The 57671-nt window shown below is 62.3% G+C and carries 37 protein-coding genes (2 of these 37 running past the window's edge); 29 read left to right on the forward strand and 8 right to left on the reverse strand.

All coding sequences use genetic code 11. The features are described 5' to 3' along the window. The 27 genes from ASH04_RS05780 to ASH04_RS05920 form a co-directional block, all read left to right on the forward strand. Positions 1-717, forward strand: the 3' portion of a protein-coding gene (locus ASH04_RS05780) for a hypothetical protein (RefSeq protein ID WP_057473008.1). 174 nt of this gene lie to the left of the window's left edge; only the last 717 of its 891 coding nucleotides appear in the window; the start codon falls outside the window, past its left edge; the stop codon is at positions 715-717. Between the two features lie 91 nt (positions 718-808). After that, complete coding sequence (locus ASH04_RS05785) at positions 809-1096, forward strand: helix-turn-helix domain-containing protein (protein ID WP_057473009.1); 288 nt, start codon at positions 809-811, stop codon at positions 1094-1096. A 242-nt stretch (positions 1097-1338) separates the two neighbouring features. After that, positions 1339-3300 (forward strand): AAA family ATPase, encoded by a 1962-nt coding sequence (locus tag ASH04_RS05790; protein WP_235579943.1) that lies wholly within the window; start codon positions 1339-1341, stop codon positions 3298-3300. A gap of 238 nt (positions 3301-3538) precedes the next feature. Then, entirely contained in the window at positions 3539-4012 is a 474-nt protein-coding gene (locus ASH04_RS05795; RefSeq protein WP_057473010.1) for a hypothetical protein, read from the forward strand. A gap of 289 nt (positions 4013-4301) precedes the next feature. After that, positions 4302-6812: a hypothetical protein gene (locus ASH04_RS05800; RefSeq protein ID WP_057473011.1), complete on the forward strand. Its 2511-nt coding sequence runs from the start codon at positions 4302-4304 to the stop codon at positions 6810-6812. Between the two features lie 107 nt (positions 6813-6919). Then, complete coding sequence (locus tag ASH04_RS05805; RefSeq protein ID WP_156394476.1) at positions 6920-10705, forward strand: hypothetical protein; 3786 nt, start codon at positions 6920-6922, stop codon at positions 10703-10705. A 284-nt stretch (positions 10706-10989) separates the two neighbouring features. Further along, positions 10990-11439: a hypothetical protein gene (locus ASH04_RS05810; RefSeq protein WP_032373207.1), complete on the forward strand. Its 450-nt coding sequence runs from the start codon at positions 10990-10992 to the stop codon at positions 11437-11439. A gap of 116 nt (positions 11440-11555) precedes the next feature. Then, the gene (locus ASH04_RS05815) at positions 11556-13001 is read left to right on the forward strand and encodes a hypothetical protein (RefSeq protein WP_156394477.1); all 1446 of its coding nucleotides are present in this window, start codon (positions 11556-11558) and stop codon (positions 12999-13001) included. 19 nt (positions 13002-13020) lie between these two features. Further along, positions 13021-14706, forward strand: a complete 1686-nt coding sequence (locus ASH04_RS05820) for a phage tail tip lysozyme (protein ID WP_156394478.1) — start codon at positions 13021-13023, stop codon at positions 14704-14706. Between the two features lie 143 nt (positions 14707-14849). After that, positions 14850-15896, forward strand: coding sequence for a hypothetical protein (locus tag ASH04_RS05825; RefSeq protein ID WP_032373205.1), 1047 nt, complete (start codon positions 14850-14852; stop codon positions 15894-15896). A gap of 3 nt (positions 15897-15899) precedes the next feature. Next, complete coding sequence (locus ASH04_RS05830) at positions 15900-16622, forward strand: hypothetical protein (protein WP_155288614.1); 723 nt, start codon at positions 15900-15902, stop codon at positions 16620-16622. Positions 16623-16812: 190 nt separating this feature from the next. Next, positions 16813-17472 carry a hypothetical protein gene (locus ASH04_RS05835; protein WP_057473014.1) on the forward strand — a complete coding sequence of 220 codons (660 nt, stop codon included), beginning with the start codon at positions 16813-16815 and terminating at the stop codon, positions 17470-17472. Between the two features lie 69 nt (positions 17473-17541). After that, on the forward strand, positions 17542-18780 hold the full coding sequence (locus ASH04_RS05840; protein ID WP_057473015.1) for a hypothetical protein: 1239 nt from the start codon (positions 17542-17544) through the stop codon (positions 18778-18780). Positions 18781-18848: 68 nt separating this feature from the next. Further along, positions 18849-21488, forward strand: a complete 2640-nt coding sequence (mobL, locus tag ASH04_RS05845) for a relaxase MobL (RefSeq protein ID WP_057473016.1) — start codon at positions 18849-18851, stop codon at positions 21486-21488. A 142-nt stretch (positions 21489-21630) separates the two neighbouring features. Next, positions 21631-23082: a hypothetical protein gene (locus tag ASH04_RS05850; protein WP_057473017.1), complete on the forward strand. Its 1452-nt coding sequence runs from the start codon at positions 21631-21633 to the stop codon at positions 23080-23082. Between the two features lie 162 nt (positions 23083-23244). Beyond that, positions 23245-23856 carry a hypothetical protein gene (locus tag ASH04_RS05855; RefSeq protein ID WP_032373201.1) on the forward strand — a complete coding sequence of 204 codons (612 nt, stop codon included), beginning with the start codon at positions 23245-23247 and terminating at the stop codon, positions 23854-23856. A 110-nt stretch (positions 23857-23966) separates the two neighbouring features. Next, positions 23967-24911 (forward strand): hypothetical protein, encoded by a 945-nt coding sequence (locus ASH04_RS05860; RefSeq protein ID WP_057473018.1) that lies wholly within the window; start codon positions 23967-23969, stop codon positions 24909-24911. Positions 24912-25000: 89 nt separating this feature from the next. Continuing rightward, positions 25001-25573, forward strand: a complete 573-nt coding sequence (locus tag ASH04_RS05865; protein WP_057473019.1) for a LysM peptidoglycan-binding domain-containing protein — start codon at positions 25001-25003, stop codon at positions 25571-25573. A gap of 301 nt (positions 25574-25874) precedes the next feature. Further along, on the forward strand, positions 25875-27683 hold the full coding sequence (locus tag ASH04_RS05870; RefSeq protein ID WP_156394479.1) for a hypothetical protein: 1809 nt from the start codon (positions 25875-25877) through the stop codon (positions 27681-27683). Positions 27684-27852: 169 nt separating this feature from the next. Then, on the forward strand, positions 27853-29523 hold the full coding sequence (locus tag ASH04_RS26440) for a hypothetical protein (RefSeq protein ID WP_156394480.1): 1671 nt from the start codon (positions 27853-27855) through the stop codon (positions 29521-29523). Between the two features lie 711 nt (positions 29524-30234). Then, on the forward strand, positions 30235-32007 hold the full coding sequence (locus ASH04_RS05885) for an AAA family ATPase (protein ID WP_235579944.1): 1773 nt from the start codon (positions 30235-30237) through the stop codon (positions 32005-32007). 145 nt (positions 32008-32152) lie between these two features. Then, positions 32153-34711 carry a hypothetical protein gene (locus tag ASH04_RS05890; RefSeq protein WP_057473024.1) on the forward strand — a complete coding sequence of 853 codons (2559 nt, stop codon included), beginning with the start codon at positions 32153-32155 and terminating at the stop codon, positions 34709-34711. 95 nt (positions 34712-34806) lie between these two features. After that, on the forward strand, positions 34807-39045 hold the full coding sequence (locus tag ASH04_RS05895) for a type IV secretory system conjugative DNA transfer family protein (protein ID WP_057473025.1): 4239 nt from the start codon (positions 34807-34809) through the stop codon (positions 39043-39045). A gap of 390 nt (positions 39046-39435) precedes the next feature. Then, positions 39436-45060 carry a hypothetical protein gene (locus ASH04_RS05900; protein ID WP_057473026.1) on the forward strand — a complete coding sequence of 1875 codons (5625 nt, stop codon included), beginning with the start codon at positions 39436-39438 and terminating at the stop codon, positions 45058-45060. A gap of 475 nt (positions 45061-45535) precedes the next feature. Beyond that, positions 45536-47701: a hypothetical protein gene (locus ASH04_RS05910; RefSeq protein ID WP_156394482.1), complete on the forward strand. Its 2166-nt coding sequence runs from the start codon at positions 45536-45538 to the stop codon at positions 47699-47701. Between the two features lie 75 nt (positions 47702-47776). Beyond that, complete coding sequence (locus ASH04_RS05915) at positions 47777-48079, forward strand: hypothetical protein (protein WP_155288609.1); 303 nt, start codon at positions 47777-47779, stop codon at positions 48077-48079. Between the two features lie 201 nt (positions 48080-48280). Further along, positions 48281-50317: a cutinase family protein gene (locus ASH04_RS05920; protein WP_057473028.1), complete on the forward strand. Its 2037-nt coding sequence runs from the start codon at positions 48281-48283 to the stop codon at positions 50315-50317. A gap of 115 nt (positions 50318-50432) precedes the next feature. On the opposite strand, the gene ASH04_RS05925 is transcribed toward ASH04_RS05920, so the two are convergent. From ASH04_RS05925 to ASH04_RS05950, 7 genes are all read right to left on the reverse strand, one after another. Further along, positions 50433-50951: a single-stranded DNA-binding protein gene (locus ASH04_RS05925; RefSeq protein ID WP_057473029.1), complete on the reverse strand. Its 519-nt coding sequence runs from the start codon at positions 50949-50951 to the stop codon at positions 50433-50435. A gap of 195 nt (positions 50952-51146) precedes the next feature. Then, a complete protein-coding gene (locus ASH04_RS05930; RefSeq protein WP_057473030.1) occupies positions 51147-51803 on the reverse strand; it encodes a hypothetical protein in 657 nt (218 codons plus the stop codon). A 180-nt stretch (positions 51804-51983) separates the two neighbouring features. After that, the gene (locus ASH04_RS05935; RefSeq protein ID WP_057473031.1) at positions 51984-52271 is read right to left on the reverse strand and encodes a hypothetical protein; all 288 of its coding nucleotides are present in this window, start codon (positions 52269-52271) and stop codon (positions 51984-51986) included. After that, positions 52268-52396: a hypothetical protein gene (locus ASH04_RS27420; RefSeq protein WP_268793668.1), complete on the reverse strand. Its 129-nt coding sequence runs from the start codon at positions 52394-52396 to the stop codon at positions 52268-52270. Before ASH04_RS27420 ends, ASH04_RS05935 begins: the two co-directional genes overlap by 4 nt. 46 nt (positions 52397-52442) lie before the next feature. Further along, positions 52443-52811 (reverse strand): hypothetical protein, encoded by a 369-nt coding sequence (locus tag ASH04_RS05940; protein WP_057473032.1) that lies wholly within the window; start codon positions 52809-52811, stop codon positions 52443-52445. Between the two features lie 270 nt (positions 52812-53081). Continuing rightward, complete coding sequence (locus ASH04_RS05945; protein ID WP_057473033.1) at positions 53082-54083, reverse strand: hypothetical protein; 1002 nt, start codon at positions 54081-54083, stop codon at positions 53082-53084. Next, positions 54083-55243 carry a site-specific integrase gene (locus ASH04_RS05950; protein ID WP_057473034.1) on the reverse strand — a complete coding sequence of 387 codons (1161 nt, stop codon included), beginning with the start codon at positions 55241-55243 and terminating at the stop codon, positions 54083-54085. The genes ASH04_RS05945 and ASH04_RS05950 overlap by 1 nt, the downstream gene beginning before the upstream one ends. 398 nt (positions 55244-55641) lie before the next feature. Between ASH04_RS05950 and ASH04_RS05955 the strand changes: the two genes are divergently transcribed. Then, positions 55642-56478 (forward strand): hypothetical protein, encoded by an 837-nt coding sequence (locus ASH04_RS05955; RefSeq protein WP_156394483.1) that lies wholly within the window; start codon positions 55642-55644, stop codon positions 56476-56478. Positions 56479-56581: 103 nt separating this feature from the next. On the opposite strand, the gene ASH04_RS05960 is transcribed toward ASH04_RS05955, so the two are convergent. Next, complete coding sequence (locus ASH04_RS05960) at positions 56582-57022, reverse strand: hypothetical protein (RefSeq protein WP_057473036.1); 441 nt, start codon at positions 57020-57022, stop codon at positions 56582-56584. A gap of 278 nt (positions 57023-57300) precedes the next feature. On the opposite strand from ASH04_RS05960, the gene ASH04_RS05965 reads away from it, so the two are divergent. Then, positions 57301-57671: the start of a hypothetical protein gene (locus tag ASH04_RS05965; protein ID WP_057473037.1), read on the forward strand. Its footprint extends 1141 nt past the window's final position; 371 of the gene's 1512 nt are visible here — the first part of the coding sequence; it begins with the start codon at positions 57301-57303; the stop codon falls past the right edge of the window.

The raw sequence follows: 57671 nt of genomic DNA on the forward strand, positions 1-57671 counted from the left end.
GCCGCGCCGTGGATAGTGCTTGTGTTCCTGGTGATCTGGATGACCGTCACCGCGGCGGTGCTGGGTAAGCAGACGAAGACCGGCGACATGAAGTTCATGCAACTGCCGGCACTGCTGGAGTACATACCGACGCGTAAACGCAAGGTGATGACCCGCACCAACTCGAAGCCGTACGGTTTCCTGTCCATCGTGGGCATCAAGGACGTCGAAGCAAGCGGGATCATTCGGTACGTCAACGGCGATGTGGCGCAGCTGTACTCGGTTGTGGGCAGTGCCTCGGCACTGCTGTTCGAGGGAGACCGAAATGCGATCATCCGCAGGGTGGACAACTTCCACCAGAAGATCGATAGCGGGCCGTCGTGGTGCTACATGACGACGAAGGAGTCCCAGCGGGTCTTCCAGCAGATCGCAGCCATCGAGCATCAGAATCGAGAACTGCGGCACCGCGATCCGGAGTTGCTCGCGCTCGAGCAGGAGAAGCTCGACGTTCTTGTCAACGATGTGGGTGGGCAGTTCAGTTCACTGCACCAGTACCTGCTGGTCCGAGCCACGAGCATGAAGGAGCTCAAGGCCGCGCATCGAGTACTGCGCGCAGAACGAGAGAACTCATCTCTGATGTTCAGACGCTGCGAGCTGCTCAATGGTCCCGACGGGCTGGAGGTCCTGCGCTCGGTCTACCAGAGCCCCGGTAAGGACAGGATCGAACCGATCAAGTAGGTCGCCGTTGACGAAAAGGCCGATAGGACAAACGATGTCATCGACAGTAACGGCTCCGGAACCATCCGAGGCCCAATGTAGGATCATCCGCATGGGTAAGCACGCGATCGTCATTGGAGCGGTCGGCCACATCGTGGCCGACAGGCTGGTGAGTCGACGCGCCGACCTGGGCATAACACAGACCGACCTAGCTCTGATCGTCACTGAGGCGGGGCGTCGGATGGGCCGACAGGCGATTGCAGAAATCGAGACCCGGCAGCGTCGTGTCGACGTCGACGATGTGGCGGTTTTGGCGGCCGTTCTCGACACCACCACGGCCTACCTCATGGGTGAGCTCGACGATCCCAACCAGAAGTACACCCCTGCGCGCAGGCGGTAACAACGGTTGACCGCACGCAGGTCAGGCCGGAGCGGCCGGACGGCAGTCGTGATCGAGTCTGGAGCCGGCACGGTGGCGACTACCTCGCGTGCCGGTCGGAGTCAGAACAGCCGCAGCAACACCGGCGGTATCCGACATAGCGACATCAACGGTCGAAACCAACACCGCTGCAAGGTAAAAGAATTCAGGCCGACAGTGTCGGCTACGTCGATCCGCGACGCATCCGTGAGAGGGAAAGTCCGATGGCAGCAGGAGCAGAAGTGATGACGGGGACCGCGCTGGACGTCGACGTCCCGAGGCCCCCGGTCGCGCCCGCGCCGACAACCCCACACCTCACGCTCAGCAACGAGCAACAAGCCGTGATCGACGCCGTCGTGGCCGGCAACGACGTCATCGTCGACGCCAGCATCGGCTCGGGCAAGACCAGCACGATTCAACAACTGTGTGCGCGGCTGAGCCCGAGCAAGAGGATCCTCTACCTGACCTACAGTCGCCTGCTCAAGGCGGACGCCCAGGATCGAGTCGGCGGCGCGCGGGTGCAGAACTACCACGGAGTCGTCTACCCACATCTGCTGCGGCTGGGTGTGAACTGCGGGGTAGGAGAGTCGGTGCAGGCCTTCAACGACCACTTCGCAGACATCCGAACGGAGTTCGAGCTGTACGACCTCCTCGTCGTCGACGAGTACCAGGACATCAACACCGAATATGCGGACCTGTTGCGCAACATCAAGAGCACCAATTCTGGCATGCAGGTCGTGCTGGTCGGTGATCTGTCGCAGAAAGTGCGCAGCGACACCACACTCGACGTTCAAGCATTCGCACGCGAGTTCTGTGTCGATCCCACCATGCTTCCCTTCACGCAGAGTTTCAGAATGGGCCCGATGATGGGCTCTCTGCTGGGTACGGCATGGAACAAGCCCATCGTGGGTGTCAACGACAACCAGCGGGTACGTGTGCTCGACCATGCGGACGCGATCGAGCTCATCGCCGCCACGGAACCCGGGAATCTGTTGTGCCTCGGTAAGCGGACGGGGGCGATGGTGCACGCACTCAACGAAGCGGAAAAGCTTGCTCCGGAGCGGTACAACAAGTCGACGGTCTTCGCATCGATTCGCGACGGTGACTCCACGATCCGGCCGCAAGACGGAGTTGCCGTCTTCACCACGTTCGACGCCTCCAAGGGCATGGAGCGGCCGGTGTGCGTGATCTTCGACTACAGCCTCGACAACTGGAACATGCGGTGCAAGTTTCCGAACACCGACTACGAGGTACTGCGCAACGTCTTCCTCGTCGCGGCGAGCCGGGGCAAGTCCGACGTGGTCTTCGTGCGTAGCGGCGCGATGCGTAAGAACCCGCTACCGACCGACCCCGGCGCGGAACCGATGATCGGACAGCTCCCGATTCGCCGGTTCACCGCGCTTCCGAGCGCAACGCGCCCGCAGTACACCAGACCTTTCGCGGCTGCATCGGCATTTGGGTTCAAATACGCCGAGAACATCGCCGCTGCAATGCAACTGATCAAACGCGAACGTCTCGATGACGGTACAGAGAACGAGATCGTGATCGATCGCGCAGACGGGCTGATCGACCTCTCGCCTGCGGTCGGCGCGTACCAGGAGGCCCTGTTCTTCGATCACCACGACGCGACCGCGCAAGCGGTGATGATGCTGCAGACTTCACGTTTGGCCGCGAGCCTGGTGACCGAGATCAAGGGGGAGCCCTGGAAGGACTCCTTGGTCCTGGCGGCGATCGAGACGCAGCAGATGCGCTATCACAACCAGGTGAGCGCGACGATCTCCACGGAGGTCGCGACTGCGCTCGTTCAGCGCCTGAGTCAGCAACTTCCTCGTAACTGCCAGGTCCAGGTCGGCTTGAGTCTGGCCGGCACCGCCCGAGCAGGCAGCACGAACTGGAGTCCGATCACGTTCTCGGGAATCGCCGATGCCATTCATCACCGCCAGATTTTCGAGCTGAAGTTCACCAGCGCCCTCGACCACGAGATGTTTCTGCAGACTGCCCTGTACGTGACCATGGCCCGGTATGCCGGTATCGACATCGATTCAGGGGTGCTGTGGAACACGCGCACCGGTGAGAGATGGTCTGTGCAGGTCCCGAACCCGGCGAGCTTCTTGAACGCAGTGGTGAAATGCGTGACCAAGCAGAGTTACCGGCATTTCGACCCAAGCGGGACGGAGCAATCGTGAGTCCAGCTGTGGTGAGCGATCCCCGACTCTGCCCCCGACCATATGGCACTAAGGCGACCGTGCCGTGTGGATCCAGTTCGACTCGGGCGGGATCCGGGAGACCGGATGATCACCATGGACCGAAGGGATGCGAAGAAATCCCTTGTGCCATCAGGAATGAAGTGAAATGCGACATTGTGACACCGAAGGGACGGGACGAGAACATGAGTAGGACGTCGAACGCGGAGCTGGTTCTGCGATGACCACAGTGATGCGAGAGTTGTGGACCAGTCGGCGGACCTTGTTGCTGACCGTAGTGGGGGCCGTTCTGGTTGCGGTGGTCGGTATCGTCGCGCTGCTCTGGCTGCTCGGCCGGGGAGCCGACTCGGCCGACGATGCGGCCGAGATCGACAAGATGCTCGATGCGAGACCGGTGAGCGAGGGCGTTGCTGCCGCCGGCGGCAGCTGCGAGGCCTCAGGTGCGATCGACCGCCGGAACTGCACCCTGGAGGGAGTGCAGTTCCAGCTCGCAGAGGGAACATGGGTTCGGCAATCAGGAGAACGCGAACGTGAGTGCAGCCAGGGGCAGGCTTCACGCGATACCAAGGTGCTGACCAATCGAAGTTGGATGATCTACGCGGACGACGAAGCACAGCTGGACAAGTTGCGCGGGTTGCTGGCGAGCAACGCCGTGCCCTCGGAAGTCATGGGCTACTGCGACTGGGACCAGTGACTGAGCGGTCGCAGGTGGTCCACCTCCGACCGCGAACGTTTCGACTCAGATCGACACAGAGAGCCTCGCTGCATTTTCGCCTGCAGCGAGGCTCTCTGTGTCGTAGCAGGCGGTGTCTCCCACTAGCCGGATCATAGTTCTCGGGATAGTTCGAGAAATTGGACAAGAAAGTATCCAAGTCCCACATTAGGCCTTTGAACAGGTACTACATCGCTTCTTGGGCCGGTCGCAAAAAAACTCACCGTGTTAGACTCGACCCAATTATCGACTCTAGGGTGGGATTGCGAAGATGGGCCTGTTCAAGCGGAGGAACGACGCTGACATCGACTACTCCATCTTCGGTATCGAGCCCGACACCGCAGATGAGACCGACGCGGATGTCGACGGTGATCTCTGGGGTGAGTCATGGGGAAAATCGACTCGCGGGCAGGAAAGTCCACTCGGCCAGATCGACGTCGCAGACGATGCCGGCCGCCGTCCGTCAAGCCCAGACACCGAGGACATCGATTTCGAGGACGTCCTCGGTGACGAGATCTTCAATGTCGTCACCGAGGACGTGCAATCTCGGGTGGAGAGCCTGCGCCGCGGAGGACCGGAGGCGCACGGACCGTCGCCGAGTCGGCGCTCTGGTCGTTTCAGCACCAGTCGACTCGACGAGATCACCGCAAAGATTGCGGCAGAGCAGGCAGCCAAGGCCGATGACGCCTCCTTCGACGTCGAAAAGATGTCGAAGGAGCAGCGGAAGCTCTACATCGAAGCCCTCGGAGAGTCGCTCGAGCTCTACGCCCATCTGGTGGCCATCAAGCCGCGAGAGCGATACGTGTTCCGATCCGACTACTACGAGATCGACGGTACGGGGGCCGTGGCCTGCGTTCTGGCGCTCTTCCACCGCGACGAAGCACGCGACGAGTTCCCGAATTTCTGGGGAGTGAGCCGGATCCCCGCTGACCTGCCGGATGGCGTGTCGGCGATCGTGTTCGAGCAGATCGAGCGCAAGGACGAGAAGTGGGTGGAGGGCGCGCTCAAGCGAGCTGACAAGCTCGATCGACTCGAAGAGCGTGAACAGGCCGACGGCGGCACGATGAGCACGAAGCGGACGGCAGCCAAGGCAGCAGACGATCTGTACAGCACGGTGGCCGAACTGCAGGACGGTGCGTCGTACTTGTCGGTTCAGAACCGACTCCTGCTCCATGCGCCGAATCTCGCGGCGTTGGACCTGGCCATCGACAAGTTGGCCCGCCAATACATCGACGCGTTTTCGTCGTTGCACGCCGCGCCGTACCACGGGGAGCAGCGGCAGGAGCTTTCGACATTGTTTGCGCCCAATCAGGACAAGCGAGGCGACGGATTCCACATGACCTCAACGGAGTACGCGGGGTCGTACTCGCTGGTTACCAACGGGCTCAGCGATCCTGCCGGCGAGTTCGTCGGTCAGATGGGCGGGGACTTCAACAACTCGGCAATCCTGTTCGAGGTCGACCGTTGGCGGCATCACGTGGTCCTGGCCGATCAGGGGCTCAACCACGCACTCGACCGCGCCCGGGTGGTCGACATGTGGGGGAGCAAACTCAGCCAGGCCGCACTGTTGAACAACCACCGGGTCGTGCACCTGGTGTTGAACGGGGCCGAGTTGGAAAAGCTCGGGCCACCGCTCGAGAAGCTGACCGCGCGGTTGGACATGACGCGCGGTGACGTGAACATGTTCGAGCTGTTCGGATCACGCGAGGATCAACTCAGTCTGTACGGCATCCATCTGACCAAGTTGGTCCTGATGGCCGAACAGGCCTTGGGCGCAGGCGATCCGGCTGCGATCTCGATCATCCGCAGCGAGCTCAAGGATCGATTGACCGAGTTCTATATCGACCAGAAGATGTGGGCACGGTCGGCAGAGAAGAACCAGGAGAAACTTCGGTTGGTCGGCCTCGACCACAACGAGGTCCCCCTACTCCAGCACTTCGTGCCGTACCTCGACACGATGCACAAGAAGCTGCTCCAGCAGGGCAACCAGGATGCAGACGCACAACGCGCGATCAAGACGCTGCAGGGCGTGTTCAAGGACATGCTGCATGCGAACTCGGACTTGTTCAATCAGCCGACGTCCTCAGCGATCAACTCGGCGATCTCAGCGCGCAGAGTGATCTACGACTTCTCCGGACTGGTCAATCGGAGTAAAGGATTGGCGATGGCACAGCTGGTCAACGTGGTGGGGTTCGCCGTCGCCTCGTTGAACGAGGGAGACGTCCTGCTGATCCATGGGGCCGACCAGATTGTCGACGATCAGGTCCAGGAGTACCTGGTGTCACAGTTCGAGCGACTGTTTCGACGGGGAGCTCGTGTCGGATACCTCTACGAGAATCCCGACGCGATGTTGGCGAATCAGCGCTTCAATCAGTTCGAGCGAGCCGACTACACGGTGCTGGGCCCGATGGCGAAGGAGACAATCGCCAACTACGAAATCGCATTGCACACAGCAGTGCCGCGCGAGCTCAAGACGCTGCTCGCGGCAACCGACCTGGCGATAAATTACCTACGGCGCGGTGCGGTCAACGTGGTGTTCAGTACGAAACTGAGCCTGGGCCTGAAGATCGCTGCAGGACCCGCCGAGAGCGGCGAGAGCATCGCGGCGCGGGTACGCGAAGTCGATCGAGCCAAGAAAATTGCTGTCAACAGCGAACTCGCAGCACTGGAGCGGGCCGAGGAAGAGCGTGCGAGGGAACGACGTGAGGCGATCGACGGGCACCCCGCCCGCGACGGAGGCAGGCCCTCAGGGCAACTGTCGGCGGATCGGACCAGCAGATGAGAGCGAGTACAGCTGCAGCGCCGGGCGTGCAGGTTCAGGGAAGTGATCGGCGCTCGCGTCGAAGTACAGGGACGACACGACGGGGACGAGGTTTCACGATGGGGGAGGTGACGACATCTCGAGCGTGCGGTCGCAGGCTGCTGGGAGGCCTGGTGGTGGTCTTACTCACCGCCATGGTGGCGGCCGGCCTGATTGCGTCCGCCGGCACGGCCAACGCGGTTCCAGCCGATGCCAGCGCAAAATACGGGCGCGGATACACCGAGCTGGCAGAGAAGAACATCGCCAAACTTTGCCCAGAGAGCGGAGCCGACAGCGGGTCGAGTTCCACCGACGAGGCCACTGCCGATCCTGGACTCGACGAGCCGATCGTCGGTGGGACAGGCTGCTCGATAGAGGACCCGGCGCTCTGGGAGGCGGTCGGTGTCTGCGCGGATCCTGAGAAGAAAGCCGAGCCGGATCCGGCGAAACTCGACGAGGCCGACTTCATCAAGTGCATGGCGGGCAAGGGATTCGGTAAAGAAGAGAAGGAGGCCGAGGACAAGGCTGCGCCCGGCGACGAGGCCGTTGCGAACCTGTCACTCGCTCGTCTGAGCTCGTCTCTGACCAGCTTCTACGTCAACGCGTTGTCGCCACTGGGCGCAGGCAACTCGTCTGGAGATACAGAGGCAGCCGATTCGGAAATCGAAGGTGCGGCCGGTACGGAGACCAAGGAAGGTCTCGACGCATGGGAACCGATTCTGAGCCAGCCCGGCAGCGCCGGATCTTTCGTCGGCAGTCCAGACAGAAGCAAGCAGGAAAGCACGGATTGGCTGTTCAGTGCTGCGGATGCGGCCAATGTGTCCAGCGTGAACTATTCCGCGTTCAACAGAGACAACCCTGAAGCGAGGGGGACAACCGCCGAGACGAACGCACCGGTGGACGGCGGCGTCGAGGGATACCTGCTCTACGGCGCGATGCTCTCGGGAATGGGCTTCGATACGGTGATGGCCGCTGACGGCGGTGCTGCGGCCGGGCGCGGCCTGTCCGGAATGCTGATGATGGCGGGATATGCCGGAGCCGGGTTCGTCGACGTCGCGTTCGATTCGGTGATGTCAGTTCTGCAGTGGACCAACCCTTTCCGGTTCATGGTCGACGCGGTCAGTGACAACACCGACCCCAGCTTCACTGCAGGCATGGAGGGCAGCGCTGAGGAACCACCTGGTGCCTTCGATGGTTTGCGTGAGTTCTTCGGTCAGATCTATGGCGCGATGGTCGAACTCGGCTGGATGGTGACCATCCCGATGTTCATCGCGACAACGGTCGCCGGGATGCTGCTACTACGCAAGTTCGACAGCGGCAGCAAGATGAAGGCTCTGATCATCAGGATCGCCTTCCTCGTCGTCGGCCTCCCGTTGCTGGGAACGAGTTACACCGCAGGTCTGGACGCGATGAAGGGTGCCTCCGGAGACGCCGCCACCGCACAGTCCACGAAGGTCGTCCTGAGCACGTACGTCGATTTCGAGGCCTGGGTCAATGGGCCTCGACTACAGCCACCGACAACCGCTCAGAGTAGGGGTGAGTTCTGGTGGAACGAGGACAACGACGCCCCGAACGGTGCCACCGCTGCGGTGGCTCGCAAACTCGCGTTGAGCATCAACGCCGGAAACAGGCCTGTGTGGGCAACTTTCGGCGAGGACAGCTCCACCTCACCCAACGGAAACGACACGAGTTGGGCGACGTCGGTCAGCGGCAGCAGTCCGACAGGAGGCACCACAGGCTCCGCTGACGTGAGTGATCCGAACGTTTTCACCTCAACCATGGAGTTGCTCAACAAATTTCGCAACGGTGACACCGTCAGCGCCGGCGGATTCGAGTCGAGCATCAAAGCGGGCTTGATCCAGGAGATGGACAAGTACAAAGGGACGCCGCTCGAGCAGGAGACACGAGAGACGATCGCGTCGTGGTTCCAGGACCTGTCATCGCCGGAGGCTTTGCAGTCGATGACCGGGACCGATGTGGGGAAGATGAAGAACCCGCTCATCGAGGTGGCACCGGGCGCGAGTTTCAAGGCCGAGAGGGACCCGAGCAACGACTACTCGATCATGACATTCGCGAAGGGCGACAGCAGTGGTGCGTGCCTGAATTCGACAGTGGTCAGTCGAGACTGGGATGGCAAGGCGGACAGCGAGGCTCGGACGAAGTGCAACATGTCTCCACTCGCCATGTACAACTACCTGAACACCTCGTTCGGGCCGACTGGCATGCAGGTGTACACGCCAGGTCAGACGACCAGCTCGTGGGCGCGCGAAGCGCATGCCAGCGTCACTGCGATCGGCACTGGACCGGCGCAGTTCATGTATTGGTTCTCGGCGATGACGATGCTCTTGTCGTTCACGATCATCGGCCTGGCCTACGCGATGATGATGATGATCTCGTCCCTCAAGCGAGGTATTCAGCTACTGGGATCGGTACCGTTCGCGACGCTCGGTTTCGTCGCTGGTATCGCGAAGTGCGTTATCTACACCGCCGCGATGTTCTTGGAGATCCTGGGCACGATCTTCATCTACAAGGTCGTCCAGGAGCTCATCGTCGTCGTGCCGACCATCCTCGAACGGCCGCTCGCCGAGAGACTGACAGACGGAGTGTCGGAAGGGACGAAGGTCGCGGCGGGAGCCGGTGCCGCCGGATTGCTGAGCCTCGCTGGAGAGAACAACCTTCACACAGTCGTACTGATCATCACTTTTGTCAGCTCATTGGGCCTGATCATCTTCACAATGATGGCGCTCAAGATCCGGAGGTCGTTGCTCGACGGCGTGGATCAGGCGGTAACCCGGTTGGTCAACAAATTCATGGATACCCAGGCGTCCGGCGGTATGGACCCGGGCCAACCCGGAGCACTGCGCCAGGGCGTTGCCCGCGGGGGCGGTATGGCCGCCACGTCGATGCTGATGGGCGGAGGTGGTTTCGGCGGTGACGGCGGCGGCGATGGCGGCGGTGGAGACATAGGCGGAGATTCGGACGGAACAGGACCCGACGGCGGTGGGAACGGTACGCCGGGCAAGCCCGGGGCCGGTGACGGCTCGATGAGCATGGACAAAGACGGAAACCTTGTCGACGGTACGGGCCAGTCGGTCACCGGCAGCGGAGGTCAGCCGCTGACAGCAGCAGACATGATGCCTATCGACGCCAGTACCGGCAACGTCCACGACGGCACGGGTGCACCGATTCTCGGCGAGGACGGCTCGCCGCTGAGCGCGGACGATGTCGCAGGGTTCGACGGACAAGGCCGCATGCTCGGCGACAACGGCGAGGTGCTCACAGACGCCAACGGTCAGGAACTGACGAGCCAGCCCGCTGCTGCAGCGGCATCGCGACTGGCGGGTGACCGAGCCGTAGCGGCGAGTGTGCTCAGTCGCGGGCTCAGCGACTTCCCCAGCGGTGCACCGGCAGGATCCCCGGCGGGAGCGATTGTTCCTGTGTCCCCGCAGAATCAGCCGGCCGCCTTCGATCAGAGTGGACAGACTCGTCAGGTCGGTGGGCCTCTTCGTTCGGACGTCATCGCCAATGGCGGGGACGGCGGCAACAGTTCGGCCCTCAGCCACACCGCGGCGCTCACCGCGTCCTCGATGGTCTCGCAAAGACTCGCGGGCCCGCCGCGGCGTAGGCCGCCGGAGGCCATGGGTCCGTCGGGCAAGGGCGCAGCGCCATCCGGGAACGGCCACGGCGGCGGGGGCGGCGGTCAGACAGGCGGGCAAGCGCCGCAGCGGCGGGGCACGGGTACAGGATCGGCGATGACCACAGCGGCGATGAGCGCGGCAATGCATAACCAACGGGGAGACAGTCCAGCACCTCGACCCCCGGCCACCGGCGAACGGGGCGAGGGCCCTCCGACACCGCGGCCGCGGGAGAACTGATCTCGACCTTCTCACGTCGAGCGCCATGGTGCCGGTCCGTTCACCGGGCTACCGCCGTCACGAGTAGGCCGGACCGACACCGCAGGTACATCTCGATAAAGATATTTGTCGAGAGTTATTCTCGACAAGGATATTGACGTCCTCACCTGGACAGAGTGCTGATATAGTTTTTATCAAGGAGTTATACAGGCGCGATCCGAGTCGCCGACACGGATACGTCGGTGACGTCACCAAGACCACAGACACGACCCCGGCACTGTCCGGCGGACAAGGAGAGATCGCGGATGAGCTTCATGCAGATGGTGACTTCGGCCGAGAGTGCTGGATCGACGTTCTTGGCACAGACCGGCGCAGACGAAACCGGCGGTGGCAGCAGCGGCGGGGACTGGGACCTCATCGAGTTCTTCACCAACGGACAGAGTTACGCAGAAAAGGCCGGCGGCGCGTTCCTGGGCCTGGTCGGCGTGTTCTGCCTCTTGTTTGCCGCATGGAAAGCCTTCCAGAAGCTCACCAACGAGCAGTCCCGGGAGAGCTGGGGCAAGGTCATCGCACTTATCGCACTCGGTGGCGTGCTGCTCTTCGGTGGCTACCAGTTGATTGCCGATCTGGCAGAGGGCGGCAAGGACACCGTCGACAACTTCGGGGACAACGGTGGCGGTGCGATCACCGTCTCCCAGGGTGCCGTCGGGCCGAGCCTGCTCGATCTCGGCACCGGAGTTGTGGCTCAGCTCTAGGTCTGTGACGGAAAGCGAACCCCTGAACTTGCACCCATGTGGACAAGTTCAGGGGTTCGCCTGCTTTGCAGCGGTTCTGCGGGAGCCGCGAAGAGAAGACACTTGAGGGGTGAGTGATGGCCAATTCGACGGATGACGTTTCTGTCGTCGGCGACGAGACGCGGCTCGAAAGCTTTCGGAGAGTGTGGAAAACGTTCTCCGATCGATTCAAGCTGGGCTCGCACTACACGATCGAACGGTTCGGAGTGATCGTGGCCGCATTGTCGGTGTCCGGTGCGTTGGTTATCGGAATGACGGTGTGGGGCGCTATCAGCGCAGGTAACACAGTTCTTGGCCAAACCGCGCTCTACACAAACAGTTTCGTCGCGTCGCGGACCGGCGTGCAGGGCACCGTGGAACCGGTGTACGTCAACCGGGAGCGCAATAGGGCGCTCGTTCTCATGAAGTTCGAGATCCCCTCCCAGATGAGTTCGGACGCTGCGGACTATTACGTGTACGGGACTGGCATCGAGGGCGGTCCAGCAGGCGGCCCGACCAAGCTCGAGACGCCGTTGGCCGGCGCGGTGTACTCGTTCGCGAACACCGGATACCTGGGAATCATCCTCGAAGCGCCCGATGGTTTCGCCTCGCAGTTGATCAACTTGACGGTGCGTGCGCGCAAAGAACTGATGACACCTCTCAACCGTCCCAAGGCGGCAGGAATGGACAACAGTTTCATCGAGCACGACCAATGGCGGATCGTGGTGAACCCTGGAGCAAGTGGCGCAACTCCTTTGCGCGCGTTGGATTCCGACCGCATACCTGAGCCCGAGGACATCTTCGCCGATGCAGTGACGTGGCGGAACGAACAGGCCAAACGGAAGGTGCTCGACGGCAAGTTGGCGGACATGAAGACGCAGCTGACGCGGATCTCGAATTTCACCTCGATGATGGCCCAGACAAGTGTGCCGGTGGGCGACGATCCCAGCGTGCGCCTGCTTCCGCCGGCGCTGCCGTCCTCCATCGACGGCGACTCGATCACGGGTATGTCGTCGACCGAACTGCGCAAGGCGCTCTCCGAAAAGCCCGCCAGCGAGGTCGAGGGTGTCGGATCGAAGACAGAGCGCGCCAGGCTGCTCGACACGTTCTCCAACGGCTACTGGGTCAACGGGTACACCCTGAACTCGCCGGGGGCGATGTCGGGCGGCACCGACTTCGACTGGAGGCAGCGCTCTGTGGCCGACGGCTACTTCGAGACACTCGGTGCCCGGGAGGGCTCGATTGGCGAGTATCTGGCGACGCTGTCGAGCCAGCCGATCCCGTCGATGAGCTCACGGGATCTGCGGTGGCCGCTGAGCAACGGCCAATCGATCAACGACCTGCGGCCCAAGGACACCGCCTCCAAGCCATTGATCGAGCTGCGGAACAACGCGATGGCCGCCTACGACAACTACTTCACGCTCAAGCGGTCATATCAAACTGTGGATCTGCTCGAGTTGCTCGTGATGGAGCAGACGTTGGACCAAGTGGCATCAGGCTCAACTAAGGCGTCGGGTCCCACAACGGCGAGCTTCCGCTCGTGACCGCGGCGTTGGTGCGCCGATGAGCAAAGGCGATATGCCGCCGGTACAGCCGCGGCGAGACCACCAGGGCTCGGGAGAAGACGACAGCGGAGCCAAAGCGAGTGAGGCTGCGCTGAGTAAAGCGGGCGCGGCCACGGGCAGTGGCGCACTCTCTGGTGCGGGGCTCGCGATTAATGCCGCGCGGGGCGGTTCTCGATGGGTAGGCGCCGGGGTACGCAAACTCGCCATGGCGGGTGTCCAAGCGGGAGCAAAGGTCTCAGGTCTCACCGGCGGGGCGCTCTCGGTAGGCGCAGGCACGGGCGTCGCAGTGGGCGGTAGTGGGTTGATATTGGCTTTGGTGTTGTCTCTGGGCGGACAGGTCATCGATCAGAAGGGACAGCGGCGCGAGTCGCTGAGCGAGATCTGCCAGGAGTTGACCGAGTCTCCCACGACACGGGCACGCAGCGGTGATGCTGCGACCGTCGACGCGAGTATGGAGGAGCAGGCCAAGAAGGTCTACTCGGTTCTGAGCTACGCCGGAATGAACGATCAGAACATCGCTGGGGTGCTCGGCAACTTCCAGACCGAGTCCGGCATCGACCCGACGTCGATCCAGAACATCTTCGACGAGCCGTACAAGGTCGGGCCGAAGAAGCAGAGCAAGATCGATGCGGGTGGATTCGGAGGTAACTCGACTGGTCTGGGTTTGGGCCAATGGACAGGGTCCCGCGCGCAACAGCTGCTCGATTACGCCAAGGACAAGGGCGGTGACTGGCACGACATCGAGATCCAGCTGGCATTCGCGATGAGTGAGGACTCGGGGGCACCGATCTTCAAAGACATGATTGCTGGGAAGAATCCCGGTGCCGACGATCCTGGCGACGCTGCCTTCTACTACCTCGACGAGTGGGAGAACCCAGCAGATCAGGCCCGGGGTGGGGCCAACGATGTCACGCGCCGAGAGCAGGCCGGAATCTGGTACGTGAAAATGAGGAGCTGGTCGGCTGACAGCTCACTTGGGTCGTCGGTTCTGGCCCTTGCCGGGCAGACCCAGCGAACGGCCGACAACAAAGCGCTCGTGGCGGAACTGCTGAACTGCCCGGGCCTGAGCGGAGGCGGCGGCAGCGCCGGTGGAGGGAACAGTTCAGCGGCCGAAGCGATGGTGTCCTTCGCGTGGCCGTTCCTCGACGACAGCCGAGGAAACGACGGCACGGACCTGTACATGTATGTCCACGACCAGGTGTACACGGGTGACCCGTACTACGCCAGCTGCGACCGAGGCGTCGGCTCGGCTGTGCGCTGGAGCGGAACCGACGACGCGTTCCCTCCCGGCCCTGTTAGTGCCCAGGAGCAGTACGTCAACGGAGAGGGCCGGGACAAATGGGAGAAGGTCGGATCCGCGATGAACGAGGCCGATCTCAAGCCCGGTGACGTGCTGATCGCCCCGAACCACATCGAGATGTACGTGGGCGAAGACGCGGTGAAGAAGGTGTGGCCGAACGAGTCGGACCATGAGCCAGACGCCGTCATCGGGCATGCCTCGCTCAATGACAGGTCTCCGGCGCTCGACAGTTTCGGAGCGATCAGCGATGACGGCCGCAGTTTCGTCGCCTACCGGTCCAAGAGCAAAGAGACGGACTCGGAGTTCACCGACGTCAAAGCTCCCGCCGGGATGAAGCCCGGAAAGGGCGACAAAACAGCGGCTTCCACGACGCCGGGACCGTGACAGCAGTGCCGAGCCAGGTGTCGATCCGATTTATCGTGATATTCTCGTGTCTCGGACAATAGGCGCTCTCACCTGCATCGATAGCGACTTTTGAAACTAGTCAAAATTACTTTGAAAATACTCCGAATGAGAGGATGTTCTCCATGGACGAGGACACGCCGACCGAAAATCGCGGGACCGAACCTACCGAGAATTCGGCGCATCGCCCCGAGGCAGGCATGGCCGATCGCATGCGCAAGGCCCGTGAAGCATCCCAGAGAAGCCGGATCGACGACGCGCGCAGGCGTGCACCCAAGGCCTCGGTGATTCGATACACCATGGTGGTAGTTCTCGCTGTCGCAAGCCTGGGCATGGTTGTGTACTTCACCGGCACGAGTTCCGCGCACGAGAGCGCCGTGCGCTCGAATCTCGCGGAGATCAGAGAGCTGGAGAAGGCGCTCGCCGAGTCCGAGGTCGCTGCCGAGTCGGTGCCCGATGCAGATGAACTGCGGCCGGCGTTCAGCACTGCAGCGGCCAAGGGCGAGGAACTCGCCACTCTGCAGAACGAGATGGGCGGCCTGAACTTCGAGGTGCGTGACCGCAGTGCGGCTCTCGGGGAATACGGGGGTCTGGTCGACGAAGCAAAGAAGTACTTCACCACCGGCTCTCTTAGCGGCGGCGCTTTCCTTCCGCACGGACAGTGGTATCAGCCGCACGAGCCGGGAAAGAACGAGAAGGGCCAGGCAGCCTGGATACGGGTGTCGGGAGACAGTTGGGAGTGGCGCTCGATTCCGACCAAGACGGTCGATGGATCGGGCAGCATCACTGCGCTGTGGGAGGCCAGCTTCGTAGGCGGAGAGAACGACGGAATGCTGCTTGCCTGGGTGACCGGCAAATTCGACCCACAGCGTGGCGAGTTCTACGACATGAAGCGCGGCCTCACCACGGAGGGCAATGCGCGGCTCGGGGCAACGACGAGTCCACCGGAAGGAAGCACGGAGAAGTCACTGGTCGCCGCACCGAACGAGAAGGATTTGATCGATGACGCCCTGAGCGCGACGCCGACGACAGGATCGAGCAGGGGCACCGGAACCACCAGCGCCACACCTACTCCTACGCCCACCGGCACGGCGGGCTCGACTACAACTCCGGCGCCGACGGATGCGCAGGACCCCGAGATGGCCGACCCCGGCCTGGACGGAGTGAACTGAGCGATGAGTAACCAGAAGAGCAGAACCGCGGGGAGCTTTCACGCCGACGCGTCGGACTCAAAGCAGGAGCGGTTCCGTAAATTCTTGATGCGCAACGCGCTTGTGATCGTGACGGCGGTGGTCTTCGTGACTGTGTATTTGGTGTTGGGCGGGATCTCATCCGACCGAGACGCCGACCTGGCCAGCCAGAGGTCGGAGATCCTTTCGCTCCAGGGGCAACTCTCGATGAATCAGGACCAGGTGCACAGCGAGCAGGGAGCGGCGGTCGAAGAGGCGACCAACGGCCTTGAGATCGACCACAAGGATGACGACGATCAGACCATCACAGAGTTGATGAAGCGTGCCCTGACGTGGAACGGCCTCAGCGAGTACCTCGATCAGCGCGACAAGGTGATGAAGACCTACGGATTCGCCGAAGACAGTCAATTCATGCAGGTGTTCATGCCGGGGGAGGACCAGGGTGCGCAGCGTACGGCCCCATCGGGCAAAACATACGGCGCGTTCGACAAAGACATGAAGAGCGAATTCGTCTCGCTCAACAGCTCGGTGACCAGCATTGCCGGTGATGTGTACGGCTACTTCTCGATCGTCGAGATGCGTGTGGCCTCCGGCTCCGGCGCATCGAGCTCCACCGCCTTCGTGTCACTGAGCTACGACATGATCGACGGCAAGCCAGGAAATCTCGACGCCTACACAATCCCTGGAGGGGTCCAGCGGTCAGGCTAGAAAAGTCTGCAAAGAAAGTCACGAGTCCGGCAAATTAGGGAAACGCCGCAGGTAGAACTCATGTTCACCTGCGGCTTTCTTGATGATAAGATTTATTCCAGATAATAGTCTGCAAGGTACGCAGGACGGTCTTGGACCGCCGACGAGGGACCGTGGTCCACGCACGGCCACGGGAGGACGAGGTAGGAACATGACCGCGAAGAACAAACGCAGAGACGCCGGAACCGGAGCGAGCGACGCTCGTGCTGAGATCGGTGTCGCGCTGGGTGAGATTCGTCAGAGCGTGGCGCGGAACGCTGCCGCGAGGCAGGAGGACCTGGGCCCCCTCGGCCTCGCGGTGGTAGACGCGGGTGCCCCGGAGTGGACCGTGCGCGCACACAATCGTCTGGGACACGTCGGCGGTTTCATCTTGTTCGTGTGCCTGATGGTGATCGGATGGCCGCTGCTCGTGGTGTTGGCGAGCACGCTAGTGCGCATCGTAGGCGTCAACGTGATCACCCGGATTCCAGCGTCAGTGCTCGGCGAACTGGGTGTTCCGGTCGAACTGGCGGCCAGCACCAGCGACCGCTTCTTGTTCACCTGGGTAATTCCCGTGGTCTTCTTCGTGCTGGTACTTGCGGGGTTGACGTGCCTCGCCCTTCGACGCGTGGTCCTGTGGTCGTGGGAATGGACCCGTCGACTCGCACTTGGTCTGTTCGCCGGATACGGCACCAGCGTGCTCGCGGACAGACGTGATCGCCGCGCGCAGAAGATCGACAGCGACAGCGCGAAGGCCGCAGGTCGGAGACATCGAGCAGGGGACGACAAGGCGCACGCGGCCAGGGACACTGCCGCTACCGCAAACAGGTGATCGGGGGCGGTGCGCCCGTCGACCAGGCCGGAAACCTTCTGAAGTCAGCCTTTACGAGGAGTACGCAGTATGGACAAGCCCATCAAGCTCGCAGGATTTTCGGCAGCGACGCCTTTGGCCAGGCAGCTGGTGGCCGCGAACCCTGCCGGCATGATCAGCCTCGAGCAGATCCCCATGCTCGCTGTGTTCACATTGCAATCGACGACGTTCGACTATGTCGGTCACCAGCACGTACCTCAGCTTCGCCTCATCGGTCGTTTGGACCGACTCATTCCGGAAAATCCACAGGAGATGCCCTACAACATCGGTGAGATCGGGCTCAACGAAGAAGAGTCGATCAGGATTGTCGGGGACTACCCGTTCAACGCGGAACAGCTTGCGACGCTGCTCGACAAGGGTATGTACATGGACGGTTTCGGTCCGCCGGAGAAGTTGGTGGGCCTGCCGTTCGAGGTCGACACCCGGATCGATCTTCGGATCCTGCCGCCGAACCAGGAAGGCGCGCCGCCGTTGGCGATCGCGGACCTGGGACCGATGCGCTTTTTCGATATGCGATTCGAGACGTCGGGATACGAACTCGCTGAACAGTTCCCGGACCATCGAGGCCCGCTGATCGAGGCCGGCAAGATCACGGGGCACGAGGTATTGGGCGTTGATCAGGAATTGACCTCGGAACAGGCTGACCTGGCCGACTTCTCCTTTGGCAGGGCAGGAGAGGCAGGCGATCCGAGGATGACTGCCGGCTCTGCGAGCAAGAACCTCGTCGAGCGGCTCACAGCACTGTTGGACGTCGACCTGGATGCGCCGAGGGCGTTGCGCGGATTGCGTGAGGATATGCGGGCGGTGCGGTCACGGTCCGATCGTGTTCGCGCGAATCTGTTGTCTCCTGGACTGGCCGACGATTCTATCGAGAGTACCCCGCCGGCGACCGACAGGTCGACCACGAACGACGATGAATTGGGCAGGGCTGCAGCGCAGTTGGAGAACATCGACCTCGACGACCTCGATTTGAGCGGCTTCTCACTCGAGGACGGCTCGCAGGATGACGACACCTCGCTGCCCACGCTCACGCTGTCCACACAGGACCCAATCGTTGCGTCACTGATTGCAGAGCACGAGGACAACGGATTCTCTTTCGGCGAAGCAGCAGAGGATGATTCGGCGATCAAGGCTCGTAAGGCGCGACAGGCCCGCGAGGCGTCGGCGCGTCGGGCCCGTCAGAATCAGCAGACCGAGGCGACACATCACCTGTCCGAAGGAAACGCCCCTCGGACGACGGACCACGACGGCCCGCAGCTAGGCGGCTGAGTGCCCGAACGGGGCTGACACCGAGCATATTTCGGTAGCAGCCCCGTTCTTAGTAGCGAAGGACACTGATGGTGACACTGAAGCAGTCGATCATCGTGGTCAACGAATACACGATCAAGACCGATACCGACAAGACCGGCGGCACCCGTGGAGGTAGCCCTGGTGCCTATGTCACGCGGTACATGGCGCGAGAGTTGGCGACCGAGCCGATTGCGCCTGTGCAGCGCGCGAGTCTGGATAACTTCGTCACCAAATACATGGCGAGGGCGGATGCGGTCGAATCCATGCTTGCCGACCACCGAACAGGCGAAGCGAGTATTGCCGGCGCGGAACGTACCTCAGGATACGACGCACCGACGCTCTCAGGGCGACGCATCCAGCGCAGCGCCCGCAGAGCGATGGAGAAGGTGCGACGGGCAGTCACCGGAACGGGGAGAGAGCAGGTGGGCCCGGCCGAATTGAAGTCGGAGTTCGCTGCAGCGCAGGGCGACGGCGGTGTTGCCTTCGGACACAACGGAGTTTCCCTCAGCCACGAGCGCCTTCACGGCGACGCCAAGCAGATCCAGGAGCTGTTCGACACCGGCCACACCGTGATGAAAACCGTCCTGAGCTTCGATCACGATTACCTGCTCGAACACGGGCTGGTTCCGGCGAGCATGGAAGTCGATGCCAGCACGGGAACTGCGCGCAGAGGGGCGTATCGAGGTCAGCTCGACCAACTCAAACTGCGGCTCGCGGTTATGGAAGGGCTTACCCGAATGTGCCGGGTAGGGGACTTTTCGGACCTCAAGTACGTCGGGGTGATTCAGGTCGACACCGCTCACGTGCACGTCCACCTGGCGATGGCGGATGCGGGTGCAGGTCGCCGCGCGGGCGACGGCACGCAGAAAGGAAAACTCACTGCGCGGGAGATGGGGCTGCTGCGCAGTGGGCTACATTCGTCCCTCGATCGCCATCGCAGGATCGAACACCTCTCGAGCGCCGTCGGATACCAGCGCCGCAGTGTCAGTGCGTTCGTGCGCCGATGGGCGTACGAGTCCCTGAGCGTGAGTGCCCGGGCACAGTTCGTTCTCGCGTGCCTTCCCGAGAACCGAGCACTGTGGCGAGCTTCGACAAACAGCAAGGAAATGTCGAAGGCCAACAGGCTCGTTCGCGAGTTGGTCGAGGACAACCTCGCACAGCCGGGTTCGCCCATGCCGGAGGCACTGACGCAGATTCGAGAATACGCAGAGCAACGACGGACGAAAGAGGGGCTGAGCCGAGCCGAGCACGACCGACTCGTGGCCAATGGCCGCGAACGGATCGTGCTCCAGGCAATGAACGGGGTCTACTCGGTGCTCTCTGCCGTAGCCGATGACGAACTGAGCGTGCAGACGCCGATGATGCTCTCGATGAGCGAGGACTTGGGTCAGTTGGTCGAGCAGATCTCCGCAGAGCAGCTCGACGCGACGGCCTCGGGCCGCCAGGTTGCAATGAGCGCCGGGCACTTTGCACTGCGGCTGCGCGCATACACCGAGAGATTGGACCGACACAGCACGCTTCGGGAGCAGATGCTGCTCAAGGCGCGGTCCTGGGAAGAAGCTGCCGCGGTCGGCCGCACCGCGCCAGGGTCAGAGGCGATGCATCGCTTCTATCTCACCGAGGCCGACTATCACGGGCGATGCGTGAGCAAGTACCAGCACTACCTGGACATGGGAGGTGCGCGGTTCTCGGAATGGTCGCAGCAGTGGCAGAAGGTCGAGGCGTACGGACGCAAGCTCACGGGTTTGCGGGCGCTTCGCGCGGATAGATCGATCCCCAAGATGAACGACCCACACGCGGCCGAGAAGGTAGGCCGCGAGCTGTACGGACAGGGCGGCGGCGCTCGCTTAGCCCAGAAGGGGGCCGAAGGCAAAGCTGGACGGGCCGTCATCGACGGACGCCTGGAGCTGATGGCCCGTCGTTACTCGACGATGGTCGACGATCTGGTGGAGTCATGGCGCGTCAGCGGGTCGGCGATTCGCGTAGCGACCGTGGAGCCGGGCACTGTCGCCGAAGCCGGCCAGATGCTGCTCACGGGCGGCGCGCCCGATGGGCCTGCCCTCGACATACATGAACCAGGAGCTCACGTGGTGGTCTCGGCCCTTCCCGAGCACCGATTCGAGCTGGTCAAAGGTGTCGATATGCACGAGCTGGGACTTGATTGGAACAAGGACCAGAAGGTCGGTCCGCGCACGGCCGCCCGATTCGGCAATGTGGCCGAGTCTCGCAGCATCGTTGTCGAGGCTGCCGAGGAATGGATGATCGCTTCGGGACAGAGCGCCGAGGTCGCAGCCGAGCTCGGTACTGCCATGTCGGACATCGGCTCTATGCGTGAGCACGCTCGACAGATCCGTTCGAGCGGTCTACTGCCGTCGCTGCTGGCGACGGCAGCCGACAAGACCCGCAGACTTCGACGACGTATCCGAGCGGAAGTCGATGCAGTTACTGCCGCCGAGAACAACACCGCGGGCCGCGATGCCGATCAGGAGGCTGCCGCGAACGAACGAGTTCGTAGCGATCTCGAGACGCTGCTCGTAGAGCAGTCCCGGGGCCGCAAACCCAAACGCAGAGGCACGACAACACGGATCGACACCGGGCTCGGCGGCGCGATCAACGCGTCGATGGAGGTCGCGGTACGCGAGTATCGGCTAGACCACCCCGACGACGGCCGGGATCCGCAACTGTGATCGGCGATGACACCGAAAAGCTCTGTGCCGCTGCGGTGGACAAGGTTCCCGATCCACAGCGGAGTGACCGTCGACATCGACTGTCGACGCGGCCTGAGGGACCGACCGGTCCCGGCAAGTGTCGAGTGAGGGAGGCGTACAAGTGGCGCGAGTGAAACAGACCGTGGTGGCCGTGGTGCACGGCAACGACGACGGCCGCGGTGTCGATGTGGAGGTGTACCCCTACGCCACTGAGTCCGCGACCGGCCGAAGAGCACAGCAACTGCTCCAGTCGTGGCGACCACAGCCTGGAGAGCTCGACGACTCGTCGCGGGTGGGGCGGCGTATCCATGCGCTTCAGACCGCACCGGGCCATAGCCGCAATCCACAGGACCGCGCAGCAATGGGCTTTTTGACGCGTGCCGTCGAACCGGACTTGGCGTGGGCTCGAGCGATGTCCGGCTCGACGAACGCCCCTGTGTACGACGCCGGCTACGAGTACGAAGTCGGCGAGGTTCTGCTGTTCGACGCGGAGGTCGACACCGAGCGTCTGGAGATCGATTGGAGTACCGCTGTCCCTCATCCCTCCACGAGCCCAGAGACGATCCCGTATTCAGGCCAGGTGGAGCGCGTCGATGGAATTGTCATCGACCCCGAAGCGTGCCGGGAGCGACGGCATCTGGTGACGATGACAGACGAAGGCACTCTGTGTCCGTTCAACGAGGCAGGACAGCTCGTCGTCGGCCTCAGCGATGAGGAGAAGCACGACTACGAGATAGCGGATCGCTCGCAGATCCCGCACAGGGGTCCGCTGCTGGTTACGGTCGATTTCGGCAGGCCCGTAGGGGCGAACCCGCGGCTGCGGGCCGAGCCGACCGATGCTGCCATCGGGAGGGGCGCACTCGAGAGATTGGAGCCGACCGACGGGGTCCGTTTTCGACCCGCCGATCTGGAGGCGCTGCGCCTGGCGGCCGGAGATCAGCAGGTACACATCACCGATCCCACAGGTGCAACGGTGGGCGCGGTGTACCTGGTGGAGGCCGACTACGGCACGGAGCTCGTGAACGGCTCGGTGATCTTCGACGGATTGGGTGCGTCCAATGCTGCGGACAGCGGACTTCGCGTGAACATGAGCGGAGTTCGCTTTGCGAATCACGCTCAGGCTGTTGGAGATACGACTCGAGGATCGGCGTTCCTCGGCGGAAGTGTGTCGAGCAGTCGACGTCAGGGAGCAGGCGCGGTGTACTCGCATACGACGATCGGCGGCCGGGAGGAAAGTCTGGAATCGGCGCTCGACCTCGCGAGCCCGAATCGGACAGCCGACTCGAAGTCCGGTGGTCGTAAAGCGCTCGCGGCGGTCCAGTCCCGTACTGCTTCTCTGGTGCGAGCACATGGCCCGACAGTAGTGGCGGCCACCCGATCGAAGCTGAAGGATCCGGCTGTTCAGGCGGTGCTGCGGAATACGTTGATGACCGCGGTGGAGATCGGACTGGCGGGTAAAGGCGGCAGCTCGATGAGAATCGCACAGGCTGCAAGCACGGCTATGCGAGTAGGAGACATGGTCGCGACAGCACAGACGAAACATGGCGGAAGTAGCGCGGGATTGTCGAGATGACCGAACGCATGCCAATTTGACTCTCTCGCAACGCTGCTCCGAGCCATGGACCGATAAAGTTTATCGGACTATGCTATTAGTATAGAGCAGCCTAAACCGAGAGGGATCGCCCGCGGCACCTCTGTCCGGGTGACAAGTCTCGACATCGAGGGGACATCAGACATGGCATATCTGCGAGGCGGTTCCACCAAGAGCGTGGTTTTGGTCGGGAAGCTGTACGACAACGCAGCGTTCGAGGGCAAGCCCAAGGACGACGGCACGGCGACCAAGAGCGGTCAGTTCGTCGATTTCGAGATCGCGCGCTTCGTCGACGCGAACGACAAGAAGGTCAACGACAACCAACCACCCCAGTTTCAACCCAGCCTGCGCAATACCAAGTCGAAGACTCGCGAGAACACCTTCGACAGGGGCGTGGCGTACAACCAGGACGAGTTGGCGAGTTTCCTCGCGGCGGCCGGACCGAACGTCGAGAACATCCTCAACCACAACACGGGCGCGCAGGTCGGCAAACTTATTGTGCTGCAGGCCGACTTGTTGCCGAGCAAGGCCAACGACGGTCAGTCGTACCTTCGTGTCAACCACAAGAGCGCCGTACCGATCAGCGGAATCGAACTCCCGGAGAACGTCCGTGAGGCCCAGTTCGAGGGGATCCAGAACGACATCGCCGGTCTGCAGGCCGAGAAGAAGGCCAAAGACGATGCATCCAAGGCCCCCGAGACCGAAGCAGCCGTGAGCGCACCGGCGGCCGAGAAAGACGCCGTTCCGAGCTTCTGATTCGTCTACATCTCCCGACAACGGGCACGACACAGGCGCGGTGAGGGCAATCCCACCGCGCCTGTGTCGTTGATTCCGAAGATTTCACAGAACGAAAGCGAGGAACACCGATGGCACCAGCAGCAGTCGCTCTACCGCTGATCGGCAAGGGGGTGGCGGCAGGCGTGGCCAGTTTCGGGGCAAGCAAGGTCCTCGGAAAGATGTTCGGCGACGACGAAGACGAGACTCCGACACCCGCCGCGCCGGCACCCGCTCCCTACGGGCAGCAGTACGCAGGACCGAACCCGTACCAGCAGGGATCACCGGCAGGGCAGATGAGCCCTGCCGGTCTGCAGCAGCCCGCGGCAGCAGGTATGGCGGGGGCGGGCGGAGCGATGATCACAGCCGCGTCGCCCGTCTCTGCGCCTGCCACCGGAACGCCCGGTACCGAAACCCGAGAGCAGGAAGACGGGTTCCTCGAATCCGCAGGCAAGGTCCTTCTGGCCGCAGGTGCCGGTGGCATCGCGGGCTTCGCGCTCAAGAACAAGGAAGCTCAGGAGGACGGTCTCGAAGGTGGAGCGAAATTCGCCGAGATCGCCAAGGGCGTTCTCGCCGGAGCCGGATCCGGCGCGTTCACCAAGATGGGGTACGACGCGATCCAGGAGGAAGGCGGTGGATTGAAGGCCGGTCTGAATGGCGGTATTGCCGGAATGCTGGCCTCGACACTCAAGGACGGCGGGCCCGGATTGGGAGCGAGTTTCGCAACGGCGTTCGGTGCTGGCGCGGTGAGCAATCTGGCCCACGACAAGCTCGAAGAGCACGGCAGCAGCAAACTCGCCGACGCGGTCGCAGGTGGCGGTGTGGCCACCGGTTTGGGATATATCGGTCTCGGCGACGGCAAGGCCGCAGGCCTGCTCGGACTTGGTGGTGCCGGCGTGGGCACCGCACTGGGCGCGCTCGGCGATTCCGGAGGCATGTCCGGCATGGTCACGGAGGACGGCCCCTTGGACAAGTTGAAGGATCTCATCGGAAACGATGCTGCGCCGCAAAAGAATTCAGAACAACAGCTCGACTGAACGACTCTCGACAGATGCGGGTGGCGCACTGACCGCCGCCCGCAAAGCCCGACACACAATCGCAAGGTCACTGACACAAGGAGAATGACATGGGACTTCCCAATCCGATCACCGCGGTCGGCACAGGACTGGAAAATATCGGCAAAGGCTTCGGCGGTGCGGTGACCTCGAGCAACGATTGGCTCGAAGATCGCGCCAAGGATGTGGTGCGCGGCGATACATTCGGCATCCAACGCCGCGAAAGCGAGGAGCTGCGTAGAACTTTCGACGAAAAGCTCGGCGAGAGCAATTCAACGCTCGCAGATCTGCGTGAGCAGATCGAGAAGACCGGGCTCACCGGCAAGACCGGAGGGGCGGAGATGACCAATGCCGCCACGTCGTCCGTACACGGGGAGACCTCGTCCACCGGTGCGTTGGCGAAGAGCCTCGACGCCTCGTACACGGTCGCCGATGGCGACACACTTTCGGGGATCGCTGAGGGCAAAGGCAAAAGTGTGGAGGAGCTGCTGGGGCTCAATCCCGAACTGGGCGATGGAAACCTCATCCATGCGGGACAGGAGATCAAACTCGACGGCCTTGTGGCCCAGGAGTCCCCGGCAGCGCAACCCGAGCCTGCACCGGCTCCCGCTGCCCCTGTTCACGAGGTCGGCTTCCAGACGTAGCACGGGCGTACGGCGTATCGCCGTAGTACCGACTCACTCAACACCCCAGCGGGGCGAACCGCTGGGGTGTTGTGCGTTGCTGTACGACACACCAGAGGTGACGTCACAGGCCTGTCATGACGGGCGTCGAGACCTCATTAGTTCCACCCTTAGGAAGTCCCTGAATAACGCGCTAGACTATCCAAAAGGCACGAATTGCCGCGTCACGGGGCCTGTTTACAGGTTCTGAATAAACTGTGGGGACTATCATGCGAGACATTTCAGAACAGGATCTGCGGTCGTGAACAGTGACAGTTCCGGGTTGCCGAGCGACATCGGCACCGACGAGACCGCACGTCTTGGCGAACCTGTGGCGTCGAACTCCAATCGCTGGGGACGGGCCGGGGAAGAGACACCTGGAGGCGTTGCGATCCTGGAAGACGGGTCGATCAATACCGAGCGGTTCTCGGAGGGGCCAGACACCGAACTGGAAGTGTCATGGTGGAACAAACGGATGCTGTGGCAGGTGCGGCGTGAGCCAACCGGACATCGTGTCGTGGTTGCTCGTGTGGTGGAGAACATCTGGCGTATCCACATCATGGTCGCAGGAGCGATCACCGCGCTCGCAGTGTTCGGCATGGTGATCATCGGAGGCCTGCCGCTGCTCTACGCTGCTGTGCTCGGTGTCGTGATGGCTTTGATCGGCTACGGGGCGCTGGCGTGGGAACGTCGCGCCGGCGACGAGAATGCCGGGATCGAGGAGATCATCGAGATGGACTCGGTGATGTGGGTCGGGGTGAGAAACAAGGTTCGCTCGGAGTACATCGCGTTCACCGAGGAAGGTCAAAAGCGCAGCTACAAGGAGGCGGTTGCGCACGCACGCACTCTGTACGAACGCAAATACGCCGACCCAGCGACTGGCAAGGTCGGCAAAACCTACGCCGCCGGCGGCAAAGTCCTTCCGGTGAAGAAGTTCGTGGTGCCGAAGCAGATCACCGACGAATTTCTTGACAAGAGAACGCGTCTCGGACCTGACATGGTTGTAGACAAGATCAAGGGTCATCTGGTGCCCGCCCGTTTGGAGGGACACCGGAGGACCTTGTTGACGAGATACCGGCGCGAGCCCAAGCTCGTCGAAGCCATGGGGCGCGGCGTCCTGCGTTGCGAGTGCGCTGCGTGCGTGGTGCAGGCCGAACTGGGCATTGTTCCCGAATTGTCGGGGGCCGAGGCATCGCGGCGTCGAGCCGCGGCGGCGGCGGCGTCGAAGCAGGCCGATGCTCGCCCTGCCGATCCGGCCACGCGTTTGGAGCAGCTACGTCAGGCGGCCGGACTTCTGCGCGGGACGGATCGTCAGAGCTCCGAGCCTGGAGTGAGCGCGGACGTCGCCAGGGCGCGCGAGGTGCTGGCGAAGACGGAAGAGACTTCTCGTAGACGCGAGCAAGATGAGGCCGCGCAGGAAGAGAAAGGGCTCGAGCGCGAGCGGCGGGACGCTTCGCGCGCTCGGGTAGCAGGGCAGGTCAAGGAGACCACAGGGCAGAAGGACGGTGGCCTCGCCGGCCGTCCGATCAAAAAGAAGAAGGGCAAGGCCGCAGTCCTCACGGTGGCGGGGGTGGTCAGTGTCATCGTTGTGGCACTGGTGGCGGCCATCATGCTGTCAGGCCAGCCGGATGAGACAGAGGTACCGACGATCTTGTTGCCCGAATCGTCAAGGCCCTCATCTACTCCGACTACGACACAACCGTCCTCGTCGACACCGGCGGCACTACCGACAAACGGCGAGGTGGTCGGCGTTGCGGTTCCGGCCGGGCCCGAGGACCCCGGTAGCCAGAAGGGCGGCGCAGCGGTGATCGCTGCATACGACTACGCCTACTACGTCAAGCGCTCCGGCGCGGAGGCTGTGGCGATGTATGCGCCAGGCGCTCGCCCCGACGCGGGATTGGCACAGAACGCGATCGATGCCAATCCCGAAGGGACGCGCTATCAGCTCGCAATCACCCCGGTCGTCGTCGGCAAGGAATACGACGTCGTGTTGAAGGTCATGTGGCCGGGCCTACCGGAGACGGAAGCCCGCCAAAAATTCTTCACAACATATTCGGATGGAAAGTACTTTCTTTTGCGCCAGGCCTCTTGAACGCCCCTGGACCTGGGACGATACGGCTGCAGCGGTAACTCACCAGAAGCATATAAAGTTTGTCTCTATGCTATTCTCGACCACGGGTCTGGGTGCGCAACCGCGTACCGAAACGTAGTGGTACTGCCGGGGTTGGTTGATCTCGGCGTTCAGCGGGAGGAAACAGAAGATGAACGAAGCCGGAAACTCCGAGGCGCGGCCGAACCGCCACGCTCGGCGAGCTGCTGGCCAGCGGGGCATGCACAGATTGAGCGCACCGCCTCGTCGCACCACTCTCGGTCTGGTCGGATTTGGAACAGCGCTAGCTGTCATCGCTGGCGGCGCAGGTACCGCCGGTGCAGACCCAATGTTCAACCCGGTTCCGCCGAGCGCCAGCAACCCGACGCCCGGAACCTCGAACCCCACGCCGCCGCCCACTGCTGATGTTGGGCCGGGCGCGATCGTGGATCCGCCGAGTGAGTCCGGATGGCGTCCGAACCCGTACTCGAACAACAAGCCCACCTATGTTCCGATCCAGAACTGGGCACCGGCACCACAGCCCACATTCATTGGGCCGGTTCAACTTCCGCCTCCACCGCCCATGATCATGCCCGAACCAGGCATGGTGCGAGTCGGTAAGTACCAAGAGGTCAAGCCTCCGTGGATGACCATGGCCGAGATGAATTCGATCAACCGCTGGGCGGCTTACACCGAGTCTCGGGTAGCGCAATTCTGGCTCAGTCAGGGCTTCTCCCCTGAAGAGGCCGACCGCAGAGCTGCGTCGATGACGGTCGGTGGAATCATCGGCGGAGGCGTCGGCGGCGCGGCGGGCTTTGCTGTCGGTGTCGTGCCTGGGGCGTTGGTCGGCGCGGGTGTAGGTGCTCTCGGCGGTCTGGCAGCAGGCGCGGGTACCGCAGCCGCACTGGGCCTTCCGCTCAACGCACTGTTCCCGGTGGCAGGAACGGGCCTGTACGGATCGTTCATCGGCATCGGCGCTCTGGCTGGAGCCGGAATCGGCACCGCGGTAGGAGCTTTGGCGGGCGGTGTAGCCGGTGGTCTGCTGGTCGGTGCTCCGGCTGCTGCTCTCGGCGTCGGGCTGGGCTCGCTGTTCGGCGGCGGAGATCCGAATGTTCCGATCGATCAGCCATGGAACTACCGTGACGGGCAAGGCGTCATTACACCCAAGGCCAACGATCTCGAATTCGATTGGGATGCAACCAAATCGAACATGCTTCCGGGTGGCTGGGTTCTGCCGGAAGAGGCACACGTCAACTTCCAGATCAAGGACGACAACACCTACGTCCTCAAGCTCGGCGAAGAGCGGTGGCTCGGTGCGACCGAGGATCAGCGCGACCAGTTCTTCTACGGGGAGATGGACAAGACGCTGCCGGGCGCCGGCGACGTGGTCAAGGACTTCCTCGAGAACGAGAACGGGCCGGTCCAGACCGGACTTCGGGGGGTGTTCGGGCAGATTGCTGGGGGAGACCCTGCGACCGCTCAGTACAACCCCACTGGGGACATCGCGGATCCGTCGGCGCGCGCCGAGCGTGCCCCCTACCCAACTAGCTCGACACCCGATCCCTGGGACGAGCCGAACCGGGAGGGCGTCAACCAGCAGAACGAGATCAACCGGGTTGGCGAGCCGCTGCCGGGGCTCGGTGTAGCACCGACAGTGGTTGCTGCACAGTCGACGCCGGGTATTGCTACGGTTCCGGCATCGAAGCCCGTGAGCGCACCGGTGTCCGTGCTACCACAGCCGGCGCAGGCCGCACTGGACACGGCTCCCGAGCCCGTCCGTCAGGCAGTCAACGATGCACAGGCTGCACTCGGCGATCTGATTCCGGGAATCCTCGGAGCCTGAGTACCAACCCCGCACGAGCAGGACAGCCCCGCAGCGATCGCGCTGCGGGGCTGTCCTGCTTCGAGAGGGCCAATACGAGATGGACGGGATGATATGACTGCACGAACTGCAGAACGTAGACAGTTCCTTTCGGGCCTGCTGAGCTGCGCAATCGAGAGCGGCATTGAAAAGTGGGCGGAAGTTCACGAGTACCGATGCGGTGGCCTCGAGACCACAGCCGGACCTACGGCCACGATCCACGAGACGGTCGCGGACTGGTCGAACATGGCGGCGCGTGGAAAGGGTTCCGGCCGTGGGACTGTCGCACGGTACGAGGTTGGTCACGAGCTCGACATCGACATCGTGGCCAGGGGTATTCGTCTCATCGCATCGGGCAGGGTGAAGTACACCAACCCTAGTTACGGGGCGGATCGCGACACTGAGGCGGATCGGGGCCATGCACGTTTGCGTTGTCAGAACAGCTCGAATGGAGCGGATCGCGAATTCGGAGGCTACGACGCTGCCGATGCCGACGCCATCGTGCAAGCGGGCCTGTTCGACGAACTGAAGTACACGTGAACCGCGTCGTCAACGTTACGCGCGAAAACCAAATCCAATTATTGATCAAGATTCTCCACAGGACTATCTACCCAGTTCAGAGCCGGTGTTAGGGTGACCAGTAAGTAATTGCGTTCATATACTCCGAAGAGAAGAGAGACGATGGTCGAGGCCATGACTTCGAGCAGAGTGATCGACCCGGGGGCTTACCCGTTGCTGGCGAGATACACCGCGGCTCTGCTACCGCCGGTAGGCCGGATTATCGGCCGTGAGGACGAGCGTCAACAGGTGCTGGCTTCGCTCAGCCGTCCGCGACTATCGAACATCCTGCTGCTGGCTCCGGCCGGCGCGGGAAAGACCGTCCTGGTCCAGGACACGATGCTCCACGACCCGGAGCGGATCTACCTCGAAGTCGATTTGGCACGAATGAACGGTGGAGTGGGCCTGGCCGATCACATGGCCGGAGAGATCAAAGGACTCTTCGACGAGGCAGAGGCCTACGTCATGGCCGAGGGTCGGGAGCTGGTTCTCTTCATCGACGAGTTTCACCAGATCGTGCAGATGTCCCCAGCAGCCGTGGAAGCACTCAAACCTGTACTCGCAGCATCGGGTTCGCGCGGGTTGAAGATCATCGCAGCGACGACGTTCGAGGAGTGGATCGAACATATACGGCCGAACAAACCACTCGACGAACGCCTGCAGCGCGTCAATCTGACACCTGCCAGTCGGGAGATGACGATCGAAATCCTGCGCAGCTTCGCGGAAGAAGCAGGAGTGTCCGACCAGTTCGTTCGCAACGACGGACTCTTCGGAGAGATCCACGACGTCACCAACAGATACATTCCGTCGTCGGTGCAGCCACGTAAGGCGATCGGCATTCTTGACGGCATGATCGGGTGGCATAGACAGACCCGTGCGCCGATGTCCCTCGCGTTGATGTCGAAGGTCCTTCGTCAGTCGACCGGCGTGAATCTCGAGTTCGCGATCGACGGATCGTCGATCAAGGCCGGCCTGGACCAGAAGGTATATGCCCAGGACCTGGCGACAACGATCGTGTCGGACCAGTTGCAGCTGGTTGTGGCGGGACTGCACGATCGCAAACGGCCGAAGGGGCGGTTCCTTTTGACGGGCAGCACTGGTGTCGGGAAGACCGAATTGACCAAGCAGCTGGTGGATTTGCTGTTCGCAGACGACCTCAACAGGCTCATCCGATTCGACATGTCCGAGTTCGCGCTGGACTCATCGATGGACCTCTTTCGGTCCGAATTGACCAAGAAAGTCGTGTCGATGGGTGACGCGGTGATCTTGCTCGATGAGATCGAGAAGGCATCCCGCATGGTGCTGCGACTGATGTTGCAGGTTCTCGACGACGGACGACTCAGTGACGATTCCGGTCGGCAGGTGAGTTTCCTGGACTGCTACATCGTTCTGACGACAAATGCCGGCAGCGAAGTGTTCAACACGATCAGTGACTACGCGTCCGACGACACGGGTTCTGGCGAGGGTCTTCAGGACTACATGAAGGCCATCGAAAACTCGATCCGCAGTGCGAACGACTTCCCGCCGGAGCTGCTCGGACGTTTGGACCGGATCGTGCCCTTCCAGCCACTGTCCGATGCGACGAAACGAAAGATTCTGCAGCGCGGCTTGGACGAGCTGCAGAGGGACGTGTGGAACAAGCATGACGTGAAGCTCGGCATCCATCCTCGGGTGATCGAGTATCTGGCTATCGACGTGGGGGAGGCATCCGCGGACGCCGGAGGTGCGCGCGAATCGATGCGGGCCCTACAGGGGCAGATCAAGGTCGAGGTGGCGAAATACATCAACGCTCATCCGAAGGACAAGATCCTGTTGCTCGAGATCCACGGGGAGATGCGGGCCGAGAACCTCGAACTCCGTAAGTCCAAGGCTCGCCCCAGGGTTCGGGCCGATCAGCGAGGCCGGTGACCGGCGCGGATCACGAACCTAACAGAGAATTTGTGTCGGATCTTCCGACATATCAGTGTAATATTTCAGCAGGTGCTCGATAGGGCCGTTCGCAGCTGTCAGCAGGGTCCGGGTCGACCCTTCACACGGAGATCAGAGGTTTTCAATGGATGACGAAATCGACTTTTTCAGTGACGTCCGCATCGACGAACCCGAGGAAGCGACAGGTGCGGAGTCCGACGCGAGTGCAAGCCGTGGCATCAAATCCACGGTCGGACGCGTGGTCGGAGGGGCACGACTGCGGCTCTCGCGAGGTGACGGGACTGGCGATCTTCTCTCCTCGGACGCCCGGCTGGCCTCGGTGGTCAACGAATCGACGCCGGGTGCAGCACTTGAGTTGCTGCGCCTCAACACAGCTTTCGCGTTTCCGGACCTCAATGCCTATGTCCTGCTTGTGCTTCCCACGGTCGGCGAGTTCGGTGGCCTCAGCCGTAGGAGCAAGGACGAAGCTCGCGGCACGATCATCAACCTGATTGCAGCCGACAATATCCATGCCGTCGTCACCGCGGAACTGCTCGCCGACGATGCACTCGGCATCGTGCCGGATGCGCAGTCGCTGGCACGCATGGACGAGATCGCCCTTCTCACAGAGGCGCGTTACCTGTATGCCGTCGCGTGCGAGGACGTGGACACAGGTGAAGTCAAAGTGTTCGTGGTACCACCGATCTCGGAGGAAACCGCGGTCAGCGGCCAGCTCTACGCGCAGGTCGTCGAGATCGCGGAGGGCCGACTCGACCTCTCGTCGGTACTCGACAAGACGCTCATCGCCTCGATGCTCACGATCTATCGATCGGCTGAAAGCACTGCGTCTGGAGCCGGAGCGCTGAACAAGGCCGAAGAGATAAACATGGAGTACCTGGCCGGCGCGTTCCAGCAGGGACGGTATCCGACAGCATCGGAATTGGTGGACAACCTAGCCAGCGAATTCGCCGAACTGGCCGCATACTCGGACGGTCCGAGCGTGGGCGGCAGACACAGTGCGGTTGCTGAGGAGTCGACTGCAACAACCACGGACGAGGACGACAACACGGAAACCGTCGGCATCGAGGACTTCACCAACTTCGAGATGGGTGAGGACATTGCTGCTGCCGATCCGGTCGACTTCGAGCATGAACTCCACGAAGTCGAGTTCGACACCGATTCCGACGATTACGACGCTGTCGGTGTCGACACGGCACCAGATTTCGCGGAATCGGTGGGCGGCAATGAACCCCAGTGGTCCGAACCCGACTTCGCTGACGTACCCCCGAGCGGAAATGTTGACCCCGACCGTTTGACGCAAGCGGTAATCAAGGCGACCGAGGGGCAGATCGATTCTCTGCGTACCGATCTCACGGGTTTGCTTGCGGAGATGCAGAAGACGATGGCTCCCGCACGGCGTTCCACCGAGGGTGGCGTTCCGATAGCCGATGGCGTGGACCGATCAGCGTCGATTGCTGTCGAGCCGGGTGCCGAGTTCACGTACGACCAGGCACTGGAAGCGGCCGGTCGCGAATACAGAGACGACGATCTGGGGCTGGTGGTGGATCCACAGCCATTCAAGGAACGACTGGTCTCGCCGGTCCCACAAGTTCCGGTTCCCAAGGGTTCTCACACCCCATGGCTGGGCGAGCAGGCGGAGACAATGGCCGCAGTGTTCAACGAGCAGCTGCGCAAGCTGCACGTGGACAACGAGCGCCTGCTCTACCGGCAATTCATGCACCTGGCGGACCTTGCGGCTAAGGAGATCAGCTGGGAGTTCGATCCGCAGCGCAATCCCGGTTCCCGTTGGGGCAAGGTGCATTCGGCGATCCAATCGGATCGGGAAAAGATCGCAGAGCGTGCCGCGCCGGCAAAGATGCGAGCAGAAGATGCGGTGCGGGCGATGTGGGAGGGACGAGCGGAGTTGTTCGTCTCCGATGCCGCCGCTCGAGCTCGGCAGGAGTACGAGCACCGCAACGGCGCTCATATCGAGGCCGACGTCCGGAAGGCCGGCGAGCAAGTGCTCGCGGATCTCGAAGCGATGGGCATGATGAATCTGGCTGAACTCAATGAGAGTAGAAGCGCGGCAGCTCGTTTGATGATGGACGAGAAGCTCTCCGACATCCTGCATTCGCTCGAGAGCAAAGCCCTCGAACAGCAGGCCAACGAGGCAGTGGCGTTCGAGGCTGCGCTCACCGCGGTGACGTCTTACGTCGAGGACCACCGCAAGGACGACCTTCTCCAGTCGGACGTGGCTGCGCGCAAGCTCGAAACTGACGCGCGGTACGCCCAGTTGATGTCAGAGGCGCAGGCCCAGATCGCGGCCGCACGAACCGAAGCGGACACCCGGATCGAGATGATGCGGGTTGAGATGATGCAGCAGAGCGCCGCTCACGAGCGCGGCCTCGAGCTCAAAACCAGCAACTTCGACCTGCAGATGAGTAATCAGAACCAGCGGGAGCAGCACCTGCAGCGACGTCTCGACCAGAGCCTGGCCGATCGCGACAGCGAACTGCAGGAGGTGGCGAGCATGGCCAACGCGCGCGTGGAGATGGCCGAGAAGGCGCGGGACGAGGCCATCGCCGACAAGGAGACCATGCGCGAGCGCGATTCGCGCATGAACACCGCAGCACTGGTGCTCATCGTTCTGGGCGCGATCGTTCTGGTCAGCCTGGGCATCTTGGCCGGGGCATTTCTGATCTGACCGCTCACCGGATGGACTCGTCGACGATCTCGGCCGGTCCTCGTATCACGTGACGAGCTGGACCACCGGCACTAAGAAGAAACGGAAACTGGCATATGAACGCCAAGAGCAGGCCGGGACGTAACTCGGACATCGACACCGCGCCGTCGAAGAAATACAAGGCGGCCAAGGGTAGTGGCAAGCTCGGCCCCAAGGCGTCATCCTGGGATCGGATCCGCAACCGGAGCACCAAGGACACCATCGCGAACCGCGACGTTCACGGCGCACAGCAGCTCGAACGCGGTGAGATCGGACGTGTTCGCGGCGAAGGCCTGCCCAAGACGGCCGCCATCGTCATCGGGATCCTCGCTGCCATCCTTGCCTGGACCGTGTGGGGTCTGGCAGGGGCGCTCACGGGCACCGTGAGCAACTTGACGGACAGAGGGAGCTCGCAGTTCGAGGCAGAACTCAAGCAAGCCAAGGAGCTCGGCGTTCAGCCGTACTTCCGAGTCCAGCAGCGCGGTCAAAACAGCGCGGTGGAGAAGACGTGCTATCTCCTTCTCGACCCGAACGGACAACCCGTCGACAACGACTGCAATTCAGCGCTCGACGACATAGCGCGTCCGCAATGGCACGTAGATGCAACCCAGGCCGCCCGCGAGAGTTCCGGGGCACCGACACCGCAGATAGAGAAGAGCGACGCCTCAGTGGCCTCCTGGCTCGGCGGCGGACACGTGAGCCTTGTCCGCCTCCTGGCTACTCTGCTGGCAGGACTTGCTGCTTGGAGCGGCACGAAGGTGTGGCTGCTCCGCAAGCTCGATGCGCAGAATCTCATGTACGAGACCTCTGACATCAACCAGTACGACGACGACCAGCACATCGCTGTGCCCGAAGAAGTGATCAGGCAGTACGGGATCTTCCCTGACGTCGGGGCACACTCCTTCAGCGCACCGTCGTCTCTTCTCGGTCACGCGATGCTGTCGAGCCGAGGGGCGAAGAAAGTCCGGCTACTGCAGCGATACGAGTCCGACGTAATCGACGAGAACGGAGAGACGCTGCACTACAAGGGTGAGGTGATCCGCGACGAGAACGGTCACGCACTGTTCGATCAGGTGCCCATTCTCGATGAAGCGTTCGCGCACAAGCTGTTCGATGCCTCGGACCTCCCGGCAGACAAGTCGCTGCGCAAGTTCTTCAACCCGCAGAACATTCCGTACAACCCGGGTGGCGTGAATCGGGACAAGCAAGGCAGTCAGGACACCATCGCCAAGCGCATAGACGAGGACTGGGTTTTCCCCGAGTACGAACCACAGCGGCCGGCCGGAGTCTATTTCGTCGACGAAGCGCCTGTGAACACGATGGTGCTGGCGATGACCCGAGCCGGTAAGGGACAGACCTACATCGAGCCGATGCTGGACATGTGGCAGCGCGAACGGCGACCCAACAACATGGTGATCAACGACCCGAAGGGTGAGTTGCTGGTCAAAAACTATGTGCGAGCAAGTGTTCGGGGCTTCCAAGTCGTTCAGTTCAACCTGATCAACGCACTCAAGACCGACATCTACAACCCCCTGGGCATGGCCGCCGAAGCCGCCCGCGAGGGCAACAGCACGGCCTGCGCTCTGTACGTGGAGAACATCGCAGAAGTCTTCTTTCCTGTCGACAACGCCGACGATCCTGTGTGGCCGAACGCCGCAAACAACGCGTTCAAGCGAACCGCCTACGGCATGATCGATTTCTACCTCGAAGAAGAGCGGCAGATGCGTAAGCAGGCCGCTGCCGAGGGGTGGGACCTGAAGGTGCTCGAGACCAAGCTCGATGAGAGCTGGGGCAAGGTCACTCTCTACAACTGCTACCAGCTGTTCGTCCAGCTTTCGGCCAAGAAGCTCAAGGACCCGATCACCAGGCTCAACGCCGAGGTGACTGCCGGCGCATTCGGAGACCTCGAGAACGATCTCGATGCCCAGGCAGCCTTCAACGAGGCCAACGAGCGTGCGAAAGAGCTCATGCCGATGTGGAACGGCGAGCAGGAGGTCGACATGCTGACCCTGTTCTTCAACGCCACGGACAAGCTGCCGGTCAATTCGATGCGGACCCTGGTGGGCAACTCGGACAAAGCACTTCGCGCGATGGGCGGTGCCGAGAAGATGCTTGCTTCGGTGTACGGCATCGCAATCACCGCTATGTCGTTTTTCGTCGACCCGACGATCTCCACACTGACCTCTGGGACGCTGAGCCAGAACATCGACCTGGGGGGAATGAGCTTCCCTCGCCGCTTCGGCGTCCGTTTCGATCAAAATTATGTGCGCCGGTACAACCTCATCGGTATGCAGGCGAAGTGGGATTCGTTCACCGACGCGAATTTCGAGGAGCCACTCGGAAAGGACTACGAGCACGAGGACACCGTCAGTCGAGAGGGTTGGGCGCGGGCGTTCTTCGAGGGCATCTACCCGAACGACATTGCATACCTGCGGCTGCGCTTGCTCAACACCGAGTCGGGCACTCTGGTCAAGACGTTCTACTTCCGGTTCACCAAGAGCTATCAGACCGACCTCAAGGGCCGGATCTACATCAAGGATCCGGTGCTGGAGACGAAGATCGTCAAGAACGGTCTGCTGGCGGAAATGGTGCCGGGGTCGGACTCGAAGATGGTCGTTGGCTCGACGACGTTCGAACAGGAAGTGCTCAACATCGACCAGCTCACACTCGATCAGATCAACTCCGGTGACAATGACCTGATCAAGAAGGTCAGGGGCCGGCGCAACGCGGTGCTCAGCACTCAGGTCCACTACTCGGAGAAGCCGAAGGCCGTGTTCCTGGTGACACCGCCGCATCTGATGAAGTACGCGAAACTGATTCTGATCCTGCTCAAGCAGTTGGTGGACCTGAATTTCGACAAGTCGTACATGACGAAATCGACCCAGAAGCCGCTGTACAAGACGCGGTACATGCTCGACGAGCTGGGTAACCTCCAGTCGGAGGGACACGGCATCGCCGGGTTCGAGACCATGCTCTCCATCGGTCTCGGCCAGGAGCAGCAGTTCACACTGATCCTGCAGACGTTGCAACAGCTCCGTGACGTCTATGGCGAGTCCGTGGACAAGATCGTGCAGGGCAATGCTGCAAATCTGGTCTTTCTCAAGTCCACGGACGATTCGATGCTCGACACCTTGCAGAAGATGAGCGGCACCCGCCACCAGGTGTACCGAGATTCCAAGTCCGTCACCAAGAACGCCGAGAAGGTGGCGTTCAAGACAGCGGGCACGGTGACGTACAACATGACGGCGAAAGAGATTCCGGTCATCAGCTACAACGATCTGGCGTTTCTACCCCCACGAAATTCGATCGTCTTTTCCGCCGGCGCTCCGCCGATCTGGAACCGCAACGAGACGATTCTGCCGATGAGTTTCGCCTTGTTCGGCAACACGATTGCGCAACCGGGCAAGGACTACTCGCTGCAGACCATCCCGACGCTGAGTTCGGCACGGGACTTCGACGTTCGACTGAACCAGCCGAACTTCTTCCAAATGGTGGAGAAGCGTATGGCGCAGGCCGCGGTGGCACCGGCAGCAGAAGACCTGTACCGCAACGCCTACGGGTACAGCGACTTCGACATGACACGTTTGGATCCGGACGTATCGAGCAACGAAGTCATGGACATCAATGACGTGATCCTCGGTCGCAAGTTGTACGAGAAGGCACGCGAGCGGAAGGCCGCAACCGACGTCTCGGCGGAAGCTGCGGAATTGGCGGCGATCTTCGGTGAAATGGAGCCACCGGCACCGCCAGTGGAGGATGCAGTGTTCGGTTTCGCAGAGCAGGAGGCGATGTTCGAGGCTGCGGCCGAAGCGACAGTCAGGGCCGCGACCGACGACGTCGAACTCGAACAAGAGCTGATCAGGCTCGAAGCGGACCGTACTGCGAGTGCGCAGAAAATCTACGCGGAGGGATGGGTCAGCAAGGACATGCTGATCGACCCGATCGGAGGCCGGGTGTACGAAGCGCTCGACAAGGAGTTGGCCGCCGCGTACGCGGAATGCTGGCGCGACTTCGATCGCGACGAGCTCTTCGCGCTCTTGGGAGACAACTTGGTGCTCCGGAGTAACGGCGCACCGATGATTACTGCCCGCAGCGAGTCAGCAGCGATGCGTGATGCTGCACGCGCGGCTGCAGACGAGGGCTCACGGGTCCATATGGAGCAGGAGCCGGACCCCGACTCGATGGCGGCTCTCTCCGCGTACAGGATTCACCCTGAGTTCAAGAAGGTGCTCTCGGAGCAGTCCTCGTGGCGAGGGATCGCTGACGGGCACTTCGAGGCGGAGATGGCGAAGCAGATGAGTATCTCCGAGAATTAACTCCGAGTATTTTCTCGACAAAGGCCGGGGCGGTGCGAACGCCCCGGCCTTTCGCATGTCACGGGGGTGTATCGGTAGTTGTGGAGAATCCGCTGACTTGGTCGTATGTACTACTATAAGAATAGATCCGGTCGAACTGGCTCGTTCGACACACTTCATGAGACGGGGTTCTCCGTGGACGTCAAGGCTCGCGGCATTGGCCGCTACTTAAACGAATACACTTTCCACAGAGCTATCTCGGAGTATCCGAAGTGGCGCACGGCGCGGGGCGAGCAGGTACCTGCGCTCCGGGCGAGCCAGGGCCGCGAAGCACGCCGCCGACTGGACGTAGCACTCGAACGCAGGGGTGCGACCATCGACAGGCTCGGCGAGGGTGGCCCCTCCGTCTTGATGGAGTCGATCGACGAAGCACTCGGTTCGATGTTCGAGGAGTACACCCCGCTGTTCCCGGACGCCGAGAGAGGCACGGACCAAGTCAGCTACGCCAAGATCAAGGCGAGCTTCGGTACTTTCATCGGCGCCGGCGGCCAGACTCCACCAGGTGGAGTGCGGCTCCCCGTGAGCCCGTTCGATCCGCGCTGGAGCCGGCGCGAGACGGTTCTCGGCCACGGCACACACCTCCTGTCCATCTCCGACGATGACGTACGCAGCGAGATCGGAGATGCAGTAACGGGTTTCGATCGGCTCGATCGTCTCGGCCCGTTGGGGGCATTCATGCTGCAGACGCTGGAGTCGGACCCCGAACGCGGTGAACCCCGCCAGGTAGGGGCCGCGATTACCGAGGCCGACGTGACCGGTTTGAGTGCGCTACGTCCGTACATGAGCGCGTCCGAGTACCGCGACCTCGCTCCGTGGGTGCTGGCCGGGGCACGAGAGAAGGGTCCGATGGGCCCAGCGGCACTGGAGCGTTCGCTTGCGATTCTCGATCACTTGGGTGAGTCGGGTACGAGCTACCGAATGGTCAAAGACCGGAACCCCGGGCAGATCGCAGCGTCGATCGTGGGGAGCAAAGCATCGGTGCGAATCGCTGATGTGGCGGCGAACGATGTGTGGGTCGGTCGTGTGTACGACGACGGCATTGCGACCTACTACTCCGACAAGAAGGGGAAGGGTGCAGCAATTCACGCGGCCTCCCCCGAAGAGGCCGTGTCGCTGCTGCGGTTCGCTCTCGGAGAGCAGGTACAGCGACTCGACGGGCAGGGGACCATCGGTGTCGTCGGGCCACGTGACCGGTCGGCACCCCGTCAGCGACAGAACAGCTATCACGTCGGATCGAAGAACGAGTCGATGCTCGAAACACGACAGGGTCTGTGGATACGACGAGATGCGAAGGTAGTCAGCCAGCGCACGACGTGGTTCGAGAGCCCCGAAGCCGCCGAGGAATATCTTCGTGACGCGGTTGCGTCGGCCGCCGAAGGCGTCAGCGCGGCCATCGACGTGGAAGGCCTGATCTCCGAGGCAAGAGCGAACGCCGGGGATCCGGACTACGTGCCGGACTTCTCCGGTGCGCCGGAAGATGTTGTCGCACTGGCACAGGACTACTGGCGACTGTTGACCGATCCCGACTCGGGCGTACTACTACTCGACCCGGGCGCGACGGCCGCGGACTACGCGCAGGCTGTCGCCGACGGTGACGATGCGGCTGCCGCCGCGGTCAGCTCGGCCATGGATGCAGGGCCGCATCCGCAGGACAAGGTGCGTGCTCATGCAGAGCTAGTCGCGACGTCGATGGTCGGTAGCTACGAGATCGGTGACGACGGAAAGCGATTCGATCCGGTACGGGTCGCACAGTTCATGGCAACCGAACACAACATGTGGCGCAACAACGACGACATCGTCGAAGCCTGCGCCAAGGCCGGGATTCCAGCGGAGCAGCTGCGCGGCGACGGCTACTACAACAAGATGGTCGCCGACAACCTCATCAAATTCGACGCGGAGACCGCGGTCGACGTCGAGGAACATCCATCGGCACTGATGCGTGCGATGGGTGCGCGAGTGAAGGCGGCAATCGAGCGCGGTGCCGCCGAGGTGACCAGCGTGCAGGTTGACGACAACGGGATCATGGTGTGGCAGGCCGAGCGACGAGTCGGAGAGGACGACAACCGTTCGATCGGTGCAACCGGCGAAGAGGTCAACCGCAAGAAGCGGTACGTCACAGGCACCATCGGTCAGATCTTCGATCGCGGAGCCAACAACGAGGTCGTCACGAAGTTCGCCGGCGGCGACAACTTCCTGTTCATGCCCGGATTCGAGGCGTCCGTGGTCTCGCAGAAGCCGGGAGAGAACCTGAGCCTAGAACAGCGCACGCGAGTCAAAGGCTACGAGCAGGTGCTCGGTGAAACGATCGAAGCGACCATCGCCAAGGACATCGCGAATCCGCGCAGTGAGGTCGGCCGTGCAACGTCTCTGAACTCGACGATCCGTCGACTTGCAACGAACCGTCACCAGGTCGACTTCTTCGAGCGCTCAGCCGAAGAAGGGCTGTCCGAGCAGTGGCGCGACGCGATTCTGTCCACCGAGGCGCGGCGCGTGCGGTACCCCACCGAGCTGGCCAAGGGCTCGAACGCACTCAAGCACCGTCAGGCGCAGAACGATCCGAAGTTCGACGAGCTCAACGACAACGGGCGTGATCCGCTGATCCTGACGGGAATGAGGAACATGAGTGTCCTCGATCGTGACGCGGGATCCGGAATCTTCGATCCGATGATGACCGGTATGGCCGAGAACCAGGGCGTCGTGCGCTATCTGACTCCCGGTGCCACCATCACCGCGGACGGGTCTCTGCTTCCCAGTCCGACGCCGGAGGCTCGAGTACCGATCGCGGCGCACGAGGGCGCATGGGCGATGGGGTTCGATCCCCACGATCGACAGAACATGACCTTCTCCAACGTCATGCAGGCCTCTGCGGTCGTCGAAGGTGCGAAGACGGCGATGGCGCAGATCGGCGGTTGGAACTTCGAGGACGGCATTGTCGTGTCGCAGGACTTCGCCAGGGAGCATCTGATCCGAGACACCACCGGACAGATGAGGCCTCTGACCATCGGCGACAAGCTCAGCGACTTCCACGGCAACAAGGGCGTGATCAGCCTGATCGTAGATCGCGAGATGGACCTGCAGACGTCCGCGGAGCTCGGACTGACGGAGCAGGTCGAGATGTTCCGGGCCAATCCGGACCTCGACGTCGTCATGAGCCCGTTCTCGCCGATCAGCCGTTTCAACGGCGGCACCGCACGCGAGTTGATGCAGTCGCCTGCGGATCTGTTCGTTCGCGATGAGCAGGGCGAGATGACCGCGATCCCCGCAGCGATGGGCGAGCTGAACCTGATCGTCACCCACATGGCGGTCGACGCGAAGACGAACGTGTACGACGCCGAAGCGATGGCTCAGGGCAAGGGCCGCAAAGCGTCCTCACAGCTGGCATGGGCGTTGCAGAGCCAGGGCGCGTACGAGGTAATGCGGCAGTTCTACGGGGACAACACTTCCGGCCTCGCCAATGTCCGCGAGTACATGTTGGTGTTGGGTCTCGACGTCGAGCCGGACGGATCACTCAGGTCCGAGCCGACTCCGCAGGCGCTTGCCGAGCGCAAAGTGTTCGAGATCCCGGCCCCGATCAGATTCGCCCGCAGCAAGTCGTTGCCCGAGGATCAGCTACCGCGCATCAACAACGCGGCGATGGGTGAGGCCTTCGGTGAAGCGATCAGCCGTAGTGGCGGTCTGATGGAGCTACCGTTCGCACTCAAGCTCGCCAGTGGCGGTGCCACCCAAGTCTCGCCGGTGAACGCCGGCCGGTGGGTGTTGCCGGTGCTGAGTTCACGGCTGCGCAGCGAGCAGGACATGGTGGACGGCACGGTCAGTCGGCACGACCACACCAAGCTGTACATGTCGATTTCGGAAAGCGCGACGGCCTACCTCGAGGCGGAACGTCTGCGTGACGAGGCACTCGCCAAAGGCGACACCACCGGAGCTGCACGCCAGAGCGAGGAGATGGGAGCACGCCAGGCCGACGCCCAGCGTTCCTACAACTCGATCTCGGCTGACGTCATCTCTCGCCGTGTCGAATCCAAGAAGAACATGTTCAAGGAATCGATCATGTCCAACCGGCTCTCGCACTCGGCGACGGCGGTGTGGACCGGAGATCCGCGGCTCGAGGTGGATCAGGTCGCGATGAACTCGGCGATGGCTGTCGAGCTCGGAGTTCCGATGATGACCCGGGAGGATGCAGCCGAGGCAGGAGTCGAGTACACCCCCGGAACGCCGCGTGACGATGGCTACGTGCTCGTGTGGCGCGATCCAGTTCTACGCGACGGCGGTGTCCGGTACCTGCGGGTGAGCATCGACGACTCGCTCACCGGTGTCGCGGTCAACCCCGTGTCGGTCAAGTCGATGGACGGCGACTTCGACGGTGACTCCGTCGGCCTGGTCGGAAATCTGAGTCCGTACGCGCACTTCGAAGCGCTCGACAAGCTGACGGTCGAAGCCAACCTGCTGGACAAGGGTGCCCGAACCACGATCGGTGTGTGGGAGCGCGACGATCAGGGTCTGATGAGGCGCACGGGCGAGCGTGAGGTCTACCCGCTGAGCTTGCACACCTCGCTCGATGTCGAAGTTGCTTGCTACGAGAACGTCGAGCGCAGAGCCGATCTGGAAGGTTTGATCGGCGAGGCCAACGACAACGAGCAGGCCCGTCGTGACGGTCGAATGAGCGCCGAAGAATTCTGCGACGCCAATCGTGCCGTGATGGCCGCTCTCAGCGAGTCGGTTTACGGAGAAGGCATGGCGGACACCAAGAACCGGGTTGTGCTGCGATTCGGTGACCTCGGTGACCACCTGGAATCGGTGAAGGGTTGCTACGAGCGCGGCGGTAAGGGCAGCGTCTCGAAACTGCGCGAGTATGCCCAGTATCTCGGTACCGATCTCGACATCGCGGACGACGGGACCATCGCACGTTGCGCCGATGTCGGTATTCCCGATCCGAAGGTATTCGATGAGAAGTATCGAGGCTCTCAGGCTGCGACCGCGTTCAAGTCGCAGATCACGGGGATCGCGGGTTCGATCAGCCAGAGCGCGATCCAGCTTGCGAGGGCACAGGGACTGGTCACTGCGGCGTGCGAAATAAGTTATCCCGCAACCCAATCCGTTCTGCAGGCCAAACACGACCCTGTCGACGCGGCATATCGCGCGGACATCATCAGCGGTGCTGCCAAGGATCTGTGGCGTGGCAACAAGATGAAGGCGACACCGGACGAGAACGGGCGACACCGCTGGGAGGTTCTCCGTGACGAACGGGGCCAGCCCTTACAGGCGACGTCGAAGCAGTGGACCGAGCAGTTCATGAGCATGTATGCCGACAAGGCCGGTATGGGTGTGTCCATCGTGCGTGAGCACGTGGAGGCGATGGCTGCGGCACTCAGCGATACGACGGGAACGATGTTCCGCACGGACCGCCAGTCGTGGGAGGACTGGCCTGACGACGCCAGACCACTGACTCTGGATGCGCTCGCATACGGCGGCAAGTTCGACGATCTGCTCGACGCAGCGCAGGCCCGCGGCAAACTGTTCGAGGGTGTGAACGCGTCGTTCGCGCCGACCACAGTGCTCGACAACATCGAGCTCGATGCCCAGCTGCAGGCTGCTGGCGTCGAACGATCGGAGTCGGTGGAGTACGCGGCCATCGGACGAGCCGACACGTACCTCGAACACCGCCCGAAGCTGCTGCGTTCGGAGTGGACCGCTCGGACACGCAGTGCAGCCATGGGTCACTCGTCACGACCGGATCCGTTCCTGAAGCAGAGCGCGAAGGATGCTCGCGCAACACGGCCGGGCATCGACCCAGCTGCCCCTGCAGTGGGGTCGGTGACCACACACACGGCAGTCACGAAGCCCGTGGTCCCGGCCGGTGGCGACACGAAGGACGGACGTTCTGCGACACCGTGGAACAAGCTCGCGGCCGAGGCTGACGCGATCGCAGCAGGATCGGCGGCCCGCAGGATGGAACACGAAGGAATGGGAGCGTAACGGCGTGGCAGTCGATTTCAGCGCCGAACCGAGCCCCGAAGGGCTGGAGCTCGCAGCCCGATTGCGACGGGAAAGGCGGCAACGGGACAAGGCCGCTGAGGACAGACTTGCAGCAGCAGAGGAACAGGCACTGCTGGACGAGGGGCGAGTCAGCGAAATACCCTCCGCTTCCCGAGTGGCAACGGAGTCAGACACCGAGGACGACGACGTCGATCGGGATAGGCCGGATGAGCCGCGGAGGCCCACGCCGTCGGTCCCCAACGAACGGATCGTGGAACCGGTGGCCGGGCCATCTATTCAAGCTCGGCTCGACGAGTTGGCGGCGGTCTCACATGCCATGTCGCGCAAGCGAACCGCTGACAGACAGCGCTGACCGAGGGCAAATCAGGCACGCGAGTACAGATCAGGCGAACACGAACTCAGAAAGAGCGACACCGGGCGCACGGGTGTCCCTGCGAGAAATGGGAAAGCAACGATGACCGCACCGATAGGCTCGCCGAGCCCGATACCGAGACAAGCGCCGGAGCCGACTCCGGCAGCGCAGCCAGGGCTCAAGAAGCGCCAACCACGCGGAATCGAAAAGGCTCGGGCGGAAGCGGAACCCGCCCGAGAGCCGGTGTTGGCAGAGGAAGAGCCGATCGACGGTGTCGACCTCGCGGACCAGGTCTTCGCGGACGTCATCCCCGGACCTCCTGCCCCGAATACCCAGCCAGCCACCGACGAATCGAAAGCAGCCGTCGCGCGAGAGGCTACGGCCAGACGTCAGGCGGTGACGAAAGGCTTGCGAGACGAGGCGGTCAGGAACCGGCTCTTTTCTGGAGAGAACGCCAAGCGCAGCCCGAAGGAGAAGGCCGGCCTACTGAGCGAGCGGCACGACCAGTACACGCAACTGATGGCACTGAACTGCATCAAACCCATGGCGCAGGGGATAGATGCGAGCACCTTGACGGAGGCAGTGTCGACCGCCGCTGTGATGTGGGCCCTGAGCCCCCGCTTCCGTGAGCTGATGGCCGACTACAACACCAAGATCAACGACGCACTACGTGTGACTCGATCGAAGAATCTCGACAACAACACGCGGGTTCCACTGGGGAGCAGCCGGGAGACGGTCGAGGCGGCGCAAACGATGGCGCAGCGCGAAGACAAGGCGATGCTCGATCAAGTCGCGGCAGTACTGAAAGGCGCGGAGTCGGTACCGTTCTCCACCGAAGCCGCCGCGATGTCCTTGCTGCAGATCCACGAAGACGCCTACGTCGCAATGCGCGAAGGCGAAGATCCCGACGCGGTCACGGCGAGCCTGAAGGAGACGGTCGACGAGCTCAACGACATTTGGAAGTCGCAGAAGCTCGATCCACAGTTGGTCACCGCGACCGCGCGCACCCTGGCAGGGCGGACCGACGGGGTGGAAGATCTGCGCCTGGCGCAGTTCGTCGAGACTGCTGGCGGCAGCGTCCGCCCGAGTCAGCAGAGCGTGGTTACCGGTAGTGGAGGCGCTGCGGTCGCTTCGTGGGGCGGGCAGTGGTCGATGGCCGCAGGCAAGCTCCTCGACAGTGCCAGGTCGCGCATGTTCGAGGTGCGCAGAGTCGCCGATGCACGGAGCCACCAGGATTCGCTGAGCACGTTGGTCTTTCAGGATCTAGCTCTGGCATCGAAAGCCGGTCCGGCCGAGCTGCGCAAAGCGGTGATCGGGCACCTGGCGTCGTGGGAACTGCGGGACTACAACCTCGATCCCAGCGGAATCGGTGGTGCATCGAGGGACAGGTCTGTTGCCTGCGCACAGCGCAGCCGAGTTGCGTACGCAGCGATGGCCGACGACGGCATCGACGAAGGAATTCGCCAGACGGTCGCCTCCAATGCACTGATGAACGGGATGAAAGCCTTCGAGACAGCCGAACCCGAGGCGGTTGCTCTCATGTCGAAGCAGTTCGGGGACAGTCACAGTGAGGCTGTTGCTGAGTTGGTGGCGCGGGGGAGGGAGCGAGGCAAACACGTCCCTGTGCGCCCCCTGATCTTCGAGCCGGTCAATCGCGAGCACGCAGCAAAGATGGTCGGGCAGCCTGCAGCGCCGTCGGAACAAGCACGCGAGTTGGGTACCGAGGCCCCTCGACCCAGTGCGCTGGCTCCGTGGGGTCCACGGGCACATCCCGATGTTCTGGCGGCAGAGCGGACGAATCGTCAAGGAGGCGAGGCTCTCGCCCCACGACGTGTCGTCAACGTTGCACGGCCGCAATCGGTTCGGCGCGGAGTCGACAGACGAGAGCCGCTGGACCGAACTAGTGTGGCGACACCCGGGCGGAGTGCCGGTACAGAAAGGCAGGATCAAGCTCCGACACGATCGGAGTCCCCGAGAACGCCGACGCCGGAGCACCCTCGTCAGGGGCGGACGAGTGAACCAATCCGAGCAGAGCACACTGTGGGCCGCCACGCCCGCCGCGACGAGGCCAGCGCCGGGGCTCCAGCGCCGGCATGGACCCCGCCAACATCGAGCGCCCCGCGGTCACCGTGGGAGCCCGGCCCTGATGTTGCAGGTGTAGGGAAAGGTCTTCGGCCACAGCCGGAAAAGCGTGCGACCCCACCCGCTCTCGGGGGAAATGCTGCAAAGGCAACCAACCGAGAGGTCGGCCCTGAGCCGACTACATGACTGCCAACGCGACGTAAACCAAGACCAAGAAACTGATGTCCGAAACAGAAGAACGAGGGGAACACAATGGGAATCTTGAGCAACATGGTCTCTGAGGGAATGGGCACACCCAAGACCGAAGCCGAATCCGCCAGGCAGCAGCGCGCGGCCGCGGCGACAAAGCTCGGCGGGGACGGTATCGAGCGAGCGCTCGCGATGAAAGAGCGCACTCTGTCTCAGCTCGAAGCCGCCGGTGTTCGGGACACAAGCCGTGATGCGCAGAAGCGTGACGAAGAGGAGGCCGGCTCGGCATCTCCGCGAGCGCAGGTCACCTACAGCATGGACCTGACGGGCAACCTCGCGAGGCAGCATGCACGGGACAACGGCTACGAACTCTGACGACGTGAAATACCGCCTATCGATCGCGAGACAAAAGACCCGCGCAGCCTATCGGCTGCGCGGGTTCGATGTTTGTCGAGAAATATAGTCTGCGTCCGTCGGGCCAGGTACAGGCCCTGATTTGATAGGCTCGCGAGAAAGTACAGTTATTTGGGGCGACAATGTCGAGCACTCCGGTCGACAGATGAGGTGGGAGATGTGATGGCGGCTCGTTCGAGACTGAAGCTCGGTATGACCCGAGCGTTGGCGACACTGAGTGTCATGACGGTCGTCGCCGCGGGAAGTGCTGTTACGGGCCTCCAGACGGCAGCAGCCCAGACCCTCGGCGAGGGATGCACGGAATACATGGCCTACATGGTTCCTGGCACGACCGAAACGACCATCGATGCGGATCCGAGCAAGCCGGCTGGGATGCTGGCCAAGGTCGGGACGAAGCTCGAGCAGAAATTCGGCCAGAAGATCACCGTCGTCTACGTCAACTACTCTGCGAGTGCGTTCGACAAGGGCATGACGTACGAGGCCAGCGAAAGCAACGGCGTGCAGGCGACCGCTGGACTGATGGCGAAGTGCCCGACGTCGAAAATCGTCCTCGCGGGCTACAGCCAAGGCGCGCAGGTCGCCGGTGACGTCGCCTGGCACATCGGCCAGGGCCAAGGGCCGGTGCCGGCTGCCTCGGTTCGCGGTGTGGCACTTCTCGCAGATCCCAAGCGCGGATCCGAGAAGTTGGTCGGAGTGAAGCTGGCGGGCAAAGGTGTTGCTGGAGAACGCCCGGGCGGCTACGGCTCCCTCGAAGGACGTATCAAATGGGTGTGCGACGAGGATGACATGTACTGCAACACCGACTCTTCGAACCCGTTCGTCGGGATCATGGGCAAGGCGGTCACCGGGGCGACCGACGAAACTGTTCCTCCACTCGACGGAACTGTTGGGCCGAGTGCTGGTGGCTTCGAAAACCTGGTCTCGGACTTCGGCGACACGGATCTGACAGCGGTGGGGGACAAAGCATCCGAGCTGAAGAACCGGACAGAGGCGCTCGCCCGTGAGGGTGCAGGTCTGCCGAGCAAGGCACAGCTCGACAAGATCGGACAGCTGGCGGGGAGTCTGAACAACACGTACAGCTCCACGGCGGACATCAAGAACTTCGCCGATACCAGCGGCACCCGTGAGTTGCTCGGGGCAGAGAAGACGGGCACACCCGGCGCTCAGACCTCGGACGTGCTCTCCACTCTCGACGGGGTCGATCTCGGTGGTCTGATCTCGAACACGGCGTCCATTGCGGAAACGGTGGCCGGACTGACGTCGGGTGACACCAGCACTACCAACCTCGCCGGCGGCGGAGAGGCTCTCAAGTCTCTGGCGACGATGGGTCTGAACGTGGCCTCGCAGGGTGAGGCCCTGAGCAGCATGGACCGGTCCAACCTGACTGCCGCCACGGGAGTTCTCGGTGAGCTCAAGATCTCGACAGTGGTCGACACGGCGATGATGACGCTCACCACGGTGCTGTCGACCGATTTCGCGGCCATCGCCGCGAAGGTCAATCAGCTCGGGACCCAGCTCGCAGCCATGGACGCCAAGGGTGCACACGCCAGTGCCGGCGACCTGAACAACATGCTCGCACCTTGGGTCGATCTTGCCGCTGCTGGTAACACCAATGTCATGCCTATGGCTGCGAGCATGGTCGAACTGATTCCGGATCCGTCCGGTGGTACCAAGATCGCCGCCGAGGTGATGCGCATCCTCGCGAAGGTCGATGTCAAGAGGCTGGCCGACAATGTCGGTCAGGCCCAAGAGGTGGCATGGTCTGTTGTGGAAGGTAACGCGGCCGAGGCTGTCAAATTGGTGCCGATCGGCATAGACATTGGCATGGTCGGCCTGCAGTCGGTGCTCGGTGGAGTGATGGGCACTCCAGTTGAGAAGACCGGCACCAGCGCGGTCAGCGCCGGCGGGGGCGATCTGGTCTCGATGACATCTCAGCTCGTCAACAGCGTCGGTGGAGCAGGCGGTATCGACACCATCGGCAAGTTCGCGGGAGACATGATGGACTTCGGTTCGTTCATCGCCAGCGGCGTCCATACAAGCGCGTACACGTCGAAGACGTTGGTGGGCAACCTGAATTCGGTCGATTACATGGCCGAGTACTTCATAGTTCAGCTCGGCGGCAAGTCCGACACGAAGACGACGACGACCCCGCGGACGACTGCACCGGCCACCACTACATCGGGCAGCAGTGGCCGATGACGGTGACACTCGGGTAATCGATACAGCAGAAAGCAACACCCCGTCCGGCTCGCGTGAGCTGGGCGGGGTGTTGTCGTATGTCCGTCTTTCTCTCTTGACCCCAGCAGGGGACCTGTCAGAAAGGAGGCTCTTCGTCCGAGCCGCCGCCGAAGGATCCGCCGGCAGGCGCATTGCTCCAGGGATCGTCGTTCGCACCACCGCTGCCGCCCGAGCCGGTGCCGCCACTGCTCCCGCCGCCTCGGTAGGCGCCGCCTCCACCCCCGCCGCCACGAGATGCCTTGTTCACCTTCGCGGTTGCGTATCGGAGAGAAGGCCCGATTTCATCGACTTCGAGTTCGACGACAGTTCGCTTCTCACCTTCACGTGTCTCGTACGAGCGCTGCTTGAGTCGACCGGACACAACAACCCGCGCACCCTTGGTGAGGGACTCGGCGACGTTTTCGGCGGCCTCACGCCAGATGTTGCAGCGCATGAATAGCGCATCCCCGTCTTTCCACTCGCTGGTCTGACGGTCGAAGGTGCGGGGCGTCGACGCCACAGTGAAGTTGGCGACCGCGGCCCCGGCCGGAGTGAACCGGAGTTCTGGGTCCGCTGTGAGGTTCCCAATGACGGTGATGACGGTGTCGCCTGCCATGTATAAACTCCCTGGATTCGGTTGTGCGAGTGCACTGATCGTAGCTGCTTTCTGCGTGGGTCGACAGGTACACCACCAAGCACTGAACTGTGTTGTCCAGAAACGCGATTCGCTCAGAACTACGTTTCGGCAGTATCCGTGTCGCGTCGTGCCGAGCGGCGAGAATGTCTGCCGCTGTTGACGATATGTTCTGTGTCAGCGGATCGAGATACCTGTGTTGGTGCGCACTATCGTGACGACGGTACTCGGGCCGGGATCCCCGACTTCGTGCCGCAGTTCCCCCGAGAACTCGGACATGTCCGCGATGAGGATCTCATCGCTGTCACCGTCGGCGTAGTCGACGGCGACGGTGTCGTCGTAGAAGTAGCCGTTGTCCCATAGATCGGAGGTGATTTCGACTCGCCGAACAGTGCGGCCGGTCTTCTCCTCGATGTACGCGACGATCCGGTCCTGAACCTGTTGGAACGGATACTGGTCGGAGAAGTCGAGAGCTGCGACAACGTCGAGTTCGATCGTGTCCAGGTGTCGTTCCCACGCGCTGGAGTCGCCCGTCGGCAGCCGGTGCAGCATCGCGATCAGACTCGGTGCGATGTCTGCATCCACCGATAGCTTCGTCTCAATTCCGTCGACGTCGCACGCGACGGCGTCTCCGATGCACAGGTCACGAATGATGACCCGAGTCGCGGCGGGATACTGGGCTGTTGCCAGACGAGCGGTCGTGTACGCCAGCACTTTCCGCTCCTCATCGAGGAGCGAATCGATCTCGTATTCGAGGTTGTGTGTGTGGCTGCGGATCAGTTGGCGTGTGGCTTCGGTGAACGGCATTGCCGAGGTGGTCGCGGGTGCGGACATGGGTGTACTCCAGTTCGTGTGGTGGGGTGCGGGCCGAAGTTCCCGACCACGCTTCCTTGATTGCTGTGCGGCTTGGATCAGCTATGGGCATGGCGAGCACCGCCCCCCAGCGCTGGGTCAGGGCGCTGAGGGGCGGGCGTTGTGGGGTGCGGGACGGACATGGACGCACCGAGGAGGAGGTCAGAAGGGCGATTCGGGCCGGTCGGTCGCGGCGATGAGAGCTGCGGTTACCTCACGGGCGGAAACGATTTCGGCTATGCGTTCGTCGCGGGTGAGATTGTTCCACCGATCGCATTCACTGCAGTCGTCGCTGTAGCTCTCGCAATCAGGGCAGTTCACGCCGAGGACCGCGTAGGAGTACGACATTCCGCCCGCACCCTCTCTGATCGAATTGCACGAGCACCGAAGCTGTTCTCTGGGTGTGTATTCCATGTCCGCCAGGTCCGATTCGGTGATGTCGAGAGTCATTTGCTCCCCTCCACGCGGTAGCCGGCCTTTCGCATGATGTCGGCGATGCTGTCGAGGGTTTCGGGTGTCCAGGTGACACCGTCCATCAGTTCCTGGATTGCCAGTAGTGCAGCGTCTGAATTCATCGGTGAGTCCTCGTTGATGGTGGGCGACGAGCCAAGGGTGCGGCGGTCAATTCAAGATCAGGGCGATGGCCGTGGCCACTGGCCAGGTGCGCAGGTGACGGTGTTCATCAGCGAACTGGACTGCCATCTCGTTGACGCCGATGATGACGCCCGACACTGCGAAGATTTGTTCGTGGTGAGCAAAGAACACCGTCGCACTCACCGCTCCGAACCCGACAGTCAGCCGGGACGAGATCAGCTTTGCGACAACGTGTGGAGCACTGTGACCGTTAACGGCGCGGGCGATCGCGGCGGCAGAGGAGACGATTTGATCGAGAGCGGAGTCGAGCGAGACTGCGGCGGCCGAGTAGGGGCCGAATGCCGGGATGGCCCGTTCGGTGACCAGGCCTGCAGGTTCACGTGTCATGAGGTCCATCGGTGACTCCTTGGGATATCGGTCCAGTGAGAGGGGTGCGGCGGGCTTCCGACACGTACGCAGTCGAGGTGCGTTCAGCATCGGGGCTGCTATCAGCCACGCGTTTCTACGTGCACGTCCGGCCTGGGCGTTGCCCTGGCGGCTCTTCCGGCGATGGCATCTGTGCGCTCGTCCGGTCAGGCTCTCTTGCGGGGATTACCGGGGCTGCTGTCGGTTCTGACCGCCCGCTCGCGACTCTGCGCCTCCAAGGTCTGTTGCCCAGATGTGCTGTCAGAGTGCGCTATCGAGCACCGCAAGGAGCCGTTCGAGGATGGCGTCGGCTCGGTTTTCGATGTCGTCGAGTGTCGAAGTGACATCGGTCAGTGCTTCATGCGCCCGTCGGCGGGCCTCGATACCGGCCTCGTAGTGTCGATCGTCCAGCACTACCTCGGGGTACACGATCGGCTCGTACGCCGGGGCGTCATCGGTCCTGCGCGCAGTCTTGCGATGCGGGTGATGCGTAACCGCTTGGCCATTCACGTGTGCAGCGAAGACTCGCGCGATCGATTGTGCCGATAGGACCGATTTTCCGAAGGGCGTGTGTCCCCAGCGGTCGATGGGCGTGAACAGCGGATCCGCCTGATGTTGGGCGGTGCGTTGTTCGGCAGCCTCGCTTGGCGGATAGCTGGTCGGCAAGGTGTCGGTGTCGAGACGGTCCGCGAGTAGTCGGGTGGAGGGGGCTCGGTCCTGGAACGCGAGGATCTCCGACCACTGTTGGTAGATCTGCGCAGGTGAGAGCGAACCGGGTAGATGGAACGGGGGGAGAGTGAGGGTGTGAATGCTTTCGACAACGAGGGTGTCATCGTCGATATGCAGGTCACAGCGACGTAGAGCGCTGATGTGCTCGAAGCTCAGGCCGGAGACGGCGAGAAGTAGAAGCAACCCGTCGCGTCGGCCGAACAGTCCCGCTGTCCATCCTGCGGTGGGCAAGTGATCGACGATCTCGGAGATTGTCGATCGAAGTTCCGACAATCGTTGCGCCCGAACCCGTCCGATCATCCGACGGATCGTGTCCGCATTGCCCGGCGCTGGCAGATCCGCGCTGCGATGCACGGTGTTCACAACAGTGATGCGGCGGCGCTGTGTGGCGAGAGCCGCGGGGTTCTCGGCGATGAACGCGCCAAGAGTGAACGGATCGGCGGGGAGGGCCACCATGTCGGCACCGGCGCACCAATCGTCGAACAGCGTCCATACGGGCCGGTCCTTCGTTCCGAGAGCGGGGACAGAACCCATCAGAGACCGATCTCGTTGACGGCGTTGTTCATGAGCGGAGCGTTCTCACGGGCGTAGACCTCGAGCATGTCGGTCGACTTGTGACCTGTCTGGCGCATGATCGAGTGAGCGTCGGCCCCGTTGCGAAAGGCCTGAGTGACGAACCCTGCACGCAGCGAGTGCCCGCCGAGGGAGGCAACCAGGTCTTCGTTGTATCCAGCGGCTCCGGCTCGACGCCGCACAGCGGCGTGAACGCTCGCACCGGACAGCGCGGTGGACGAGAGGTTTCCGTTCTTGGCGATGGATCGGAAGAACGGAGAGGATGCAGGGGTTCGCGGGCCAGTCGTTCGGCAGAGATGTTCGGTGAAGTCGGAGGGTCCGCGTAGGAGCCTGATCACCGCCGGCCGGCCGCCGCGTTCGTGGGCAGCAACGACCTCCCACCATCGCATCGCGGCGCACGGCGGGCAGCTCTGGTGGGTGACAGTGAACGGCAGAGCTTTGACAGTGCCGCGCCCGCTCTGGTCGGTCTTGGATTTGCGCAGATGGACATGAAGTCCGTCGAGACGGTTGACGGAGACGTCGGCGCACCGTAGGTCCGCAAGCTCGCTGCGACGAAATGCGCCGGCGAACCCCATCAGCAGGAGAGCACTGTCGCGGCGCTCGAGTACTTCGCTCGCCCAGCCGGCGATGGTCTCGCGGGCGATCCCCACCATCGTCACGATGTCGGTGACGAGTAGTGGGGCCATCTGCTTGCGGGGGCGGTCGCCAGCAGAGGCATAGGTGCGGCGAATTCCCGACAGAGTCGCACGGACGGCCTCGTGGTCGGTAGGGCTGATGTGTCCGTTCGTGCGGTGGGTGTGCGCGATCGCGGCCATCCACTTCGAGAGTGTCGCAAGAGCGAAGACGCGGTCACCGTCGGAAGTGAAGGTGTCTGATGCCTCGACGAGGTAGGCGGCGACGGTGACCGGATGCGCGGGGAGCGCGATGTGCCCGTTGGTGCGGCACCAATCGTCGAATCGTCGCCAGGCCGAGGTGTAGGCCTTCAGCGTCCCGGCCGAGCGCGAGGCGGCCATCGACTGCACGATTCTCGCGGCCACGGCGTCAGACAGCTGCGGGGGGACGGCCGCAGAGACCTCGTTGGTCACGCTGACAGGGGCCGGTACTTCAGGTCGAGACGCCATAAGCCCACCGTACAGAGCCTCACCGACACTCTGTTATGGGAAAAGTGTGCTGAGGTGGGGTTTTGCAGACGACGCTGCGGGAAACAGAATTCTCCTTGGCAAGCGCGTTTAAAACAGGAGTGACAACTACGCGCAGTTCTGAAGGCCGATTTCAGGGCTGATGCGGGTGCCGTGATGAGTGACGATGCTCAGAAGCGCGCTATGAGCCGCAACCACGCGTCACCTGCAGTAACGCGCACAGAAGATGCGTGCGGTGGTCATCTGTCGAGTCAGGGTAGCTTTGTTTGGTCAATCGCCGATCAACGTTGGGGGCACCAACGAGGATCGAAACGCAATCCGCCCCTCGCGGTCTGCGTCGACTGCGACCTCGCAGAGAGATGAGCGATCGGAGAGCGGTAGTGCCGGACGAAGTGGTCAAACGATTGGATCCAACAAAAGACACACTGGCGATTGTGTATCTCTACTCGGGGAACCAATGTGCGTTTCCGGACTGCGGTGTCGCGATGTTCCAGGATGGTAGGTACGTCGGCGAACTCTGCCATATAGAGGCGGCGTTGGAGAATGGCGAACGCTTCAACTCGAACTCGACGAACGAAGAACGTCGGCAGGAGTCGAATCTGATGTTGATGTGTGGACCCCACCATCGCATTACGGACGACGTCGAAGAGTATCCGGTCGAGCGGATGCGGCAGCTCAAAGCTGATCACGAGCAACCGTTTCGTATGGGCTTCAACAACATGCTCCTGCAGGAGATCCGCGACCACTCCGCGGCCGATATTCTCGTGCCGGCGAAAACGACTGCCGCGCTGTCCGATTTCTACTTGTTGGGGCTCAGTCCCGAACAGACACAGGCCGAGGTGGAGTACTGGCGTCAGTTCGGTGAGGTCCTAGCTGGTGTGACCAGATATGCCCGGTTACTGCTCGCCATCGCAATCAAGCACGCCCACCGGAATCGGGACTGGGGGTTGACCGTTACGGAATTGAGTCGACGAACACAGGAGTCGGAAGAGCGGATCGTTGAGTTGGCGCTGGAGCTGGAGCAGAGTGGACTTGCTTACGTGAATTTCGATCCCGAGTGGTACGAACACCCATTTCCTATGTTCGTCATCGGTGCAAAGTTCGACGAGCAGCTGCGGAATTTGGAGGGCTATGCAACTGGTGCTGGTATCGATCTGACAGAGATTCTCGCCGCACTCCGGTTCGATCTGCTCGACTCCAAGGACGGCGAAGAGTAGCCGCCAATCTGTACCAATCTGACTGACTGTCACACAGACGAAAAACGGGGCCTGTCCGATACGTCGGACAGGCCCCGCCTTCGGTTCCGTGGTCAGGATCCGATCAGCAACTGCTGTACTTGCCACCTGTGGCTGCTCGCACGATCCACGGAGACTTGCATGCGACACCCACGACGTAGTTGACGATGGACCTACCCCACGAAGTGCTCTGGAGAACCCACGTCGTTGGGCAGTAGCCCACGACGAAGGCGAGCACCTGCCACTGCTTGGCGTTGAGAAGACCCACACATCCGTAGGCGTTGTAGTTCGATGCCAGTTGAATGTCACCGGCACCGACCGTGCGGGTCGACGGTGCGACGTCGGTGGTCTTGTCCGTCGACGTGTCGATGGTCTGCTCAGCGGCGATCTGCGGCGACGCAGATTCGTTCAGCGTCGAGACGCCGGTCGATCCGAACAGTGCCGTGGCAGCGATAGCTGCCACAACCGTTGCGGTCACCACGAGCAACCAGAGTTGGGTTTTGACGGCTGAAATGACGGTGTTCATCGTGTGTCCCTCCGCGTTGGCCGGTCGGGTTGACCAGCGCATGAGAAGCTTTACAGACGTCGCGTAGCAGCAAAACCCAAGTCGGCGATATGTACATTCGAAGTCCGCGAGTATCCATAACGATGTCGTAGGTTGGAGTAGGTATGAGTCAGGTATCCAGGGCTTCTTCGGAAGGACGAAGGGACAGTTCCACGGCGATAGACCGCCGAAGGGAGCGAACCCTCCGCGATATCTACACCTGCGCAGCGCGACTGGCGGCGAGTGAGCAGCTGGACGGCATGAGCATGAAGGACTTCGCTGCAGCGGTGGGAGTGGCGGTCAACACGATCAAGCGGAACGGCTTCGAGTACGTGTCAGACGTGGCCGATTCATTGGTGGAGCAACCCGAGGTCATCGACACGGTGTTGACGCCGACCGCAATCGACCATCTGAAGGTGGCCGGCCGACAGAGCGCCGCTCGATCGAAGAGGGCCGCCGTCCATCGAGCCCAGCAGATCGCCTCCGACATCAAGGGGAGGGTCCAGCACGGACACCACAACATCGGGTCGGCTATAGGGAAGCTCGAACGTGAACATGCACGGCTGGCCCGTGATCACGCCGACGAGGGTGCCGTGCTGGCTGAAATGAGCAATGTTCTCGCCGAGCTGCA

This window comes from Rhodococcus sp. Leaf233, assembly GCF_001426165.1.
Taxonomy (GTDB): Bacteria; Actinomycetota; Actinomycetes; order Mycobacteriales; family Mycobacteriaceae; genus Rhodococcoides; species Rhodococcoides fascians.

Bases quoted from the DNA above. Each gene is read 5' to 3' on its own strand.
- ASH04_RS05820 (WP_156394478.1), top strand. From the start codon at position 13,021: ATGAGCAAAGGCGATATGCCGCCGGTACAGCCGCGGCGAGACCACCAG.
- ASH04_RS05785 (WP_057473009.1), top strand. From the start codon at position 809: ATGGGTAAGCACGCGATCGTCATTGGAGCGGTCGGCCACATCGTGGCC.
- ASH04_RS05910 (WP_156394482.1), top strand. From the start codon at position 45,536: ATGACCGCACCGATAGGCTCGCCGAGCCCGATACCGAGACAAGCGCCG.
- ASH04_RS05810 (WP_032373207.1), top strand. From the start codon at position 10,990: ATGAGCTTCATGCAGATGGTGACTTCGGCCGAGAGTGCTGGATCGACG.
- ASH04_RS05950 (WP_057473034.1), bottom strand. From the start codon at position 55,243: ATGGCGTCTCGACCTGAAGTACCGGCCCCTGTCAGCGTGACCAACGAG.
- ASH04_RS05960 (WP_057473036.1), bottom strand. From the start codon at position 57,022: ATGAACACCGTCATTTCAGCCGTCAAAACCCAACTCTGGTTGCTCGTG.
- ASH04_RS05855 (WP_032373201.1), top strand. From the start codon at position 23,245: ATGGCATATCTGCGAGGCGGTTCCACCAAGAGCGTGGTTTTGGTCGGG.
- ASH04_RS05840 (WP_057473015.1), top strand. From the start codon at position 17,542: ATGGACAAGCCCATCAAGCTCGCAGGATTTTCGGCAGCGACGCCTTTG.
- ASH04_RS05900 (WP_057473026.1), top strand. From the start codon at position 39,436: ATGGAGTCGATCGACGAAGCACTCGGTTCGATGTTCGAGGAGTACACC.
- ASH04_RS05790 (WP_235579943.1), top strand. From the start codon at position 1,339: ATGGCAGCAGGAGCAGAAGTGATGACGGGGACCGCGCTGGACGTCGAC.
- ASH04_RS05885 (WP_235579944.1), top strand. From the start codon at position 30,235: ATGACTTCGAGCAGAGTGATCGACCCGGGGGCTTACCCGTTGCTGGCG.
- ASH04_RS05945 (WP_057473033.1), bottom strand. From the start codon at position 54,083: ATGGGTTCTGTCCCCGCTCTCGGAACGAAGGACCGGCCCGTATGGACG.
- ASH04_RS05925 (WP_057473029.1), bottom strand. From the start codon at position 50,951: ATGGCAGGCGACACCGTCATCACCGTCATTGGGAACCTCACAGCGGAC.
- ASH04_RS05930 (WP_057473030.1), bottom strand. From the start codon at position 51,803: ATGTCCGCACCCGCGACCACCTCGGCAATGCCGTTCACCGAAGCCACA.
- ASH04_RS05890 (WP_057473024.1), top strand. From the start codon at position 32,153: ATGGATGACGAAATCGACTTTTTCAGTGACGTCCGCATCGACGAACCC.
- ASH04_RS05935 (WP_057473031.1), bottom strand. From the start codon at position 52,271: ATGACTCTCGACATCACCGAATCGGACCTGGCGGACATGGAATACACA.
- ASH04_RS05825 (WP_032373205.1), top strand. From the start codon at position 14,850: ATGGACGAGGACACGCCGACCGAAAATCGCGGGACCGAACCTACCGAG.
- ASH04_RS05795 (WP_057473010.1), top strand. From the start codon at position 3,539: ATGACCACAGTGATGCGAGAGTTGTGGACCAGTCGGCGGACCTTGTTG.
- ASH04_RS05830 (WP_155288614.1), top strand. From the start codon at position 15,900: ATGAGTAACCAGAAGAGCAGAACCGCGGGGAGCTTTCACGCCGACGCG.
- ASH04_RS26440 (WP_156394480.1), top strand. From the start codon at position 27,853: ATGAACGAAGCCGGAAACTCCGAGGCGCGGCCGAACCGCCACGCTCGG.
- ASH04_RS05815 (WP_156394477.1), top strand. From the start codon at position 11,556: ATGGCCAATTCGACGGATGACGTTTCTGTCGTCGGCGACGAGACGCGG.
- ASH04_RS05835 (WP_057473014.1), top strand. From the start codon at position 16,813: ATGACCGCGAAGAACAAACGCAGAGACGCCGGAACCGGAGCGAGCGAC.
- ASH04_RS05800 (WP_057473011.1), top strand. From the start codon at position 4,302: ATGGGCCTGTTCAAGCGGAGGAACGACGCTGACATCGACTACTCCATC.
- ASH04_RS05940 (WP_057473032.1), bottom strand. From the start codon at position 52,811: ATGGACCTCATGACACGTGAACCTGCAGGCCTGGTCACCGAACGGGCC.
- ASH04_RS05895 (WP_057473025.1), top strand. From the start codon at position 34,807: ATGAACGCCAAGAGCAGGCCGGGACGTAACTCGGACATCGACACCGCG.
- ASH04_RS05860 (WP_057473018.1), top strand. From the start codon at position 23,967: ATGGCACCAGCAGCAGTCGCTCTACCGCTGATCGGCAAGGGGGTGGCG.
- ASH04_RS05920 (WP_057473028.1), top strand. From the start codon at position 48,281: ATGGCGGCTCGTTCGAGACTGAAGCTCGGTATGACCCGAGCGTTGGCG.
- ASH04_RS27420 (WP_268793668.1), bottom strand. From the start codon at position 52,396: ATGAATTCAGACGCTGCACTACTGGCAATCCAGGAACTGATGGACGGT.
- mobL (WP_057473016.1), top strand. From the start codon at position 18,849: ATGGTGACACTGAAGCAGTCGATCATCGTGGTCAACGAATACACGATC.
- ASH04_RS05865 (WP_057473019.1), top strand. From the start codon at position 25,001: ATGGGACTTCCCAATCCGATCACCGCGGTCGGCACAGGACTGGAAAAT.